We start from the raw sequence: 52,813 nt of genomic DNA, 5'->3' as shown, positions 1-52,813 counted from the left end.
CGCGGGAGCGGCGCTGTGGCTCCAGATGCTCGCGCAGCGCTTCGAGGCTCGGGTCGGCCTGACGCAGCGCCGCAAGAATCCCTGGCGCCTCGCTGTGCTGGCTCAGGGGCAGGTAGCCGCAATCGCTGCGCGGGTAGGTGATGACTTTGTAGGTTTCGTACAGAGCCTGGGCGATGTCGAGGGTCTCCTGGGCACCGAGGCCGAGCTTCTTCGAGCAGACTTCCTGCAAGGTGCCGAGGTCGAAGGGCAGGGGCGCCACTTCGCGCATGCGTTCGGTGCGCAGCTTGACCACCCGGGCGCTGGCGGCGCTGCCGATTGCGGCGGCCGCTTGCTGGGCGAGGGCCTGATTGAGACAACGGTCCTGATCGTCACAGGCATCGTTTGGCGCACGCCATTGGGCGGTGAAAGGCGTGCCGTTGTGCAGCAGTTGCACGTCGATGGCCCAGTACGCGACCGGCACGAAATCGGCGATGCTGCGGTCGCGATCCACCACCAGCCGCAACGTTGGCGTCTGCACCCGGCCCACCGGCAGTACACCTTGATAGCCTGATTGCCGGCCGAGCAGGGTGAACAGGCGACTCATGTTCATCCCGATCAGCCAGTCCGCCCGGGAGCGCCCCAATGCCGAATGATACAGGCTGAAGGTTTCAGCGCCCGGTTTGAGCGCCGCCAGCGCCTTGCGAATCGAGGCTTCGTCCAGCGCCGACAGCCACAAGCGGCGGATCGGCCCGCGATAGCGGCAATGCTCCACCAGCTCCCGGGCGATCATTTCGCCCTCGCGGTCGGCGTCGGTGGCGATGATCAGTTCGCTGGCCTCACCGAGCAGGCGCTTGACCGCCTTGTACTGGCTGGCGGTACGCGGCTTGACGGTCATTTTCCACTTGTCCGGGATGATCGGCAGGTCGGCCAGCACCCAGCGCTTGTATTTGGCGTCGTAGGCGTCCGGCGGCGCGGTTTCCAGCAAGTGGCCGATGCACCAGGTCACCGTGACGTCCGTTCCAAGCCAGCAGCCGTCGCCCCGACGCTTTGCGCCGAGCACGGCCGCAATGTCCTTGGCCTGGGAAGGTTTTTCACAGAGGTACAGCCGCATAACCACCGTCGTCGATCATTGCCCGAAGAGGCGCACAGGATGGCCTGACTCGGGCGAACGGGCAACTTTTATCTGTATGGATATACAGATAAAAAGATTGCCGGGCGTGTACAGCTTTTATCGGTCGGTTTCGAAAATCGACGCCATGGAGGAACGCCGTACTCTGGCAAACCACCAGAGAGCCGCAACGCCCAGCAACGTCGCCAGCACAGCCAGGATCAGGATCACACGTTGTGCCCCCAAAGGCGCGGCGAGCAGCGCAACAAGCAGTCCCGCGAGCGGTTGTGACAAGTTGTTGAGCAGGGTGATCACGCCCACGGTCTTGCCGAAGTCCTGAGGGGGAATGACTCGCTGGCGAATGCTGCGCATGTAAACGTTGAACATCTTGTCGAAGCCGACGATCAACAGAAAACCCAGCACATAACCCGCCAGGTTCGGGCTCAGGGCGCTGATGAAGGCGCCGGCGGCGAGCATCGAATAGGCAACGCCACCCAATACGCGCAACGGCAATACCACCCGGGCGAGGAAAAACAGAATCACGATGGTGGTCACCGCGCCAGCCGCTTGCAGCACGGCGTAGTCGTCCTTGCCGGCGCTGTATTGACCGAGCACCATGGCCGCCGAAGTGGCCAGGGTGACCCCGACAATCAGGTTGACCCCGATCGCCAGGGTGATGATCTTTTTCAGCTCCGCCAGTTCGCGGATATGCCTGAACGCGATGCGCAGAGGCTGCAGCCAGATGTCCTGATGCTGCTCAAACACCTCGAGGGTGATACGACTGAAACGTTGCCACACCAGCATGCTCAGGTCGGCCAGCAGGAACAGCCCGGCCACCCACAGCACCACCCAGTGCCAGGCCGAAACCTCCAGCAGCAATGCCGCCACCAAGGGTCCCAGAACCAGTCCGGTCTGGTCGGCTATCTGCGAGAAGGAAAGGGTTTTGGTGTAGCTGTAGTGCTGGAAAATATGCGGCATCAGCACTTCGCGGGCCATGATGCCCTGAGTAGTCAGCACGCCGCACAGCGCAGACAGCACCACAAGCCACGCGATACCGCCGAAGACGGCATAAAGCCCAACCGCCAACACGCAGAGCAGCGCCCGGTAGACCTGACTGATGTGCAGAATCCTGATGGGCGAGAACTTGTCGCACAGGGCCCCACACAGTGGAAACGCGAGAAAACGCGGCAGCGACTCGACGAAAAATGCGAGCCCCGCCCAGGACGCGCTGTTGGTGGTTTGGAACACCACCAGCGGCACGATGAACAACAGGATCTGATCCGCCAGCCGCGACAGGAACAGCGAGATGAAGAAAGCCAGGTAATCCTTACGCATGATGACTCCTGTCGGTGAGCGTTTTGACCGTTTTGCGCGTGATATGAAACCAGAAACCGCCGCCTCCGCAAGCGGCGGTCATATCTGATCGAAGAAAAACCGTTCGGCTGCGAACCCGACGAGATTCCCCCGCATGGGTTATACCTGAACCGGTGCCTTCGCCGCCCGTCAGGAGAAACCGATGAAAAGTTCCGGTCCCAGTCCCGTTATCACCGTCGCCGAGCAGCCTGGCTGCCTGCTGGTAAAATTCCACGGCATACAGGTCGCCGCCTCGGCCCGAGCCCTGGTGCTGCTCGAAGCCAATTACCCGCCGGTCTACTACATCCCGCGTGAAGACATCGACGAAAAATACTTCGCCCGCACCGACCACACCACCTACTGCCCGTACAAGGGCGATGCCAACTATTTCAGTCTGCAAGTGCCGGGACATGAGGGCGCGAACGCGGTATGGACGTACGAAAATCCGAAGATTTCGGTCAGCCAGATCAAGGATTACGTGGCGTTTTATCCCGATCAGGTGAAGTTTGAGTTGCTGGACGCGGAGGTCTGAGATCCAGCAGGGTGGCGAGGGCATTGCGCCCCCGCCACACGAATATCAATCAGTTCTTGTCCAGATCGATATTCTTCGTCTCACGCAGACAGATCATCCCCACCACCAGGCTCACTCCGGTAATCAGCACCGGGTACCACAGCCCATAGAAAATATCCCCGGTGTACACCACCAGCGCAAACGACACGGTTGGCAGGAATCCGCCGAACCAGCCGTTGCCGATGTGATACGGCAGGGACATCGAGGTGTAGCGGATGCGGGTCGGGAACAGTTCGACCATCAGCGCGGCGAGCGGACCGTAGCACATGGCCGAGATGATGATCAGGCCGACGATCAGGGCCACGATCATCGGTTTGTTGATTTGCTGCATGTCGGCCTGTTGCGGGTAGCCGGCCAGAGTGATGGCGCCGCGCAGGGCGGCTTCGTCGAAGCCGTCGAGTTTCACATCGCCGACGCTCACTTGCACCGTGCTGCCCGCCGGCGCGGCGACGCTGGAGTAGGGTAGGCCTTGTTTGACCAGGAAGGTTTTGACCTTGTCGCACGGGCTGTCGAATTTGGCCTTGCCCACCGGATCGAACTGGAAGGTGCAGGTCGCCGGATCCGCCACCACGGTGATCGGTGCCTGTCGGCTGGCGTGGTCGATGGCCGGGTTGGCGTAGTGGGCCAGGGATTTGAAGATCGGGAAGTACAGCGCGGTGGCCAGCAGCAAGCCAAGCATCAGCACCGGTTTGCGCCCGACCTTGTCCGACAGCCAGCCGAAAATGATGAAGAACGGCGCGCCGATCACCACGCTGATGATCAGCAGACTGTTGGCCACCGCCGGGTCCATTTTCAGGAACTGGGTGAGGAAGAACAGCACGTAAAACTGCGCCGCGTAGAAGGTCACCGCTTGCCCGGCGTTGATACTGAACAGGGCGATCAGCACGACCTTGAGGTTTTCCCATTTGCCGAACGATTCGCGGATCGGCGCCTTGCTGGCCTTGCCTTCCTCTTTCATTTTCAGATAGGCCGGCGATTCGTGCAGGCTCAGGCGAATCCAGGTGGAAATGCCCAGCAGCACGATCGACAGCAGGAACGGAATGCGCCAGCCCCAGACTTCGAATTGATCGCCGGTGAAGTAGCGGCAACCGAGCACCACCAGCAGCGACAGCAGGAGACCAAGGGTCGCGGTGGATTGAATCCAGCTGGTGTGGAACCCGCGCTTGCCGATCGGCGCGTGTTCGGCCACGTAAGTCGCGGCGCCGCCGTATTCGCCGCCGAGGGCAAGGCCCTGAAGCATGCGCAGTATCACCAGAATGATCGGTGCGGCGATGCCGATGCTGGCGTAGGTCGGCAGCAGGCCCACGGCGAACGTCGCCACGCCCATCAGGATGATGGTTGCGAGGAAGGTGTATTTGCGCCCGATCATGTCCCCCAACCGACCAAACACCAGCGCCCCGAACGGCCGCACGATGAAGCCTGCGGCAAACGCCATGAGCGCGAAGATGAACGCCGTGGTGTCGTTGACCCCGGCGAAAAACTGCTTGCTGATGACCGCCGCCAGGGCGCCGTAGAGGAAGAAGTCATACCACTCGAACACCGTCCCCAGGGACGAGGCGAAGATGACCTTTCGGGTATCGGGGCTGGCGTCCGCGCTGCGCACGGCGTCCAGAGGCTGAACGTGTTCTGACATATCGGTATCCCTCACAGTGATTGTTTTTGTTGTTTCCACTGTCGGCGCCGACCTTGTGGGCGTGCGCCGCTGTTCCTTTGGTCAAGAGAGTGCGGTCAGTGCTTTTTCTTCGGCGGGAAAACTCCGGGCGGTTGGGGTGAGAATCAGCTGTGCCGCTTTTTCAGCAATCATCAGCGTAGGCGAACAGGTGTTGCCCGAGGTAATGCGCGGCATGATCGACGCATCGGCAATCCGCAGCCCCGGTACGCCGTGCACGCGCAACTGCGCATCGACCACGGCGTCCGCGTCGTTGCCCATGCGGCAAGTGCCGACCGGGTGGAAAATCGTCGTGCCGATCTTCGCCGCCGCTTCGTGCAGTTGTTCTTCGGTTTGCAGGCTGGCGCCGGGCAGGTATTCCACCGGATTGAAGGCTTGCAGGGCGGGGGCGCTGACGATGCGCCGGGTCAGGCGAATCGCGTCGGCGGCCACGCGCAGGTCTTCGGGATGGCTGAGGTAATTGGGTTGAATCAGCGGCGCGGTTTGTGGATCGGCGGAACGGATCTCGACCCGGCCCCGGCTCTGCGGCCGTAAATCACACACCGACGCGGTGAATGCGGGGAAGCTGTGCAGCGGTTCGCCAAAGCGCTCCAGCGACAGCGGCTGCACGTGATATTCGAGGTTGGCCGAGGTCTGCTCAGGCCCGGAACGGGCAAACGCACCCAACTGACTCGGGGCCATCGACAACGGCCCGCTGCGGTCGTACAGGTAACGCAGGCCCATGCCCATCTTGCCCCACACGCTGCCGGCGATCTGGTTGAGGGTGCGGGCGTTTTCCAGTTGGTAGATAAGCCTCAGTTGCAGGTGATCCTGCAGGTTGCCGCCGACGCCCGGCAGTTCATGCACCACACCGATGCCGAGCTTTTCCAGCAGCGGGCGCGGCCCGATTCCGGAGCGTTGCAGAATGCTCGGCGAGCCCACGGAGCCGGCGCACAACACGATCTCCTTGCGCGCCTTGAAGCTCTTTTGTTGACCCTGCCAACGGGCACTGACTTTCGAGGCGCGACCGTCCTCGAACAACACTCGATCCACTTCGACTTCGGTCAATACCGTGAGATTGGCCCGATCGCGAATCGGCTTCAGAAACGCCTTCGCCGCATTCCAGCGCACCCCGGCTTTCTGATTTACCTGAAAGTAGCCGCAACCCTCGTTGTCGCCCTGGTTGAAGTCATCGATGCTGGCGATGCCGCTCTGTTCGGCAGCGCTGCGGAATGCATCGAGAATCGGCCACGACAGGCGCTGGCGTTCAACGCGCCATTCACCCTTGTCGCCATGAAAATCCGCCGCGCCGGCGAAGTGGTTTTCGCTCTGCTTGAACAGTGGCAGCACGTCATTCCAGGCCCAGCCCGGATTGCCCTCGGCAGCCCAACCGTCGTAGTCGTTGGCCTGGCCGCGCATGTAGATCATGCCGTTGATCGACGAACAGCCGCCCAGCACCTTGCCGCGCGGATAACTCAGCGCGCGGCCGTTGAGGCCAGGTTGTTCTTCGGTTTTGAAGCACCAGTCGGTGCGCGGGTTGCCGATGCAGAACAGGTAACCCACGGGGATGTGAATCCACGGGTAGTTGTCGCGCCCGCCAGCCTCCAGCAACAGCACGCGCTGCTGTGGATCGGCCGACAGCCGATTGGCCAGCAAACACCCGGCCGGCCCGGCGCCGACCACAATGTAATCGAATTCATCAAGGGAAGTCTGCATTCCCTGACCTCGCTAATTGTTTTTGTTGTCGGTCATCCTAGTTGTTAGCTTTCGTCAAAAGAATGTTAGTTTTTGCGCAGCCGCTGTGCGTTTTCAAACAGCGCTCCCTGACGATAGCCGACAAGGACAAGCCATGTTCGACTGGAACGACCTGCGGTTCTTTCTTGAGTTGCAGCGCAGCGGCCGACTGCTCACCGCCGCCCGTCGCCTGAACACCACGCACGCCACCGTCGCCCGGCATATCGAGGCCATCGAAAAAAGCCTCGGCACCGCGTTGTTCGTCCAGCACGCCCAGGGCTACGAAATGACCCCGGCGGGGGAGGCGCTGCTCAAGCATGCCGAAGCCATGGAGAACGTCGCGCTGCTGGCTCAGGAGGAAATCACTCAATCCACCGCACCGTTGGGCAAGATTCGCGTTGGCGTGACGGAGGGGCTGGGCATCATGTTTTTGGCCAGCCGCATGATCGGGTTGTTCGAACGCTATCCTGGGCTGGAAGTGGAACTGGTGGCGGTGCCGCGCTTCGTCAGCATCCTCAACCGCGAGGCGGAAATCAGCATTCACCTGGAGCGGCCGGCGGCAGACATGCTGGTCACCCGTAAACTCACCGATTACCGGCTTGCGCTCTATGCCAGCCGCGCCTACCTGGACAACGCGCCGCCATTGCGCAGCCGCGAGGATCTTGGCCGGCATGCGTGGATCGGCTATGTCGATGATCTGCTGTTCAGTCAGGAGCTGATGTTTCTCAACAGCTTCTGCCGCAACCCACGGGTGGTGTTTCACAGCACCAGCGTGATCGCCCAGCAGCAGGCGGCGCGCTCAGGTCTCGGCATTGCCGTTCTTCCTTGTTACATGGCGGCGTCGGATCCGGATCTGGTGGCGCTTTTACCGGATGACAGCATCGAGCGCAGTTACTGGATCAGCACGCGGCGCGAGTTGCACAAGTCGGTACGGTTGCGGGTGGTTTGGGATTACGTGGTGGGGCTTTGCGAAGGCGAGCGCGAGTTGTTGATGGGCCAGTAAAGACGGCTGTTTCATGCAACTAAAACGCCCGGCGAAAGGTCATTCGATTTGCGGAGGTTGAGTCATTTCGCAGAACCTCGACAACGAAGACGTTTCCCGTGGCCACTCACCTCGATCGCCGCAATAACCTGTCCCTCGACAGTCTGAATTTCTTTCTCGCCGACGTGCGTGACGGGCTCGGTCCTTATCTCGCGATTTACCTGCTGGCGGTTCACCACTGGGAGCCGGCGAGCATTGGTCTGGTGATGACTATTGCCGGGATCGCCGCGCTCATCACCCAGACCCCGGCAGGCGCGCTGGTCGACAGCACACGCTTCAAACGGGCGCTGATAGCGGTTGCCGCGCTGGTGGTCACCGGAAGCTGCCTGTTGCTGCCGTTCGTGACATCGTTCAGCTTGGTGGCGCTGACGCAGGCCATCAGCGCTGCTGCCGCTTCGATTTTCGCGCCGGCCATTTGTGCGATCACCCTTGGCATTACCGGGCCTCGCGCGTTTACGCGAAGAACCGGGCGCAATGAAACCTTCAACCACGCGGGCAATGCCTGCGCTGCGTTGTTGGCCGGTTTGTCCGCGTACCTGTTCGGCCCGGTGGCGGTGTTTTATTTGATGGCAGTCATGGCGCTGGCCAGTGTGATTGCCGTCTCGTTCGTATCGGCCGACGCCATTGACCACGATCTCGCCCGAGGACTGGAGCCTAGCGCAACGGGGCAGGGCAAGCAGCCTTCGGGCTTTTCCGTGTTGCTCACCAACCGCCCGCTGCTGATGTTTGCGATCTGCTGCGCGCTGTTTCATCTGGCGAACGCGGCGATGTTGCCGCTGGTGAGTCAGAAACTGGCGCAGGCCAATCTGCAGATGGCCACGCCGCTCACGTCCGCCTGCATCGTCGCGGCACAACTGGTGATGGTGCCGGTCGCGCTGCTGGTGGGGGCGAAGGCCGATCTGTGGGGGCGCAAGCCATTGCTGCTGGCGGGGTTTCTGATTTTGCCGTTGCGCGGTGTGCTGTATGTGCTGTCGAACGATCCGTGGTGGCTGGTTTCGGTGCAGTTGCTCGATGGCATCGGCGCGGGGATTTTCGGCGCGCTGTTTCCGGTGGTGGTGAAAGACCTGACGCTGGGCACCGGGCATTTCAATGTCAGCCTCGGGGCGATTTCAACGGTGTTCGGTCTGGGTGCGGCGTTGAGCAACAGCCTGGCTGGGATTGTGGTTCAGGAGGCGGGGTACAGCGCTGCGTTCCTGACCTTGGCGGGGGTGGCGATGGCGGCGCTGGTGCTGCTTTGGGTGGCGGTGCCGGAGACGGTGTCGCGCTCTGGTGTTGAATCAACCGGGTTGCAAAAAAGTGTGCCGCCGATGGTCGTTCCCTGACGTATCAGCCTGCTTGTACTGGACTGCGTAAACGTCATGGCCTTCAATCTTTGAGGTCATGACATTCCATCGCAAACAGGGAGCTTGCAGCATGAGCGAAGACGCAAAAGTAAAAGGCCCGGCATCCTACTTTCCTTCAATCGAAAAGAAGTACGGCCAACCCATCGACCACTGGCTGAATCTGCTCGCCAGCATCACCGACAAAAAACACATGGAACTGGTCACATGGCTCAAGACCGAACACGGCATGGGTCACGGGCATGCGAACGCATTGGTTGCTCATCATCTGGCTAGCGGCACGAAGTGAGGACATCTTCACGATGATCCGGCCAGCGGTTCGTTTTCCGCTGGTCAAACAGCGTATTGACATATCGAATAATCTCGATATTCTCGCGGCATGGACCTGATCGAAGTATTCAAAGCACTCTCAAACCCGGTACGGCTTGAAATCCTGAAAGGCTTGAAGGACCCCGTAAAGAACTTCCCCCCGCAGGACGAGGGCGACGTTCACACGGTGGGCGTGTGTGTGAGCAGTATTCAAGAGGGCATCGGACTCTCGCAGTCAACGGTGTCCGGTTATCTTGCAACGCTGCAGCGTGTGGGCCTGGTTGAAGTCAGGCGCATCGGTCAGTGGACCTACTACAAGCGCAATGAAGCCAACATCAGCGCTTTGGCCGAGGTCATAGGGAAAGAGCTGTAAAAAAATTTACCGCATGATATCGAGATATCTCGATATCCCTTATTGTCGATACGAGGATTCACCATGAAAGCGATGCTGCTTGAATCATTTGGCAACCCTGAATCGTTCGAACTCTGCGACGTACCCAAACCCGTGCCGGAAGCGGGGCAAGTGCTGGTCCGGGTACACGCCACCTCGATCAATCCATTGGATTATCAAGTCCGACGCGGCGACTATCCCGATCTGGTGCAACTGCCGGCCATCACCGGTCATGATGTCTCCGGCGTCGTCGAAGCGATCGGCCCGGGCGTGACGGCTTTCGCGCCGGGCGACGAAGTCTGGTACACGCCACAAATCTTCGACGGCCCCGGCAGTTATGCCGAGTACCACGTGGCGTCCGCCAGCATCATCGGCAAAAAACCTTCCTCGCTGAGCCATCTCGAAGCGGCCAGCTTGAGCCTGGTGGGCGGGACGGCGTGGGAAGCCCTGATCGTGCGGGCGGCGCTCAGAGTGGGGGAAAGCATTCTGATCCACGGCGGCGCGGGAGGCGTCGGACACGTCGCCATCCAGCTCGCCAAAGCGATGGGCGCCAAAGTATTCACCACCGCGCGCGAAGCAAACGCCGAGTTCGTCCGCCGCATGGGCGCCGATGTGATCATCGACTACGAAAAAGAAGACTACGTCGAAGCCATCCTGCGGGAAACCAATGGCCTCGGAGTAGACGTGGTATTCGACACTATCGGCGGCGACACCCTCGCGCGCAGTCCCGACGCCCTCGCACAACTTGGCCGCGTGGTCTCGATCGTCGACATCGCCAAACCACAAAATCTCGTCCAAGCCTGGGGCAAGAACGCGAGTTATCACTTCGTGTTCACCCGCCAGAACCGCGGCAAGCTCGATGAATTGAGTGCCCTGGTGGAACGCGGTCAACTGCGGCCACATGTTGGCGCGGTGTATTCGCTTGCGGAGATTCCGCTGGCCCATGCTCGGCTGGAGAGTCCCAACAATGGTCTTCAAGGGAAGATTGCGATTGCGGTTGAGCCGTCGCTTCGGGCGGGTTCTGCGGGGGATGCGTCATGATTTATGAGATCGCTTTGTTGCCCGTTTATAAAGAACGTGTTGATGAGTTCAGACGTGCATTTGCCGAGGTTGCGCCTTTGCTCCGCCGCGCGAACGGGTACGGCGGGCACATGCTTGCGCAAGGGATTGAAACGCCGGAGCGGTTCAATTTGATTGTGCGGTGGGATTCACTTGAGGCTCATACAGAGTTTGAGGCGGGCGAAGACCACAGGATCTTTATGCTTGGATTGGAGGGGTATTTTTCGGAGGAGCCGCAGGTGTATCACATTGAAGGGGCGGCTTTCACTGCGGGTGGAGATGATGGGGCGCTTTGGCCCGGAAACTGAAACAGGAGCCCTTCAGAAAAAGGGAGCAGATTCACTACCTGAATCTGCTCCCTTTTTTGTTCGTTGAGCTCAGCCGTTGGCGTTTGCTCTCTTTTCCGCCGTCACGATGCAAGCCTTGTAGAAATTGGAATGGAAATCGCTGATCGCTTTCTGTTGCAAACTCTCGCTTGAGTATTGAGGAATCTCGTACGCCTCGCGAATCAACGACTTGAACACCTCACCCACATACTCGTTCTGCTTACCTGCCGCTTCGGCCAGTTCCAACACCGAAGCCATGGGCACGCCTTGCTGCCTGGTTTTCATGACCTGTTTGGCCGAGTTTTCTATTCGTTGGCACTCTTCGAGCTCTTCCTGCGGTACGGGAGAGGCAAGAGCGGAAAAACTGATGGCGAAGGTTACTGCTGCTGCCAGACATTGTTTGTGCACGAGGTGTCGTCCCTGGTTTTGAGGCTGAACCATATCATTCGTGGCTCGGCGCCACCATTGCAGGCAGGGAGAAAGAGCGCCAGGTGCTGGCACGCGGCCACGCCTTGCGCCCCCCGGTTTCGGCTGTCACCCTTCGGCCCGTTCTTCAAGGATCAGAAGAAGGAATCAAGGATTGAGTGGCTACATTCCCAACCCGCCTAAAAACTATCGCAACAAAGGAACCGACCCCGTCGATATTCATGCCCAGCGTTGGGCTGAATATGAGAAACACGGGAAGGAACCGGCATCGGCACGTGAAAAAATTGGCATAGCCCTGCGGATCGGAGTGTTCTTCGATGGGACGGGGAATAATGCCAATAACGCTGCTGCGGGTTTACTTTGCGGTGCCCATCATCCCATTGCTGCTCAAGATATTGATGCCAGTTGCAAGCCGTTCATGAAAGATCCGGACAGCAGCTACGGTAATGACACCAGCAATGTGCAGAAACTGAGTGACTTGTACTACGCACCTCAGAAAGCCGAAGGAGAGGGCTCGCAGAAGCAAGCCTTTCGCATGGTGTATGTCGAGGGGATCGGTACTCGCTCAGGCATGGAGGACAGCACGCTTGGGGCGGGCACTGGTCGAGGTGAGACGGGGGTTGCAGGTCGTGTTCAGCTTTCGTTTTCAGAGATCAAGCTGCGTATTGAAGGGGTACTGGCTAGCCATCCTGAGAGCGAAATTACTTCTCTGACATTCGATACGTTCGGTTTCAGCCGTGGAGCTGCTGCCGCTCGGCATTTTGCCAATGAAATTGCACGCGGAAAGCAGGGCCCTCTTGGGGATGTGATGCGCAGTAGTGCGAGAGGATTTAGTTCTACTTTCAATGATCAATACAAAAGCAGCATCAACATGGGCTTCATTGGTCTGTTCGATACCGTACCCTCGATTGCCGGATGGTCAAATCTGGGCAATATCAAAAGCCCTGTTGCCACTGGCATCAGGTTGTACCTGGATCGTCGCTATTTCTCTGATGTCGTCCAGCTAACTGCCCGCGATGAATGCCGGGCGAATTTCGCTTTGAGTCGCGTCAAGCCCGATCATTTGGAAATCGTTTTACCGGGAGTTCATTCCGACCTTGGTGGTGGTTACCTCGAAGAAGCACAAGAGAATGTACTCGTCAGCCCCATGCAAAGCTTGGACGTGTCGCAGAATACTGATGTTGTGACAACCTCGATTTATCGTGATGCAGAGATAGTGAAGGATCAGTTGCTTGCCAAAGGTTGGCCTGCGGAAATGCTGGAGATTGTCACGCCAGCTGCGTTGCCCTTGCCTAATGCGTTACAAGATCGGCTCAGTCCGCGCCTAAAACGGGTGTACGCCGCCGTCCAACTAAAACGTCCGGTGAGTGGCATGCTCTCCCGGGTGTACCTGCGCTTGATGCACCAGTTGGCGAAAGAGAAGGGCGTTCGCTTTAAAGACATTCCGGATACACCGGAATTGGCTGTTCCTTCAGAGCTTCAAGCGTTGTGTGATCGGTTCTTGGCGGGTGACTACAGCGTTACTCCGCAAGAAGAAAAGCTGTTGAAACTGAAGTACATTCACACGTCTGCAAACTGGATCCACCCCCTTGGCCGCAGAGATGGCAGCGGAATGAGCGCGGTCTATATCAATGCTCCTACCGCAGACTCAATTCGCGTACAACATCCTCACGTACCTGACTGGACGCTCTGGTAATGAAATTACTCGTCACTCTGTTTTGCGCGTTGTTCATGGCTGGCTGCCAGTCTGCTGACCCGCTATCAGGCAAAAACGACCCCAAATCCGAATGGTGGGAATTGGCATTCATCGAACCTGATTACATGCAGGTTTGGGTAGAGGACAGTTCTGTGCAGGACGTTACCGGCAAGGTCTACTTCAAGGCCAATGGTGGCTCCGCAGCCGGTGGCGAGCCAGAGGACGGCACCGAGTCGGCTCGCGGCTGGTCCATCGTGGACGGCAGTGGAAAACGAGTGGTGGGTGCCGATCTTCCCGTGCGGATATATGTTCGATGGCAGTCAATCGTTGAAAAGAAAACCTGGCAAGCCTGGGTGGATATTCCAGAACACGCCAGACATTTGATGTTGGAATCCACCAGCAAACGTTGCCCGCAAACACCTGAACGAGAAGTGCGGTTTATGGCGTCGGTTTACTTGGGGCTGGCGCCCGGCGGGGTGGTGCAGGCTTGGGTTAAAGACGCGTGTCACAAGGCGATCAAGGTCGCTCGGGCGCAAGCAGAGATTGAGCCGTTAGGGCCTAGTCAGGGTAAGAACCAAGGACGTTACGCCTATCCGGTCAGTGAAAAATCCAAGCGTTATATCGACCAATTTGGCATTCCGTATGGCAGTTGGTAATTCTTGGAAAACGGGGCGAGTCGGAAAAGATAGGGCGGCTCTTTTGATAAATAGATGCGTCCCATTTTTAGATCTGCCCGCATCCCTCCCTGACTCATTGAACAAGCTGCCGGATCCCCAGAGACAAAATCAAACCACCGCATAATTGATCAATAGCTTTTTTCCTCCTTCGATACGCTGACGCGATGTCAGGTTGCGAAAGAGCGATTGCGACCATTCCATACCACGCCATTGAAACCACCACTACGACTGCCAGCATCGACAAAAACGTGCTTGTTGACACGTGGGCGGGGGCTGCCGCTGAGAAAATAGCGGCGTAGAAGGCCATGGATTTAGGGTTGCCGATGTTCGTGATGACTCCTTGAATGAATGACTGCCGAAAGTTTCCGACGGCAGCCTCATTACTGGGGAAATGCGTGGGCTTCCCGGCATTCAGCAGCAGTCGCAGTCCAAACCACATCAGATAGGCTGCCCCCAGAACTTTTACGAATAGCGCCGCCCAAGGAAACGCAGCAAATACAACGCCGATACCTGCTATTGCACAGGTGGCCCAGAGTAAGTTGACCAATACAATGCCTGCCACCAAGGCCAAAGCTTCTGACCGCGACGCAGCGACCGCTTTGTGGACTACCGCAACGAAATTGGGTCCTGGAATAACGACACCGGCCAGGTAAACCAAAAAGACTGTCAAAACAGCGGGGCCATCGATCATGTGCATTCCTTTGCGAGCTCAGTGGTTGGAGAGGTCATCATTCGTTTCAAGACTCAACATACCTGCTACTTTCGGTTGTCATCCGATGAGCAGACCATTTTTGACGCTTATTAAGTGATGATGTCAACCGCTGTACTCCCCAACCGCTCCCCATTAATCACCACATGCACCGCATGCACCCCCGCATAGTGCTTGCGCGTAGTGAAATCCTTGATCACCTGCCTCCGCACCACAACCTCACTCCCAAACCCCTCCAGCTCCAACGTCTTCAACTTGAAAACCTTCGCCGAAGTCCCGCCATTCGCCTTCACATAGTCAATCGCATAATCAATCACCAACCGCTGTTCAACTGGCACCAACGATCGAACGGTAAACGACAAAGTAATCATCTCCCCAAGCCGCACAACCGCCGGTTCCACCTTCACATCCAGCAACTCAACCTCAGCCTTCGCCCCAGCGCCTATAACCGTGAGCGCCCGAGAATTCCCCTGTTTGATCAAACTTCGTAGCGCATGTTTGGCAATCCACGCCGTGTGCTTGTTCTCCAGCGACCACCCCTCAACCGTATCCAGCACCCACTCCGGATGCTTTTTGGTCACGTCATTCAAATGATTCGCCACGGACTTGCGCACGTACAAACTCTCATCGGCCTTCAACCGGTCGAGAATCCCGGCAGCCAACAGCGGATCCGCTTGCACCGGTTCCAGCCGAAACGACCACGGCAGGCGAGGGCGGCTGCCTTCGCTGGCGAGTCTTCGGACGTGGTGGTTTTCATCTCGCGCCCAGTCGTGCATCAGTTCCAGCGAGCGTTTCAGATCGCTGCGCAGGAAGTGGCGGATGGCGAATTCGGAGGAGCCGAAGGTGGTGAAGTACTTCAGGGCTTCCATTGATGTGTCGAACGCGTGCGCGCCGTAGCACGCGACGTAGTGCGGCAGGCACATGCTGACGAAGCCGCTGTTCAGTCGCGGGGCAAGTTCGCGTAGGACAGCGAGGGAGTCTGCGTAATCCAGCGGTAGCACGTGATGCAGGCTTTCGCTGACGCGGGCCATGCGTTGCATGACGGAGAGATCGGCGAGGCCGTTATGGGCATGTTTGAGAAATGCTTTGGCCTTGAACGCCGGGTACACGGCGCTCATTTCTGTGGCGATGTGTTGCAGGCGTTCGGCGTTGAAGATTTCTTTGAGGGCCGGAGCGGCGGTTTCGGTGGCGCTCATGGTCAGGTCATCGGGGTGTTGATGAACGCCTGGGTGCTTTCGGCGTACGCGGTGTATTGGGCTATGCGCGGGAAACGTTGAGCGTCGATCTGGTCGGGGACGACGAGGCCGGTGAAGCTCCAGGCGACGGCGAGAGTGATGCCGTCCTGCTGGAGAGGGCCGTCGGTGGGCAATGGGTGATTTTCGAGTTCATGTTCAAGGGCGGTGAAGGCGGCGGCGAGTTGACCTTCGACGCGTTCGACCCACGGCTGGTATTGAATGTCGGCCGGGCGCAGGTTGCGTTCGTAGTAGAGCTGCACGGCTTTTTCGCAGGCGGCAAGACCGAGGCCGATCAGGCGCAGGGCTTTGGCGCGTTGCGGCAGGTCGGCGGGCAGCAGGGTTTTGCCGGACAGGGCTTCGAGATAGTCGAGGATCAGGGTCGAGTCGATCAGCACTTCGCCGTCAGCAAGGACCAGGGTCGGCGCCTTGACCACCGGGTTGATCTGCTGGAAACGTTCGAAGTGGCGGAACACCGAGACCGGGTCGTGTTCCAGTTCGACCCCCAGGCATTTGGCAGAGATCGCCACGCGGCGCACGTAAGGGGAGTCCAGCATGCCGATCAGTTTCATGACGCGTTCCTTCTAGTCGAACCGGGGAGGGCATAACGTAGCCGAGGTTGGGGGGATTTGTCAGTCTTTGCGAGGGGGTGGGTTTTGCGGTGACCGACCGTAACGAATTGCGACAAAGCGCCGCTCGTCCGACGTTTGTCTTCTATATACATCCGCTCGACTGAATTTCTTGCTATAAACGCACTCCGATGAGCGCTGTGAAGCCTGTGTCAGAGCAGTTTCCGGGCCTTGTCGGACAAATTCCCGGTATTTACAGTTGCTGAGGCCTCAAACGGGCCTTAGACTGCCGCCCCTTCGTAAATTGAGTGCCGGGTGGCGTTTGCAATAAACGATGCCTTTCCGATGACCGCAGGCGGTTCGCCGGAACGCTCCCTAATTCGCCTTAATGCACGTTTTTTATAGAGATATCAATGACAAAGGACAAGTTGCTGGCCATGCCGGCAGATGACTACATGAATGCCGAGCAACACGCTTTCTTTCAAGAGCTGTTGCAGAACATGAAAGTCGAAACCCATGAGCGCATTGAGCAGAACCGTATTGCCATCGAAAGCCTGGACACCCCGGCTGACCCGGCGGACGCCGCATCGGTGGAAGAAGAGCGCACCTGGCTGGTAAACGCGATCGATCGCGACCAGCGCATGCTGCCGCAACTCGAGCAGGCCCTTGAGCGTATCAAGGAAGACAGCTTTGGCTGGTGCGACGACAGCGGCGAGCCGATCGGCCTGAAACGCCTGCTGATCAGCCCGACCACCAAGTACTGCATCGAAGCTCAAGAGCGTCACGAGCAGATCGACAAGCACCAGCGTCAGGCCTGATTCCTGAGGCGGCCCCTTCAATGCGGGTCGTCGCGAAAAGATCGCAGCCTTTTGCAGCTCCTCCGGGAACTGCAAAAGGCTGCGATCTTTGCTTTTTCTCGTCTGCCGCAAAGTCCCCTCCACCTTTCCATTGATCTGCCACAGACCCACGACTAACGGACCATGGATAATGGCGTTGTAGTGGCGTTTAATGCAGTCACAACAATGAGAACAAGCGTGGGGTAACAAAATGACGAGAGATGGATCTCTGGTTGCGGCTCTGCCTGCACCAGTTGTTTTGCCGAAGAATCGCTGGCTGACGCCGACCCTGCAAAGCATCGCCCTGATGCTGTTGCTGGCCGGAATGAGCCTGGGCGAATGGCCGTTGTACGTCGGCATGCCGCTGGCGGTACTGATCGTCTGGCTGCCGCGCCTGCGTTCCCGGCCGGTCCCTGATGCGCAACCGGTCGACAGCAGCAACGCGATGTCCGAGCTGACTCGCGACCTTTCCTACACCACCAGTCATAACGCGCTGTCAGCCGCCGGCGTGGCATTTTCCGTCAAGGAATTGGCCGGCAAGCTGCAATCGCAACTCGACGCCGCCGCGCAGATAGTCAACAACGCTCAAGTCATGATCGCCACTGAGCAGGCCACTTCGCAGCTCAGCCGTGAAGCCTTGGGCGCTGCCAGCGAAGCCCATCACAGCAGCGCGGCGGGGCGCACCGAGCTGGTGGATTCCATTTCGCGCATGCATCAGCTCAGCCAGCGTGCCAATGCCAGCCGCGAACTGATCGAAGCCTTGAGCCAGCGCAGTGACGACATTCAGCGCGTGACGTTGGTGATTCAATCCATCGCCAGCCAGACCAACCTTCTGGCATTGAACGCCGCCATCGAAGCGGCCCGGGCCGGCGAGCACGGTCGTGGATTTGCAGTGGTCGCGGACGAGGTACGCGGCTTGGCGGCGCGTACCGCGACGGCCACTGGCGAAGTGGGCGAGATGGTCGCCGACATCCAGCAACGCACGGCGCAGGTGGTGGAACAGATTCGGCAGCTCTCCGACGATTTGCACATGGGTGTCGAGCAAGTCGAACACACCGGTCAGCACCTGGCAAACATTGCGCGACTGGCGGCCGGGGTGGAAACCCAGGTTGGCGAAATCGCCCGAGGCGCGGAAACCAATCGTGAACAGCTCGACAGTCTGTTCACCGCCATCGAACAGATGCGCAGCGATCTTGCGATCAGCGACCAACAGACCCGGCGTCTGGCCGAGGCCGCAGTGCAGATGGAAGGACAGGCAGAAACCATCAGCGAACGTCTGGCAGAAGTCGGGCTGGATGACTATCACCAGCGTATCTACGATCTTGCCCGTGAAGGGGCCAGTCAGATTGCCGCGCGGTTCGAGGCCGATGTCGAGCAGGGACGCATCAGTCTTGAGGACCTGTTCGACCGTCAGTATCAGCCGATTCCAGACACCCAGCCCGCCAAGTTCCAGACTCGTTTTGATCGCTACACCGATCAGGTGCTGCCGGCCATCCAGGAACCGTTACTGCCGCGCCACGAAGGACTGGTGTTCGCCATCGCTTGCACGCAGCAGGGTTACGTGCCGACCCACAATCAGGTGTTCAGCCAGCCACTGACCGGGGATGTGCAGGTCGATACCGTGAACAATCGCACCAAACGCAAATTCGCCGACCGCACCGGCATCCGCTGCGGCAGCCATCAGCAACCGGTGCTGTTGCAGACCTACACCCGCGATACCGGCGAGCTGATGCACGACCTGTCGGTGCCGATCATGGTCAAGGGCCGGCATTGGGGCGGGTTGCGTCTGGGCTATAAACCGGAGAAGCCGCGCTGAGCCATTGTTGCCGGAACTGCAATTAAGCTGTGCAGCGGAGTTGCTGTTTCCTCTTGATCCAAATCATTAACATGCCCACATAGTTAGGTTGCTAATGAAATTGGGAGGTCAACATGCAATGCAGAGTCGATGTCGCGGTGATGATCGGCACCGGTGTACCCGCCGGTCTGCGCGCGATGGGGCAAAGTGTCTGCTGGGTGGTGCTGCTCAATGGCGAACGCCGGGGCACTGCGTTTGCAAGTCGTAACGAGGCGGAAGAGTGCAGGGCTGCATGGCTTGCGCAATTGAGCGCTGAAACCGGTGACAGCCTGCACTGATCAAGATTACTTGCCCCGGTGCAGGCGCACATTCAGCTCATCGACCATGATGGCTTCCTCGCCATCGGCCCGCAGCCACTCCTTGAGCATTTGCGCCTGTTGTGGGCTCCAGAAGTCGGCGTCGATCAGCTTGGTATCGGCATCCAGCGGATGGGCTTCGATGAAGTCGTCGATCGCCGTTTCCTCCGAAGGCAGCCCTAATTGATCGAACAGGGTTGTCAGGTTGTAGGCAGGCAGTTCCATGGTGTGCTCCTTGAAAGATGGCGGGGTCGATCTCTCTTTATCTGAGGTGCTCGCTGGCCAGGAGTTCGATCCGGGATTCAAGTGAACGGGCGAGGGCGCAAGCGGCGTTGTGATTCTCACGGAAACCTCTGACAAGCCCCGTCGACTTTTCCCTGATATGGAAAAAGCCGTTGCCCGCCGGGATTACCTGAAACAACGGTGCCTGACCGCAAGACTCGATTGCAGGAACAGTCTCGAAGGCTGGAGTGTTCAAGGCAAAGGCGGGTTCGTGAGTCACGGCAAAATGCGTCATAGTGCACATATGAAGTCCTTTTCATGGTTTGGCCCGCATTTACAGGGTGTTGCGGGTAGTCGCGAACAGCATCGCTGCTCTAGAATCGCCAACACCTGTTGACGGCATGGCCCTATCTAAAGCAATTTTTTGCGTGCGATATGTCGGAAAAGTGCTTTTGTTGGTGAGTTTTTTCCCTAAAGTTCGTAGTCAGTTTTTTCCTGGCCGGCCGTGACGCGTTTTCCTTCAACATTTGGAGAACGTCTTTGCAGGTTTCGCGAGTGGCATTCCAGTAGTCTTGTGCAACTCGCGTTGAATGAGCACTTCGCTCCCTCAGGCGTATATTCGAGTCATCGCGCAACACCTTCGGCCCGGCCGACTTTTTTTGCTGTGCGCGCTTTCGCGTATGGCACTCTTTTCAAGTGTGGGGATGTTTCTTTGGCAGTCAGTAACCTCGATATGCATGCTTTGTTCGTGCTGGGTGATTTGCGGGCAAAGCTGGTCAAGCAGTTTCAATCGCGTTTTGTTTACATCACCGAGCAAAACGCCGAAGGCATTTACGTTGCCGAGATCGACACCGAAAGCGCATTGGTGGTCGATGACAAACCTGGCCTCAAGCTCAAGGTCGGCGATCATTTCAGCGCGTCGGTACTGCCCAGCCGTGAAGGCGGCAAGATGGACATCCGCTTTCGCGAAATCAAAATGACCGTGTACGGTCTGGGCGACTACGCGTTCGTCACCACGGCCGATGGCCACGCCATCGTGTTCAAGGAAGGCCACAGCGTGGTTACCGTGTTCGCCGCCAATGAACAACTGCAGGAAGGCCTGACCAAAACCTTGAAAGCCGTCACCGCCAAAGCCGCCAAGTGGCGCAAGGGCGAACTGGTGACGTTCAAGGCCAGCGAGTGAGCCGCGCCGATTTCCATTTGCAGAACCTCGACAGCGCCCGCGAGGAAGCACGTCGGTTGTTCACGGCAAAGGCTGAATTGAAGGGTGCCTGGCTGGGTTGGGTCGCCTCGCAAATCTACGCCTTGCAGCCTGCGGAATACGCCAGCATGGTCAGACGCGAGCTGAAGAGCCTGCAGGAAATGTCTGAAAAGTAGCCTCGTGCGTGTCATGCCCCTGAAAAAGCAGGAACCTCGTCTACAGTCAGTTGACTGAGTATTCAGAGGCTTGCGGTCTTCTGTCAGGCCATCCTGCTATTGCTGTGAACGGCACGAGGTGCAAAAGCATGAACGGATTTCGACGGTTGCTGGCTGCTGGGTTGACCACATTCGGCCTGATGACGGTGGTGCCTCCGGTGAGCGCGGCACAGGCGCCGATTCACTTTGCCGATCTGAACTGGGAAAGCGGCAGCCTGATCACCGACGTCCTGCGGATCATTGTCGAGAAGGGCTATGGCCTGCCGACCGATACCTTGCCGGGCACCACCATCACCCTTGAGACTGCGCTGGCCAACAATGACATTCAGGTCATCGGCGAAGAGTGGGCCGGGCGCAGTCCGGTATGGGTCAAGGCCGAGGCCGAAGGCAAGGTCGCCAGCCTGGGCGATACGGTCAAGGGTGCCACTGAAGGCTGGTGGGTGCCGGAGTACGTGATCAAGGGCGACCCGGCCAAGGGCATCAAACCCTTGGCGCCGGATCTGCGCAGTGTCAGCGATCTGAAGAGGTACAAGGACGTGTTCAAGGATCCGGAAACCCCGAGCAAGGGCCGGTTCCTCAACAGCCCGATCGGTTGGACGTCGGAGGTGGTGAACAAGCAGAAGCTCACGGCTTATGGCTTGCAGAATGACTTCACCAATTTCCGTAGTGGCTCCGGTGCTGCGCTGGATGCCGAGATCAGTTCATCGATCCGCCGCGGCAAGCCGGTGCTGTTCTATTACTGGTCGCCGACACCGTTGCTCGGCAAGTTCAAGCTGATCCAACTGGAAGAGCCGCCGTTCGATGCCGAGGCCTGGAAGACCCTGACCGACGCCGACAACCCCAATCCGAAACCGACCCGGTCACTGGCCTCGAAGCTGTCGATCGGGGTGTCCACGCCGTTCCAGAAGCAGTATCCGCAGATCGCCGAGTTCTTCAGCAAGGTCGACTTTCCGATTGATGATCTGAACAAGGCGCTGGCCGAGATGAGTGAAAAACACACGCCACCTCGTGATGCGGCGACAGCGTTCATGAAAGCGCATCCGGATGTGTGGCAGGCGTGGCTGCCGAAGGATGTGGCAGATAAGGTTTCAGCTGATTTGAAATAGAGGTCGTACCGATGGGCGTCATCGCGGGCAAGCCCGCTCTCACAGGTTTTTCGGTGTGCTCTGAGCGTTGAAAACACATCGATTCCTGTGGGAGCGGGCTTGCCCGCGAAGCTTTTAGAAGCGGGTTTGCACAGCCAGCTCAAAGGTGCGCGGTGTGCCGAGGTAATACGCCGGCGATACATGGGCGAACTCGGCATACACCTCATTCGTCAGGTTGCGCACCCGTCCGGTCACAGTTGTGTGCGAGTCCACCTTGTAGCTGAGAAAGCTGCCAAACAACGTGTACGACGGCACGGTCATGGTGTTGGCCGTGTCGGCGAACACCGACGCCACGTACCGTGCATCGACCCCGCCTTGCCATTGCGGCGAGAAATCGTAGGTCAGCCACAGATTGCCGACCCGGTCCGGCACGTTGGTCGGTGTATTGCCCTTGCGCGAAACCACCACACCGGCGGCGTTCTTCTCGTTGAACTCATCGTATTGCGCATCGACCCAGGCGAAGTTGCCTTCGGCCAGCAACTTGTCGGTGATCCGCAGCGAGCTGGCAATCTCGATGCCCTTCGAAGTCTGCTGGCCGACCGGAATGCTGCTGGTCGGGTCCAGTGGATCCGTCACTGCGAAGTCCTTGCGCTCGATGGTGTAGGCGGCCACCGTCGCCGAACCGCGCCCGTTCAGGTAGTCGAACTTGCTGCCGATTTCCCATTGTTTGCCGGTCGAGACGTCGAAGTCCTGGGTGCCACTGGGTTGCTCGGCGGCGGTGCTGTATTGCACGTACACATTGGCTGACGGTATGAACTGGTATGTCATGCCGACACGCCCTGTGACCGGTTCCCAACTGCGCTTCAAATGACGCGGGTTGCTCGCGGTCACCGTGCGATGGTTGGTCACGTCGAGGTCGATGTCGTCATAGCGCAGACCGGTTAACAGCGAGAGCTTGTCGGTCAGTGCCAGGCGGTTTTCGCCGAACAGCGCTTTGGTCGTGACTTCGTTGGTCTTGTCGCTGACGAAACCCGGCATCGTTCCGGGGATGTCATAGAAATGCCCCGGTCGGTAGTTGTTCGGGTCCACCGCGCTGGCGCCTTTGACGTTTAGCGGCGAGTTGGTGGTCTGGTTGACCTTGTACTCGAAGCCGCCGGACCAGGTGGTGTCGAGGCCGAACAGGGTGTTGTCGTGGCGCAGTTCGAATTGGTTGCCGTTCTGCTCGCCCTGGTGTCGCACCTGATACGCAGTGGAGCGGTTCACCGCGCTGTTGTCGGCGTTGTATTGATAGGTTTCCAGGTTGCGGTAATCGCGCTGGCTGTCGAGGTGATAGAGGGTGTTGCGCAGGGTGGTGCTGTCATTGATCCGGTAATCGATGATCGAGCGCACCCAGATCGTCCGCTGCTCGTAGCGGCCGTCCTCGACGTTGTAGTTGTTGAAGCGGTTGTGCTTGTCGATCTTCAACTCGCCGGCCTTGGGGCTGAGCACCGGCGTGCCCCAGTACGGGCTGTCCTCGTGTTCGTCCTGATATTCCAGGGCCAGGGTGTGCGAAAGGTTTAGCGTCAGGTCACTGAGCAACGAGAACGCCACGCTCCAGGCATCGCGTTCCTGGCGGTCAATGTAGCCGTTGCTGGTGTTGTGGCTGACGTCGAGACGCGCGTAGTGCTGCACGTCGGCGCCGGGGTCGGTCAGCGCGTGATTGAGGCCGAACGCGGTTTCGGTGGTGTCGTAGGTGCCATAGCTGACCCGGCCTTCGATGGCTTGCTCGTCGCGGGTGGCCAGTTTGGTCACGTAGTTCAGCGAACCACCGACCGAGCCGGCGCCGTTGATCAACGATGACGGGCCGCCGACCAGTTCCACCCGATCATAAATCCATGAATCCACGGGGCGCGCCAGCCCGCCGGAAACGTTGACGCCGTTGAACATCTGGGTGATCTGGCTGCTGGTGAAACCGCGATAGGAGACGAATCCGCCAAAGCCCGGCGGTGCACTGGCGTTCACACCCGGCAAGGTGTTGGCCGCGTCCTGAAAGTTTTGCGAACCGCGACGTTCGATGTCACTGCGGTTGGCAATGGCCACCGAGGCCGGGGTGTCACGCACGCTGAGGCCGAGGCGCGAGGCCATGCCGCTGGACTGGTCGAGGCTCAGGCCGGGTTCGGCGCCGGACTCGCCGTCAATAGTGATCGGCGCCAGATCCACGGTGGATTGCGCCCAGACGTTGACGGACAGGCAGCCGCACAGGCTCGCCAGCAAGGTAAGTTGTTTCATTGATTGAATCCTGAATGCTTGTTCTCGGAGTCAGCGCACAGGCGAACGCCGCGCGTTGGCGCAGTGGGCTGACAGATCAAAAAGGCAAGGGCACTCAGGCGAGCGGCGGGGCGCGGGGATTGGCCGAAGGCCAGATAAAGCGGGCAGGAAGGTCGGCACTGACGATGGCCGGCAGCGGCGGGCTGTGTTGTTCCGGCAGAATCGCCAGGGTCAGGCTGGAGTTGAACGCCGGGCCCATGCCTCCGGTGGAGCAGAGCGGACAGCCGAAGGCTTTGGCCAGGGTCGGCAGTTTTTCTTCGGCGGGATTTGAGGCGAGCGGCGCCTGGGTGCTCGGGTCGACGGCACAGAACTGGCCGCCGATACCGTTGAGCTGCATACCGACCATTTGTCCGTGACCGATGCTGCAGGCGAACACGTTGAACAGGACGCAGCAATAGAGCATCCAGGCCAGCAGTGAGCGATCGGTACGGGTGAATTTCATGGGGCGGCACTTTACCGCACCGCCGATCGGTCGTGCACATGGAAAAATGCCGACTAGGATGTTTTGTTCAAATCCCTTTCAAGGATTCTCGACCATGACCTTTGTGTTGGCTCAATGGCTGGTGACGATATTCGCGGTGATCAGCCTGATGCATGTGTATTGGGCGATGGGTGGGCAGTGGGCGGCCGTTGCGGTGGTGCCGCAGGTTCCGGTGGATAACGGTGGGCTGACCCTCAGGCCTGCGTTCAAGCCGTCAGGCTGGATCACGCTGGTGGTGGCGGCAGCTCTGCTACTGATTGCCGCACTGGTGTGCATGCGAGTGGGGTGGTGGCTGCCCGCCGTGCATCACTGGGCGCTGCAATGGGTGATCAGCGCGATTGCGCTGTTGATGTTTGCGCGGGCGATCGGCGATTCGGAGCTGGTGGGTTTTTTCAAGGAAGTGAAGGGATCGCGGTTTGCCCGGCTCGACACTTGGGTTTACTCGCCGCTGTGTCTGATATTGGGAGCCGGGCTGTTGGCTGTCGCCTGGATCTAGCTGCCGGTTTCAGTACGCCGGCTGCTGACCTCGGCCGGTACGTCATCCCCGGCCATGCGCTTGCGGAACAATGCCGCCCGCGCCAGCAGCAGGGTGGTCACTGGCACGGTGATCGACAGCAGAATCGGGATCAGCCATGCGTGCAGCACCGGCCCGTACTTGAGTGCGGAAAAACAGATGATCGAGGCCAGCGCCACGCACCACGCGCCGAGGGTCGAGGCCAGCGCCGGCGGGTGCATGCGCTGGAAGTAATCCTTCATCCGCAGCAGGCCGGTCGCACCGATCAGGGCGAAAACACCGCTGAGCACCAGCAGAATCGCCACCGGGATTTCCACCCACAAAGACAGTTCAGCGTTCATTCGATCACCTCGCCACGCAGGAGGAATTTCGCCAGGGCAAACGAGCCGACGAAGCCGAACAGCGCGATCAGCAGCGCCGCTTCGAAGTAGGTGTCACTGGCATAACGAATCCCCAGGGTCAGCATCATCAGCATGGCGACGATGTACAGGTAATCCAGCGCCAGTACCCGGTCCTGCGCCGACGGGCCTTTGAACAGGCGCACCAGCGTGAGGACCATGGCCAGGGAAAACAGGAACAGCGTCAGCAGAATCGCGTTCGACAGCAGCGGGCTCATTCGAAAATCTCCATCAACGGCCGCTCGTAAGTGACCTTGAAGTGCTGGATGAACTGCGCCTCGTCATCCAGATCCCAGACGTGCAGCAACAGAATGCTGCGATCCAGCGCCAGTTCCGACCAGACTGTGCCGGGAATAACCGTGGTGATCATCGACAATGCTGCCAGGCCGTTGGCGTCGCGCAGGTCCAGCGGCACCTTGATGAAGCGTGAACGAGGCGGGCGGCGACCGGCGTTGAGCACGCCCCAGGCCACCTGCAGGTTCGAGACGATCACGTCACGCCCGACCAGCAGAAACAATCGCAGGATCGTGCCCGGGCGGCGGATGTGAATCCGCTGCGGGCGCAATTTGCGCATCATCAGCGGGGCGCAGAAACCGAGTACGGCACCCAGCAGCAGGTTGCCCGGGCTGACCGACAGGTTCAGTACCAGCCACAGCAACCACAGCGCAAGCGACAACCACGGAGCCGGAAACAGACGCTTCATGGTTGCACCTCCAGCAGCGCAGCCTTGGCTTCCGGGCTCGGCACGGCGCGGGTGCCGAGTACCGCCATTACGTATTGCTGCGGATTGTTCAGGGCATCGGCCGCTGCCTGGGTGTAACGCAGCAGTGGTTCAGCCTTGAAGGTCAGCGCGATGCTCAGGCCGAGCAGCAGGAAAATCGGTGTGCATTCCAGTTTGCGCAGCAGCGGCGACGGTCGCTCCTCGGGCGACCAGAAGCGCTGGATCCCCAGGCGCGAGAACGCCATCAGCGAGCCGAGGCCTGTAAGAATCAGCAAGGCCAGTAAGCCCCAGGCGGCATTCGAGATCGGTTCGCCTGCGCCGAGGCCCAGTGGATTGAGCAGGGCGCCGATCAGGTTCAGCTTGCCGATGAAGCCGGACAGCGGCGGCATGCCGATAATCAGCAGCGCGCAGGCAATGAAGCTCAGACCGAGGAACGCCATGGTCCATGGGATCACCTGACCGACCACCGCTTTCTGATCGTCGTCGAGGTTGATGCCCTTGACCGGTCGTTGCCATTCCTGCGGACGCGGCAGCAGTTCGTTCTCGTCCTCCAGCGGCACTTCGATGGCGGTGCGCGAACGTTCGATCAATTCGGCCAGCAGGAACAGCGCACTCAGCGCCAGGGTCGAGCTGACCAAATAGAACAGCGCGGCGCCGATCAGGTTTGGCTGGGCGAAACCCACGGCCGACAGCAGAATCCCTGCCGATACCAGAATGCTCAGGCTGGCCATGCGTTCCAGGCGTTGCGCGGCAATGATCGCCACGCCCGCGCCGGCCATGGTCGCCATGCCGCCGTAGATCAACCAATCGCCGCCAAAATACGCCGAAGCGCCGGCCTGGCCGGAGAACAGCAGCGTCCACAGGCGCAGCAAGGTGTAGACACCGACCTTGGTCATGATCGCGAACATCGCCGCGACTGGCGCGCTGGCCGACGAGTAGGCCGGCACCAGCCAGAAGTTCAGCGGCCACATGCCGGCCTTGGCCAGGAACGCCACGGCCAGAATTCCCGCGCCGGCGTGCAGCAGGCCACGGTCGGCTTCCGGCACCAGCGGGATCTTCAGGGCCAGATCCGCCATGTTCAACGTGCCGGTCACGCCGTAGATCAACGCCGCGCCGATCAGGAACAGCGACGACGCCAGCAGGTTGATCGAGATGTAATGCAGCCCCGACGACACTCGGGCCCGGCCCGAGCCGTGGAGCAGCAAACCGTAGGACGCGGCCAGCAATACCTCGAAGAACACGAACAGGTTGAACAGGTCTGCGGTCAGGAACGCGCCGTACAGCCCCATCAACTGAATCTGGAACAGCGCGTGGAAGCTCGACCCGGCGCCGTCCCAGCGGGCCATGGCGAACAGCAGGGCGCTGACGCCAATGATTCCGGTCAGCACCAGCATCAATGCCGACAGACGATCGACCACCAGCACGATGCCGAACGGCACCTGCCAGTTGCCCGGCAGATAAACCCCAATCGAACCGGGCACGCCGGTGGTCTGGGTCCATTGCAGCAGCATCACCGAAATGCCGAGGCCGAGGAGGCTGGAGAACAGGTTGATTTTCGCCTTCAGCGGACGGTGCTTTTCGCCGAGCATCAGCATGATGGCGGCAGTCAGCAGCGGCAGCAGAATCGGTGCGGCGATCAGGTGAGTCATCGCCGTCATTCCTTGGGCTCCCTTCCGTCAACGTGGTCGGTGCCGGTCAGGCCCCGTGAGGCCAGCAACACCACCAGGAACAATGCGGTCATGGCGAAGCTGATGACGATGGCCGTCAGCACCAGCGCTTGGGGCAGCGGGTCGGTGTAATTGAGCAGGTCCTGCGGCACGCCGTCCTTGATGATCGGCTCCTTGCCGATGAACAGGCTGCCCATGCTGAAGATGAACAGATTGACGCCGTAGGACAGCAGGCACAGGCCCATCACCACCTGGAACGTCCGTGGTCGCAGGATCAGCCAGACCCCGGACGCGGCGAGCACGCCGATGGCGATTGCGATGACTTCTTCCATCAGACGGCTCCTTTGGCGGCAGCGGTTTTATGGCCCCGGACTGATTGGTGGGCGAGGGCGGTGAGGATCAGCAAGGTCGAGCCGACCACCACGGCGTAGACGCCGATATCGAAGAACAGCGCGCTGGCGATATGGATATCACCCAGCAGCGGCAAGCTGAAATGCCAGGTGTGGGTGGTGAGGAATGGATACCCGACCGCCATCGCCCCAAGCCCGGTGACGGTGGCGAACAGCAGGCCGGTGCCCATCCAGCGCAGTGGGCGCAGGCTCATTTGCGCCTCGACCCACTGGGTGCCGGCGACCATGTATTGCAGGATGAACGCCACCGACATCACCAGGCCGGCGACGAAACCGCCACCCGGCTGGTTGTGCCCGCGCATGAACAGATAGAACGACACCACCAGCGCAATCGGCAGCAGCAGGCGCACCAGCACCGCCGGCACCATCATGAAACCGAGCGCGGTGTCGCTGGCCGAGCGCGGGTTGACCAGATCGGTGACCACGTCGGGGGCGAGCAGGCGCTGTTGGGCCGGCAGTTGCAGGCTTTCTTTCGGCGGGCGGAAGCGACGCAGCAGGGCGAACACGGTCAGTGCCACGGCGGCGAGCACTGTGATCTCACCAAGGGTGTCGAAACCACGGAAATCCACCAGCATCACGTTGACCACGTTGCTGCCGCCGCCCTCGGGCAGGGCGCGACTCAGATAGAACGAGGAAATGTCGTTCGGCGTCTGCCGGGTCAGCATCGCGTAGGACAGCAGCGCCATGCCGCCACCAACGGCAATCGACAGCAGCAAGTCGCGCAGACGTCGAACCCGCGCCTTGCGCAGGCTGCTTGGCAGCGGCGAAACCTCTTCGATCCGCCGTGGCAGCCAGCGCAGGCCAAGCAGGATCAGCACGGTGGTCACCACTTCGACTACCAGTTGCGTCAGGGCCAGATCCGGTGCCGAGAACCAGACGAAGGTCACGCAGGTCATCAGGCCGCAGACACTGACCATGGTCAGTGCGGCGAGACGGTGATACTTGGCCTGCCACGCAGCACCCAGGGCGCAGGCGATTGCCAGCAGCCACAGGGTCACGAACACGATCGAGCCCGGAATCTTCGGCCGGTCGCCCCAGCTCAGGCTGCTGTGCAGCATCGGGATCAGCCCGGCCAGCACCGCCGCCAGGACCATCAGGAACAATTGCGCTTGCAGGCGCTTTGTGCCGATTCGTCGCTCCAGGCGTCGAGCCAGGCGCATCATCGCCACCAGACTGCGCTCGAACATTCGCTTGCCGTTGAGGCGGCCCGCCAGCGGCGGATACTTGAAGCGGCCGCGCTTGAGTTGGTTGCGCAGTAGCAGATACAGCACGATGCCGCCGGACATGGCGATCAAACTCATGATCATCGGTGCATTGAGGCCGTGCCAGATCGCCAGGCTGTATTCCGGCAGCACGCCGCCCACCACCGGCAAGGCGGCAGCGGCGAGCAACGGGCCGACCACCTGGGCCGGGAAAATCCCCACCAGCAGGCAGGTGAACACCAGCAGTTCCACCGGTGCACGCATCCAGCGCGGCGGTTCGTGCGGGGTGTGCGGCAGGTCGGTGGCGGTCGGACCGAAAAACACGTCGACGGTGAATCTCAGTGAGTAGGCAACACTGAACATCCCGGCAATGGTCGCGACGATCGGCAGGCTGGTTTCAACCCAGGCGGTGGCGTTGATGAACACGGTTTCGGCGAAGAACATCTCCTTGGACAGGAAGCCGTTGAGCAGCGGCACGCCGGCCATGGACGCACTGGCGACCATCGCCAGGGTGGCGGTGAATGGAATCAGTTTGAACAGGCCGTTGAGCTTGCGGATGTCGCGGGTGCCACTTTCGTGGTCGATGATCCCGGCGGCCATGAACAGCGAAGCCTTGAAGGTCGCGTGGTTGAGAATGTGGAACACCGCCGCCACAGCGGCCAGCGGACTGTTCAAACCCAGCAGCAGCGTGATCAGGCCGAGGTGGCTGATGGTCGAGTAGGCCAGCAGCCCTTTGAGATCGTTCTGAAACATCGCGCAGTACGCGCCGAGCAACAGCGTAGCAGCGCCGGCGCCGCTGACGATGTAGAACCATTCTTCGCTGCCGGACAGCGATGGCCACAGACGGGCCAGCAGGAAAACCCCGGCCTTGACCATGGTCGCCGAATGCAGATACGCCGAAACCGGTGTGGGTGCCGCCATCGCGTGGGGCAGCCAGAAGTGGAAGGGGAACTGGGCGCTTTTGCTGAGGGCGCCGATAAGAATGAGGGGAAGCAGGATGGGGTAGAGGGCATGTGCGCGAATCAGATCGCCGGCGGCCAGGACCTTGTCCAGGTCATAGCTGCCGACCACATGGCCGAGGATCATGACCCCCGCCAGCAAGCACAATCCTCCCGCGCCAGTCACCAACAACGCCATGTAAGCACCACGGCGGGCGTCGTGACGGTGGTGCCAGTAGCCGATCAACAGGAACGAGAAAAGGCTGGTCAGCTCCCAGAAGAATACGATCTGGATCAGGTTGCCGGAGATCACCAGCCCGAGCATGGCGCCCATGAACGCCAGAAAGAACGCGAAGAAACGCGGCACCGGATCGTCCGGCGACATGTAATAACGGGCATATAAGGAGACGAGAGTGCCGATGCCCAGCACCAGCATCGAGAACAGCCAGGCGAAGCCATCCATGCGCAGGACGAAGTTCAGGCCCAGGCTGGGCAGCCAGGTGAATTCTTCGCGGATCACGCCGCCGTGGGCGATCTGCGGATACAGCATCGCGACCGAGACAGTGCCGATCAGTGCGACCAGACCTGCCAGCAGGGATTCGGCGTTACGTGCGTTGTGCGGCAGCACGGCTGCCAGACAGCTGCCCAGAAAAGGCAGAAGCAGTAGAACTATCAGGGACATAGGCTTCTAATCTGCGGAAGTTTGTGAAGCATCATACGTGCCAGCTCCCGGATCGCCAAACGCGAGGATGTCTCTGAATCCTACAAAGTAGCCGTAAAAACCCCGTTTAGCCTTCGGTCTCGTGTTCCAATTCTTCCGTGACCGTTTGTGTCCCTTTGCCTTTGGTCTTCAATTCACTGACGATCACCGCCGCCACGATCAGCCCCGCACCTATCAATGCGATCGCTGGCAGACGCTCTCCTGCGATGCGCCCGACGATCCCGGCCCACACCGGCTCACCGGCGTAAATCAAGGTCGCGCGGGTCGGCGAAACACTTTTCTGCGCCCAGTTCATCGCCACCTGAATCGCCGCACTCATCGCGCCCAGGCCCAGGGCAGTGCTCAGCAACAGCCACGAGAAATCCGGAATCGCCTCGCCGGTCGGCACCACCATCAAGAAAGACAGGGCCGAGGTTACCGCCAGTTGCACCACCGTCACTCGGCGCACATCCACCTGCCCGGCGTAGTTACTGATGAGGATGATTTCGGCCGCAATCGCGATGGCGCTGATCAGCGTGGCGATTTCACCGGGGCTGAAATTCAGCGAAGCACCGGACGGCCCGGAAAGCAGCATCAGCCCGGTAAACGCCAGCATGATGCCGATGCTCGGCATCAAACCCGGGCGCCGGCCCAGCACCAGCCATTGCAACAGCGGCACGAACGGCACGTACAACGCCGTGATGAACGCCGACTGGCTGCTTGGGATACTCTGCAACCCAACGGTCTGCAAGCCATAACCGAGCAGGATCGCCACGCCGATAAAGGCGCCAGCCTTGAATTCGAACAGGGTCAGTTCCCGCAGGTGTTTCCAGGAGAACAGCGCAACAATGCCAGCTGCGGCGGCAAAGCGCAGACCGACGAAAAACATCGGGCCGCTGACGGTCATCGCGTGCTGCACCAGCAGAAAGGTGCCGCCCCAAAGCATGGTGATCAACACCAGCACGCACTCGGCTTTGCTGAACCGGGAAAATCGCAGGGGAGTTTGAGTGGAGTTGGCTGACGTCATGACCTTGCGCACTTTTAAGGAGGGGACGCACAATGCGCCAAATGGTGCGCAGTATACTGCCCAACCCCAGCCAGTGAGCAATATAGTGCACAGAGATTCCGTTCAGCGGGCTTCAGTCCTGCAACACGTCAGCCAGAACGTCCGGCGCCTGCGCCACGCCGCCGACATGAGCCAGACCGCCCTCGCCGAAAAGTCCGGGGTCAGCCGGCGAATGCTGGTGGCCATCGAGGCGGGTGAGAAGAATGTCAGTCTGACCACCCTCGACCGCGTCGCCGAAGCCCTCGAAGTGGCCTTCAGCGATCTGATCCAGGCCCCGGACAATCGCGATCCCGGCCGTATCAACGAACTTGCCTGGGCCGGCAGCATCCCCGGCAGCAAAGCCGTCTTGCTATCCAAGGCCAACGCCACCCGCGCGGTGGAGCAGTGGGAATGGTGCCTGCAACCGGGTGAGGTCTATCCCTCGCAACCGGACGCCGAGGGCTGGAGCGAACAGATCTTTGTGTTCGAAGGCTGCCTGACGCTGATGCTCGGCGACCAACCCCAGCAAATCGCGGCCGGCGAGTTTTTCATGTTCGCCAGCAATCAGCCGCACACCTACCGCAATGACGGGGAAGTGGCCGCGCGCTTCGTGCGCAATGTGGTGATCTGACTGTTGCAGGGCCGACAGCGGATAAACAGTTTGCTCCATCCTGCGTGCAGACTGCTTTAGGTTGTTATCTCAACATATTGATAAATAAGTTAAATATATTAAGGCATGACTCCTGCTACGGGTTCTGGATCCTCATCCGGAAACAACGGAGTCGCCTCACATGACCGTCTCAATTCACACCTTCAAACGCCTCCTGACAATCGGGAGTGCCGTCTGATGCCCCGCGAAATCCGTCTCAACGCCTTCGACATGAACTGCGTCGGCCATCAGTCGCCGGGCCTGTGGGCTCACCCTCGGGATCGCTCCTGGCAATACAAGGATCTGGAGTACTGGACCGATCTGGCGAAAATCCTCGAGCGCGGCAAGTTCGACGGTTTGTTCATTGCCGACGTGCTGGGCATCTACGACGTGTACAACGGCAACGGCGAAGCGGCCATCCGGCAGGCGGCGCAGGTGCCGGTCAATGACCCGTTGCAGTTGATTCCTCCGATGGCGCTGGTCACCGAGCACCTGGGTTTCGGCCTGACCGCCTCGTTGTCCTTCGAACATCCGTATCCATTCGCCCGACGCCTGTCGACCCTCGATCACCTGACCAAGGGCCGGGCCGGCTGGAACATCGTCACCTCTTATCTGGAGAGCGGTGCGAAGAACATCGGCCAGCAAGCTCAGACCGAACATGACGCGCGCTACGACTTCGCCGAGGAATACCTGGAGGTCTGCTACAAACTGTGGGAAGGCAGTTGGGAAGAGGGCGCTATCCTGCGGGATCGCGAGCGGCGGATTTTCAGTGACCCGAGCAAGATCCACGAGATCCGCCACCACGGCAAACACTTCCAGGTGCCGGGCATTCACCTTTGCGAACCGTCGCCGCAGCGCACGCCGGTTCTCTACCAGGCCGGCGCGTCCAGTCGTGGCAAGCAGTTTGCTGCCGAGCATGCCGAGTGTGTATTTGTCGCGGCACCGTCGAAAGTGCTGCTGAAGAAAACCGTGGCCGACATCCGCCGTCGCGCCGCCGAGGCCGGGCGCGATCCGTCGAAGATCCTGATCTTCAATCTGCAAACGGTGATCCTCGGCGAGACCGACGCCAAGGCCAAAGCCAAGTTCGAAGAATACAAATCCTGGGTCAGCTACGAAGGCGCGATGGCGCTGATTTCCGGCTGGACCGGCATCGACTTCAGCCGCTTCAAACCGGACGAACCGCTCAAACACGTACACACCAACGCGATTCAGTCGGCGGTCGAAGCGTTTTCCACAGCGGATCCGAACAAGGTCTGGACCCCCAACGAACTGGCCGATTGGGTCGGCATCGGCGGCTTCGGCCCGCTGTTCGTCGGCAGCCCGGAAACGGTGGCGGACCTGTTGCAGGAATGGGTCGACGAAACCGACGTCGATGGCTTCAACCTCGCCTACGCGCTGACCCACGAAACCTTCATCGACGCCGTGGAATTGCTGGTGCCGGAGTTGCAGAAGCGCGGTGTCTACAAGACCGAGTACGCGCCGGGGACCTTGCGTGAGAAGCTGTTTGGCGAAGGGCCGAGACTGCCGGAGATCCATCCGGGCAGCGGCTATCGAAACCTCGGCGAGCTGCATCGGCAGGAGAAAAAGGTCGCGTCTGTCTAGACGTCTTCGCGGCGTCTGAATGACACTGGCCCGAGCATATCCTCAGCTGCGAGAACGGCATGACTCAAACCGATACAACCGCCACCCGTCACGCCGACATTCTGATTGTCGGCGGCGGCCTCAGCGGTACGATGCTGGCGGTGCAATTGCTGCGTTTGCCGGGGCGCAGAACGATTCTGGTGATCGAGCCCCGGGCCGAACTGGGCCGGGGCGAAGCGTACAGCGCGGTGGAACTGGGCCACACGCTCAATGGCAATGCGGCGCGGATGAGCGTCGATCCGGACAATGCCGATGACCTGACCCACTGGCTGACCGATCATATTGCTGGTGGCGGTTGGCCAGAGTCTGATCAGCAACATGTACCGGTCAGCGAGCTGTTTCCGCCTAGGGGGCTGTTCGGCGTGTACGTCCAGCAGCGTCTGGCCGAAGCGCAGCAGGTGGGTGCGCAACAGGGTTCGACAGTCGAGCATGTACGGGCCGAAGTTGTCGATGTTCAGGCTTCCAGCGATTGCGTGCAGCTCACCTTGAGTGACGGCCAGCAACTGCGAGGCGCCTTTGCCGTGCTGGCGACCGGGATGTTCCCGGCTGCCCGCACGCCGCAAAAGGAGTCCAGCGGCCTCAACGCGGCGGCACTGGATCCGTGGGATGTCGCGGCCATGCGCCAGCTCGATCCACAATCCACGGTGCTGATCATCGGCTCCGGCCTGACCATGGTCGATGCCGTGGTGTCGCTGGAGCAGGCCGGGCATCGCGGGCCGATCGAGGTGTTTTCCCGGCACGGGCTGCTGCCTCATGTTCGTCGGCAACCGCCCGCGTGGGTGGACTTCCTCGCCGAGGATCACAGCATTCGCACACCGCGCCAGCTATTGCGCGAATTGCGTCGGCATTGCCGCGACGCCATCGCCCAAGGCATCGACTGGCAGGCGCCGCTGGACACCGTGCGTGCGCACATCGGCCGGTTATGGAGTCAGGCCAGCGATGCGCAGCGCCGGCAGTTCGTACGGCATGTGCGACCGTGGTGGGAAAGTCATCACCATCGTTCACCGCCGCTGAGCGCGGAACTGGTCGAGCGTCTGCACCGGGAAGGGCGATTGCGCATTCATGCTGCGTCCTACAAGGGTCTTGAATTGGCGTCGGATGGCGGGGTGAGTATCCGTATTCGCCCTCGCGGTAAGGCTGAGACCCGCGTGGTGCAGGGCGCGGCGTTGATCAATTCCAGCGGCATCGAATACGACTGGCGCCGGGTCGCGCGACCTTTGCCACAGCAATTGTTGGCGCGCGGTCTGGTTCGCCCGGGGCCGTTGGCGCTGGGCATCGCGGCGGCGGTGGACGGTGCGGTGCTGGATGAAGAGGGTCGGGTCTCGAACCGCCTGTTCGCCATGGGCCCGCCGCTGCGTGGCATGTGGTGGGAAAGCACCGCTGTCACCGACGTGGCGTTGCAGGCCAAGGCGCTGGCCGCGCGACTGGTGCGCTGACGCCCGAATGCAAGAAACCCCGCTTCGGCGGGGTTTCCTGTTTCTGGCAGCTCAAACCGATCACTCAGTAGCGCTGATATTTGGAGCCGAATTCCGGGCGGTTTTCCGCGACGTACAGTTTGGTCTGTTCAGCATTCTGTTGCAGTTTGAGGCCGTCTTTGTGTTCGGCATCGATGCTGACGGTGTCGACGTTCAGGGTGCCGGACTGGCCAATGGTCGTAGCCGCGACAACTGGAGTGCTGGCGTGTGGGGCAGCGATGGCGGAGGTGGCGCCGATCAGGGAAACGATGAAGCCGAGGGCGATGATGTCTTTCATGATGTTGCTCCAGAGAGTGGGGAGAAGATGGGGCCCACTGTAGTGCTGGAGGGTTTTGATGTGAAAACACCCTTGCGCATAGTTGTTATCGAAGGTGTTGATGCGCGATCAGCGCGGGAGGGTATTGCTCAGCCAGCGCTGGCGCAGTTGCTCCAGACGACCGTCGGCCCGCAATGTATCCAGCGCCTGCTGCCAGCGTGCTACCTGTTTCGGATCGGTCTGCGGCGAAAACGCGATGTAGGTGTTCTGCTTCATCAACGGGATCTGGTACTGCAAGCGTCCTGGCTCCATGCCTTGTTCGCGGGCGAGGGCGGCCTTGGACCAGGTATCGGAGACCACGAAATCGGTACGCCCCAGGCTGAACAGTCGCATCATCTGCTCCGGGGTTTCCACGCCGTAGAGATTGTTCAGGTCTTGCCCTTGCAGGTAGCTGTAGACCAGCCATTTGCGCGGTACGGTGATCCGGCCCAGGTGATCGGCTTCACGCAGGCTGTGCACGGGAGGCTGGAGATTGTCGCGGGCGTATAGCGCGGTTTCGACTTCGATCAGCGGCCCGACCCATTGATAGCGATCGTCGCGCTCATCGGTACGCAGCACGGTGAATACGCCGGTGTCGGGCGTGTCGCTGGCCATGCGCAGGGCGCGCAGCAGCGGGACTTGTTGCAGATGGATACGGTCGCCGGTCTGGTTCGCCAGGGCCTGCACCACGTCCACACCGAATCCTGCGAGCTGATTGCCTTGCATGAAATGCAGGGGCGGGTGGTTGTCGGTGAGCAGTTGCAGGTCCGCCGCAGTGGCCGTCAGGGCCAGCATTGACAGCAGACAAGCGGCAAATCGTTTCATGGATCGTCCCTGAACAAATCAATCGCGCAGCTTAGTACGAGCAGTGATGACTGTCGTGGGGAAACAGCGGGGCTTTTGTGTCAGAGAACAAGGCTTATCGGTAGTGATCGCTGCGGGGGCAGAGCGCCCCCGGCAGGAATCGACAACGGCGGGTACAGACGATCAGTAGCGCTGGTACTTGGAACCGAACTCGGGACGGTTCTCGGCGACCAGTACGCTGCGGGCCGAACGTTCGCGCAGTTCCTGCAAGCGGTCGGCGCCACCTTCAGCTACACGTTCACGCAACTCTTGCAAACGGTCAGCACCGCCTTCAGCCACGCGTTCACGCAGTTCCTGCAAACGGTCGGCGCCGCCTTCAGCCACGCGTTCGCGCAGTTCCTGCAAGCGATCCGCGCCACCTTCGGCCACGCGATCCTTCTGCAGGTTTTCCGAGCCGTATTCGGCGACCAGCGGCTGGGAGCTGGCGGACGCCAGGTCGGTCAGGGCCAGGCCACCGAGCAGGCTGATTACGAGTACCAGGGATTTCGAGGACTTGAACATGGTGCTTCTCCTTGCGTTTGAGATGAGTGAGCCAGTGCTTTCTGGTGGGTTCATTCAAACGCGAGGGTGTATCGCTGATATGTGGTGTTACGGCCCAAAAACACCGGTTACGTATCTGCGCGGCGAATTTATACAGAGTGATACAAATCCATCAGGATTCGGCGAGCATCTCCACGGCGAAGGAGAACACATAACCCTCGTTGCGCACGGTCTTGATGTAGGTCGGCTCGCGGGAGTCGTCCAGCAGACGCTGACGCAGGCGGCTGACCAGCAAATCGATGGAGCGGTCGAACAGGTCGGCGTCGCGCCCCTGGGTCAAGTTCAGCAATTGATCGCGGCTGAGCACCCGTTGCGGATGATCGAGAAACACCCGGAGCAGGCGATACTCGGCGCCACTGAGGGCGACCATGGTGTCGTCTTCATCGAGCAGGTGGCGGGCGGTGGTGTCCAGGCGCCAGCGGCCGAACGCGAGCAGGCGCCCGGTTTCGGTGATCAGCAGATTGGGCGGCAGCATTCGCGTGCGGCGCAGCACGGCGTTGATCCGCGCCAGCAGTTCGCGGGCAGCGAAGGGTTTGGTCAGGTAATCGTCGGCGCCCATTTCCAGGCCGAGGATGCGGTCGGTCTGGTCGTCGCGGGCGGTGAGCATCAGGATCGGGATCGCCTTGTGCTTGCCGGCACGCAACTCGCGGCACAGCACCAACCCGTCATCGCCGGGGAGCATGATGTCGAGCACGATCAGGTCGACCGTGTTGGCTTCCAGAAAGCTGCGCATCTGGCGGCCATCGGCGACCACGGTGCTGCGCAGGCCGTTCTTGGTCAGGTAATTGCCGACCAGCTCGCGGATCTCGCGGTCATCGTCGACGATCAGGATGTGGTTGATGTGATCCATGGTTCGCTCTTTTTATAAGGAGTGCCCGAAGCGTTGCGCTTCGGGCACCTGTCTCTTCGGGTCAGGACACCACGCGATAGCACGGCACATACGCCGCGCCACCCGGCAGTTTCATCCGGTGCTGGGCGACGAAGGCTTTGAGCAGCAGATCGAGCGGCTGCATGATCGCGGCGTCACCACGGATCTGGTACGGCCCGTGTTCCTCGATCAGGCGGATGCCCTTGTCCTTGACGTTGCCGGCGACGATCCCGGAGAACGCACGGCGCAGGTTGGCCGCCAGTTCGTGGGGCGGCTGATCGCGGTGCAGCTTGAGGTTGGCCATGTTCTCGTGGGTCGGATCGAACGGGCGCTGGAAGCCTTCGTCGATCTTCAGCAGCCAGTTGAAGTGGAATGCATCGGCGCGTTCGCGGCGGAACTGCTTCACGGCCTTCAGGCCCGCGGTCATCTGCCGCGCCACTTCCGCCGGGTTGTCGATGATGATTTCGTAGTGCTTTTTCGCCGCTTCGCCGAGGGTGGCGGTGACGAAGGCGTCCAGTTGTTCCAGGTATGGCGCGGCATGTTTCGGCCCGGTCAGGATCACCGGGAACGGCAGGCCGGCGTTGTCCGGGTGCATCAGGATGCCCAGCAGGTACAGGAACTCTTCGGCAGTGCCGGCGCCGCCCGGGAAGATGATGATGCCGTGGCCGACGCGGACGAAAGCTTCCAGACGTTTTTCGATGTCCGGCAGGATCACCAGCTCGTTGACGATCGGGTTCGGCGCTTCGGCGGCGATGATGCCCGGCTCGGTCAGACCGAGGTAACGGCCACCGTGAATCCGCTGTTTGGCGTGGGCGATGGTCGCGCCTTTCATCGGGCCTTTCATCACGCCCGGGCCGCAGCCGGTGCAGATATCGAGGCTGCGCAGGCCCAGTTCGTGGCCGACTTTCTTGGTGTATTTGTATTCTTCGGTGTTGATCGAGTGGCCGCCCCAGCACACGACGATTTTCGGCTCGACGCCCGGACGCAGGGTGCGCGCGTTGCGCAGCAGGTGGAAGACGTAGTCGCTGATGCCCTGGGAGGTGCTTAGGTCGATGCTCAAAGCGTCGAGTTCGTTTTCGGTGTAGACGATGTCGCGCAGGGCGCTGAACAGCATTTCCCGGGTGCTGGCGATCATTTCGCCGTCGACGAAGGCGTCGGCCGGGGCGTTCAACAGTTCCAGACGCACGCCGCGATCCTGTTGGTGGATGCGGATTTCGAAGTCTTTGTAGGCTTCCAGAATGGTTTTTGCGTTGTCGACATGGGCGCCGGTATTGAGGATGGCCAGGGCGCACTGGCGAAAGAGGGTGTAGGTGCTGCCGGTTCCGGCCTGGCTCAGTTGCTGAACTTCACGTTGGGAAAGGGTTTCGAGGCTGCCTTTCGGGCTGACCGAGGCATTGATTACGTGTCGTTGGGTCATGCAGTGATCCTTAAAACGATGTCATTGCCGGCACGGCCAATGGCATCTGAATAGTGTGTATCCATGAATGAAGATGGCACGATCTGCGTGGTATCGCCATGTCCCCGTTGGACTTTGAAAAGATGAAAAGGAGCTCCAGCATAGCTAAATCCGCCTCAGAGGCGATAATGCGCCGGCCTCTTTTTATTTCAAGCCATGGAAGCCTGTCGCGATGTTCGAGATTCAACCGATCGATGCCATCACTTATCGCCAGCAGACCCGGCGCAGCACGCTGATCATCGCGGTGCTGTTTCTGGTGCTGGCGATGGCGTTTTCGACGGCGGCGGTGGCGCTGTTCGGCGAGCCGGGCGGGGACAATCTGCGGTTCAATGTCGGCGGGGTGTTTGGCGCATTTCTGCTGACGGCGGCGTTGCTGCGCGGGCGTTTCTGGAATCAGACCTGGATGGCTCCGGCGGTGTATGGCTGGCGGCTCAAGCGCAGCCTGATGAGCGTCACCAACGTGATGCATCAGGTGACGGCGGCAGTGGAGAAGGGTGATCCGTTGGCAATGAAAGTGCTGCGTTTCTATCACCTGGGCCTGACCCAGATGCATGAACTGGACGGCAACTCCAGCGATCACGCGCAATTGCACCGGGAGGTCGAAGCGCACAAGGCGCGGATGGAGGCGCTCGGTCTGGACACCGATCAGACGCACCTCGATCCGGCCTGGCTGGAAACCTTGAAAGCGCGCTAAAACGGAATGCGCGCGGCGCGTCTGAGTTTCCAGCGGCGAATCAGGCGCCCGTAGACCAGCAAGTTGACCACCAGCACCACGCTACCCAGTACCAACTGAATCTGCGGGGTCAGCCCGGCCGGGTAGATGATCGGCCAGACGTAATGTTCGATGAAACCACCCGCGTATTCGGTCTGCCCGGCAGCGTGGCGCATCAGGTTTTCCCAATAGGTCAGCGGACAGGTCAGGTGCAACACCTCGACCGCCACGCCCCAGGCCGCCGCCGGCAAATGCAGCCACATCAGCCGCGGCCACTTGAGCACCAGCAGCCCACCGAACAGCACGAACAGAATGAACAGCAAATGAAACAGCACCAGCCCGTCGGCGGCTATTCGATACAGCATGTCGTCTCCCTGACGCGTGTGTGAATGGTTGCCATGTTACGCCGGTAAACGACTGACGGAAGGAAGGGGTTGCGCCAACTGCGCAAGATTGTTCAAGCCATGAAAGGGCGTTTGCTGGCAGAGTCCGGGGCCTTGTCTCACGGTTGAAGCGTGTTATGTCTGATTCATTAATGCCGCGCAGTGCCTTCCTTCGCGGCGCCGCGGCGATCATGCCGTTATCCTTGGCAACCGCTCCTTGGGGGCTGCTGGCCGGCTCAATGGCGATTGAAGCCAACCTCACGCCGCTGCAAGGGCAGGGCCTGTCGAGCATCGTGTTCGCCGGCGCTGCGCAATTGGTGGCAATCGGCATGCTCAAGGGCGGCGCCGGGATTTTCTCGATTCTGCTGACCACGCTGCTGCTGACCTCGCAGCACTTGCTTTACGGCATGAGCATGCGCCAGGTGATTTCGCCGTTGCCGGGGCGCTGGCGTATTGGCCTGGGTTTTTTGCTCACTGACGAGCTGTTCGCGCTGACCAGTCAGCACGATCGTCAGCAGTTCAATCGCTGGTACGCCTTGGGTGTCGGCCTGACGTTCTACATCGCCTGGAACCTTTTTACCCTGGCCGGCATTGTGCTCGGCAGCAGCATTCCGGGGCTTGAACACCTTGGGCTGGACTTCTCGATTGCCGCCACCTTCATCGCTCTGATCACACCGGTGGTGCGCAATGTGCCGACGGTGGTCTGCGTGGCGGTGTCGCTGTTTTGCTCGGTGTTGTTCAGTTATTGGCAATGGGGTTCGGCGCTGGTGCTGTCGGGGCTGGCCGGCATGACGGCCGGGTTCATCTGCAACAAGCTGTATCGGGAGCGCACATGATGGTCTGGGCAGTGATTTTCGGCATGGGGATTCTGGTGTTCCTCAATCGTTACGTGTTTCTCGAACCACGCTTGCCGGTACGGTTGAGCAGCAACGCGCGGCAATTTCTCGGTTTTGCCGTGCCGGGCATGTTGACCGCGATTTGCGGGCCGATTGTGTTCATGCCGGACAAACAACTGAATCTGCAGTGGGATAACCCTTATCTGCTGAGTTCGTTAGTGGCAATCGCACTGGTGATCTACACGCGCAACACGTTGCTCAGCATGCTATTGAGCATGGCGTTTTTCTTTGTATTGCGCTGGTGGCTTTAAGTTCTACGCTTAATGGATCAATTTCATGAGCGAGGTGAACATGGCAACCGAGCAGAAACGTCCTGAAGAAGATGACGAACCGAGCGAAGAAGAAATCGAACGGGAGAAACACAAGGAGCAGACCTGGAAGCATGACGACAGCCGCGAGTTGTCCGACCGTGATCAGGAACGCCCGCTGAAACCCTGAACGCCACAACGAAAAGCCCCGCGATTGCGGGGCTTTTTCGTTTCATCAAAGATCTTCCAGCAGTGTGAAATCGGGGTGGGAGGCCCGATAACCCAAGGTCTTGTCGATCCAGGCATTCAGCTCGTTGACCATCACCGGCGGGTGGCAGGGATAGTTTTCGAGGGTGGCGCGCAGGATGCGGTCGATATCGGGTACGTCACGCAGGTTTCGAGTCTTTATGTAATGGCCGATAAAACAGTCGAGTTGAAAGCGTTCTGTCGGGGACAGATGAATACACTCCAGGCCTGTGACCTGTTTGATTGCAAAATCGTCGCGCAACTTAATTCTCTGCAAGGCTTGTAAGTTTGTGGGGGATTCCTGGTTTTGCTGACTCTTTGGTCAACTGGTATGCCAAAAGGAAATGCGGCGCGCATGCTATCCGTAGTGTTTGTAAATGTATGTATGACGGTTGAAATGTCAGACAGGCGGTTAGTTCAATCAAACGACTGTTTAGGTTGAATGTTTCGCGTTTGAAACACCGCGTGTAACAGGCAGGATTCGATTCGTGAGTTCCTGCTTTTGATAACGCACCGCGTCGACATTTATTTACGGTACGGCATCAATCAATTCCGCGCCCTGATTGCGGGAGTTGCCCACCGCTTTGCCGACTTTGTGCCATTGGAACGCTTCGCTGGGCTCGGCTTCGAACAACAGCATCTGCTCGGCACGCTCTGTGGGCGTGGCGGGATCGAGCCATTCCTGAACCCGGTCAGGGCGCAGCACAATCGGGCGCCGGTCATGCACATCGAGCAAGCCGCCTTCGCTGTTGGCGGTAATGATGACGAAGCCGTCGTCTTCCCGTGAAAGTTCGCCGGGTATCGGAAACTGGCCGATGGCGGCGCAGAAAACCGGCTGATGATCGGCCCGGCGAATCAGCCACGGCTGTCGGCTTTTGTCGGGTGCATCGACCCACTCGAACCAGTTGTCGACCGGCACGATCAGTCGATGACGCCAGATCGCTCGAAAGAACGGCCCGTGGGCGACTTTTTCCAGCCGCGCGTTGATCGGTGCAGCGCGATCCCTGGCCCAGTGCGGGCGCCAGCCCCAGCGCAGATTGTCGGCGTATAGCCGTTGTTGGTGCTGATGAAGGATCGCCAGTGACGTGGTGGGCGCGGCGTTGTAATGCGCCAGCGGCGCCTCGCCGACGTGATTGATCAGCGCATCGGGAATGCTCAGCACCGCGACGAAATCGTGGATACCCCGGTATTGCGACAGTCTTCCGCACATCGGCCAACCCTCCGGCGAACAGCTGCCTGAAGGTTTCAGCTTAGTTGCACGGTTCAATCCTTGCTGCCCTGACCGGTGAACGCGTCGCGCCAGACCAGCCAACGGCGTTCCAGCACGGCCAGCAGGCCGTCGCTGAGTTTGCCCAGCAGCGCCAGGACGATGATCGCAGCCAGCACGATGTCCGGCCGCGAAGTTTCGCGACCGTCACTGAGCAGGTAACCCAGACCTTTGGTCGCCGCGATCAGTTCGGCCGCCACCAGAAACATCCACGACAAACTCATACCGCTGCGCAATCCGGTGAACAGGCCGGGCAGGGCGGCGGGCAACAGTATCCGTCGCACCAGTTGCAGCGGGCTGAAGCCGTAGATGTGCCCGACCTCCACCAGTTTGCGGTCGATGTTGCGGATCGCCGCGACCACGTTGACGTACACCTGGAAGAACGCGCCGATGGCGATCAGAACGATTTTCGAGGTCTCGTCGATCCCCAGCCATAGCAGCAACAGCGGCACCCAGGCCAGGCTGGGAATCGACCGCAGTGCGGCGAACGTCGGTTCCAGATAAGCCTCGGCTTCACGGCTCAGGCCGACCCACGCGGCAAACACCAACGCCAGGCTCGCGCCGATGGCAAACCCCAGCAGCACGCGAATCAGGCTGGCGCCGATGTGTTTCCACAGGGCGCCTTCGGCCAGGTCGGTGAGGGTCAGGGCGATCTCGCTCGGCGCCGGCATCTGGTAGGACGGCAGCCAGCCGATGCGCACGATGAATTCGAGGGCGATCACGATCAGCAGTGGCAGGGCCAGGCCTTTAAGGCGCCGACGCCAGAGCGGATTCAGCAGTGGGAGTCTTCGGCGTGGTGCCGGCACGGCGAGGCGGGCGGGCAAGTCGTTGCTCATGGACGGTTCTCCGCTCACGACAAATCCGCGACGGACGCGGACTTGTCATGAGCCTGATCGGTTACTGGGCGGCGGCGACTTGCTGGAAACCGGTGTCGATCAACTGATCGATGACCTGATCGACATTCACCCCACGGCGCACCAGTTCTTCGGAGACCAGAATCGGCGCGGCGGCTTTCGAGGCCAGCACGTCCCTGGCGGTCAGCTGCGGGCTGCTCAGGTCGGTGCGCGACAATTGCAGTTTGGCCACGTCCAGCGGCAGACCGGATTCGCTGGCGAGCAATTTGGCCAATTCGTCGGGGTTCTTCACCGACCACTCGCGGGCCTGCTCATAGGCCTTGATCACGGTGTCGATGGTTTGCGGGTGTTGCTTGGCGTATTGCTCGGTGACGCTGACCACGCCGTAGCTGTTGAAGTCGCGATTGCGGTACAGCAGGCGCGAACCGGCCTGCACCTGACTGGCGGCCATGTGCGGATCGAGGCCGGCCCAGGCGTCGACATCGCCTTTCTCCAGCGCGGTGCGGCCGTCCGGGTGCTGCAGGTGCACCAGTTCCACGTCGTCCTTTTTCAGCCCGGCCTGTTGCAGGGTGCGCAGGGTAAACAGGTACGGATCGGTGCCTTTGGTGGCGGCGATTTTCTTGCCCTTGAGGTCGGCGACGGACTGGATCGGCGAGTCCTTGCGCACCACCAGCGCGGTCCATTCAGCGCGGCTATAGACGTAGACCGATTTGATCGGGCTGCCATTGGCACGGCTGAGCACGGCAGCGAGGCTGGCCGACGAGGCGAAATCCACGCCGCCGCTGTTAAGGTATTCCAGCGAGCGGTTGCTGCCCTGGCTCAGCACCCAGCTGACTTTGCTCTGGGGCAAGGCTTTTTCCAGGTAGCCCAGATGTTTCAGCGCCAGGCTGACCGGCGAGTAATAGGCGTAATCCAGATGCACTTCGGCCGGCGGCGCTTCGGCAGCGTGGGCCAGAGGTTGCAGGCTCAGGGCTACAGCGCAGGCCGCGAGCAGCGTTTTGACGCGGGAAAACGGTAAGAAGGGTTTCATGGGCACGCTCCGGCAAGGCAACAGATTCTTATGTCCAAAAAGATATTTTTATCGAATGCTTCCTGCATGAATGGAATATTGCAGGCTCTGTGCCATGTACGTTTTGTCCCATATTTACGGGGGGTGACGCCGGTTTTGCAGGTTTGAAGTGTTGCAGGGAAAACACTGTGCCGAGCCACTGTTGCTCGGCAAACAGTGCAACGGGAAGGTGCTGAGCTTATGCGCTAATAGAATTTCAAATCTGATTTGTAAGAGCGTTATGGTCTATAAAAAATCCCTTCTGCAGGACTCGCCATGAAGCTCTCACGTTTCCTACGCGCCGCGTTGACCAGCGCACTGTTTGCCACGCCGTTGACCTATGCTGCCGAACCCTTGGTCCTGCACGTCGGCGACCAGAATTACTACAACATCCGCGCTTCGATAGAAGCGTCCGGCGTGTTGAAGGACGCGCCTTACACGGTTGACTGGAAACACTTCCAGGCTGCCGCGCCGTTGGCCGAAGCGTTGCAGACCGGGTCGCTGGATCTGGGTTTCCTGGGGGATTCGGGTTTTCTGTTTCTGGCCGCTAAACAAGCGCCGGTGAAGCTGATCGGTGTGTCACGACAGAATCCGGACACCATCGCCCTGTTGGTGCCCAAGGATTCTCCGGTGAAAACCATCGAGGACCTGAAGGGCAAGAAAGTCGCCTACTGGCCGGGCGCCTGGAGTCAGCAACTGACCTTGCGGGCACTGGAGCAGGGCGGTTTGCCGGAGAATTACGTCGACTTCGTCAAACTGATGCCGATCGATGCGGCGGCCGCGCTACCGCAAGGCAGCATCGATGCGTTCCCGGTATGGGAGCCGTACATTTCCCAGCAGATCGTGTTCTCCGGCGCCCGGCCGATTCTCACGGCGAAAAACCTGATGCCGGGCTTGAGCGCCATCGCCGCGTCTGCGCCGTCCATCGACAGCAAGCGCGAAGCGATCGCCGATTTCCTCGGACGTTTGAAGCAGGCCAGGGCCTGGGTCGACAGCCACACCGACGAGTACGCCGACCTGTGGGCGAAGAAGGCCAACCTCGATCAACAGGTTTCGCGGCACTGGTTGCGCCAGGCGCACATGACGGTCGGCCCGGTGGATCAGCAGGCCGCCGCCGATCTGCAAAGCACGGCCGACTTCCTGTTCAAGGTCAAGGCGCTGCCGGCTCCGCTGGCCACGGCCGGTATCATCGACAGCTCGTTTCAACAGGCGCTGGCGCGCTGAGCGAGCGCCGGAACCAAACCCTGTGTATCTTTATCCAACCTCGGCCCATCTCAATGGGTCGCAGGGAGGCAGCAGCGGCGAAGGAGTTTTGCCAATCGACAACATGACCGCAACGGTCGGGCTCAAGGCAAAACATGACACAGTGGTTCAAGGTTTTCTGTGCGATGGCGGTAGCCGTCGGGTTGGCCGGATGCATCGCCGCTCCCATCGAAATGACCGCGCAGACCGAAGCCCGGCTCAAGACTCAGGCGCCTGTGCGCTTTCTATTGACCTTCGATGACGGCCCCAGCGCTTCCAGTCTTTTCAACCCCACCGACACCGTACTCGACAGCCTCAAGGACAACCCGCTGCAACCGGGGATCAAAGCGGTGTTTTTCGTCCAGACCCGCGCACCCCGAGCGGGCAACAGCGAGATCGGTCGGCGAGTCATGCGCCGCGAGCACGCTGAAGGGCACATTCTGGGCTTTCACACCGCCACCCATTGGCACACCAATCATCGATTGCTCGATCCCCAAGAACTCGAAACCTCGCTGACCAACGGTTCGGCGGACATCGCGGCAATCACTGGCGCGCCGCCGACGTTATTGCGTCCGCCATTCTGGAACTACGACAAACGCACCTTCGCCGCTTATCAGCAGCACCATATGCAGGTGTTGCTGACCGACCTGAGCGCCAACGACGGCAAGATCTGGGGCTTCAACGCCAGCCCCCGGCGGCGGGCGAACATGCTGCGACAACTGTCGGAAGTCCGCGAACGGATTGCTCTTGGCGAACTGCCCACTGTGGACGGGGTGATTCCGGTGGTGGTGACCTTCCATGACCTCAACCGCTACACCGCGCGCCACACCCGCGAGTATCTGCAGATTCTGCTCGACAGTGCCGCCGCCACCGGCGTACGACTGGCAGGCAAACCGTTCTATGACGATCGCGCGGCGCTGGAAAAAGCTGCGCTGGCGCGCACGGTGCGCGAGTCGTCGAAACCGGTGAATCTGCCGGGAATATGGAACTGGATCTGGGACCATGACGCCCATTGAGAACCGCGATTTGAAGTTGTGAAGCGGTTGGCAATTTTTACACTGGGCGGCAGGGGCGGGGCAGTGAAAGCTCATCTATGCTGATCGGGTCGCCCGAGCCAAAGCCTGTGAGGCGTGCCCCCATGATTGCCATTGCCGACATTTGCCGCATCGTCGAATCCGGCTTTTCGCCGTTGTATTGCGACTGCACCGAAACGGCGCAGGGCCTCTTGCAGATCAAGGTTTACGAACCCGACAGCGGGCGTGTCGAGTTGCTGCTCAATGGTGTTTCTCCTGAGCATCTGGTCACCATTCGTGACATCTCCAATTTCATCGGTGAATTGCGCACGGAAATGAGCGCCGGACGCCGGGCGTTCGCCGGCTGAGAGTCAAAGGCGTCGTTGAAAGGCGCGGACGATGCTCAGCGTGGCGTCACTGACGTTCAGATTCTGCACCGCATCCAGCGGGTGCCAGAGGCAGTCGACGATCTCGTTCAGCGGGCGAACCTGCTCAATGTTCAGCACCGACGCCTCGTAGACGTGGTGGCGGGTGCTGCCGTTTTGCAGTTCCATCAGATAAAGCATGTCATCGCTGTCCAGGCCGGTCTCTTCCTTGAGTTCTCGGGCGGCGGCTTGCGCGCGGGTCTCTCCCGGTTCGACGGTGCCCCCCGGAAGCGTCCAGCGGCATCTGGGTTTGCGCACCAGGAGAATGTGTCGATCCTGTTCGCAGATGACGGTTGCTCGTACTTTCATGTGTTACCTGATTGCCGTTTGTCATAAATCTGTCATGAATTAGCAATATTTGGGCCGCTGCCGGTTTAGAGCTTCTGAGTGCCCGGCAGCGGCAAAAGTGCCGGAGACTTGACGCGGCTGCGGTGCGACGTCCGGTCGGCACGACTGCGTGTTGCGGGTGTAAGGTGCAAAAGTTCGTTAGAAGACAGGAGGTGCCTATGAGCATGGCGATGCTGAACAAAATGCACATGAATGGCTACGACGTACTCAGCGTGAACAACGGCCCGTGGCGGGTCTGCACGCAGGGTGACCGGCTCGCTTCGTTTGCCAGTCGCGAAGAAGCGCTGGCCTACGCCGCCGCACTGCCGGGGTACAAAAGCCGTGTACGCGGTCGCAAGACAGGCTGAAGGCCTGTGGAGAAAAAGCCCCGGATGTCCGGGGCTTTTTGTTGTGGACCGGGTGGGTTTCAGTGGACTTTGGTTCGGCTGATGGCGCGGGCTTTCACTTCCCGGGCATACAGCTGCAGGCGCTCTTCATCGCTTTGCAGCACCTCGCAGGATCGCAGTACCGCCTGGGCGTCCGCCTCGTTGCCCGACTGGCGCAATTGCTCGGCAATGCGCTTGAGGTCCACCGCCGACCATCTCAAGTCCGATGCCACGCTTTGCAGGTCACGTTGAAGTTCGTGTTCGTATTCATTGAGCCGCATGATCACCTCCGGAACATTCTCGGTAAAACAGAGTAGCCGCATTTTTTGGGAGTGGGGCAAGGTCATCTGTCGGTGAGCTGATTGGTCCGGTTTTCGAGGAGTACAGGCAGAGCGCTACGATGGATGTCCGAACAGTTACAGGGTACATTCGCGTTTTTTTCAGATGAAGGAATCACCATGCGGATGTTGATCGGGGGCATGCTGTTGGTGGCATTGGCCGGTTGTTCGTTGCCTGCGTCACTGGTGCCGGGCGAGCCGAATGTCAGCAAGACCAGCGACAAGACTCCCAAGGACTACGCCGCGTGTGTATTGCCGTTGTGGCAGCAGGACGTTGCCAAGACGTCCCAGACAGCGATTTCCAATGGCTACCGGATCACCGCGCCGAGCATCGTCACCGCTGACGAGATTCTCGATGTGGTCAAGTACAAGGACGGCAGCCGCGTTTCCCTGTATCAGGGGCCGCCGTGGGCGAAGTCCGGATCGTTGCGCAAAGCGGTGCGCGACTGCTTGTAAGGTCAAAAACGAGAAAGCAGAAACCGCTGATCGGTTTCTGCTTTTTTTTGCCTGCTGATCGAGTTCAGTCCGAGATGTCGGTGAGCGGAATGCCGGCGCCGCCGGTCTTCTTTTCCCGGCGATCCTGCATCCAGTCTTCCACCTGACTGTTGAACCCCGCCGGTGCCTTGCGCCCGACCTTTCTGGCGATGTCGAGGATGGTCTGCTGGGCGAGGGCTTCTTCCATGCGCTTTTGCGCGGTCATCATCGCGGCGTGAATCGAGCAGGTGCCGTCCAGCGCCCAGTCCGGCGGCGAGCCATCGAACAGCGCGCAGCGTCCGCGAATGTCCCGGCATTCGAAAATGTTCTTGGGACCATCGATGGCATTGACGATGTCGAGCAGGGTGATTTCTTCCGCCGGACGCGCCAGGGTGAAGCCGCCGCGCACGCCACCGGTGGATTCCACCAGCTTGCCTTTGGCCAGTTTGGTGAAGATCTTCGCCAGGTAATCCAGCGGCACCCCTTGCAGCTCTGCCAGGTCACGCACGCTGGCTTCACGACTGTCACCGCCGCTGCCCACCAGAAAGGCCAGGCAGTGAATGCCGTACTCGACCCCCGCACTGTAAAGCGACATAACTATCTCCGACTGTATTTGTCGCCGATGTTATCAGGGTTGTTCGTGGCAAACAAATCGAGAGCGCCTTGAGTGTTTGGCTATTAGGATCCCGGATTTCTTGATTTCAGCTGAATCAACGAGTTGAAGAGGGTGGCTCCGTTCAATCTGAGCTATCGAAGTTTTCGATGCTAATCATCACAAAATCTGACTTGTCGGATATAACGGCGACCAATACAGTCGCCGTTATCCGGTGAGCAGCCTTCCGCGTTCTTGAAAAATACAGACGTGTCCGCTCCCGATGATGTGAATCCTTCCACCTCATTCAGTGACTTGGCTTCGTGCCTGGAGAGAACAATGAAACAGCACATTCTGGTAATCGGCGCAGGTTTCGGTGGCATGTGGACGGCATTGAGCGCCACGCGTCTGGTCGACATTCACAATCGGGACAACATCGACGTAACCGTGTTGGCGCCGCAAGCCGAGCTGCGCGTTCGCCCACGTTTCTACGAGCCGAATGCCCACACACTGGCCGCACCACTGGGCGATCTGTTCGACGCGGTTGGCGTCAATTTCATCAAGGGCGCCGCGAACACCATCGACGTACAGGCGAAAACCGTGGGCTACACCGACGCAGCCGGTGCGCAACAGGTGTTCAGCTACGACAAACTGGTGCTGGCCTCCGGCAGCGGCCTGGCCCTGCCGGACACCCCGGGTGTGGCGCAATATGCGTTTGACGTCGACCAGATCGAAGCTGCGATCCGCCTGGAAAACCATCTGGATTCCCTGATCGGCCAGCCTGAAAGCCAGGCGCGCAACACCGTGGTCGTCGCCGGCGGTGGTTTCACCGGTATCGAAACCGCCACTGAAATGCCGGCGCGTCTGCGGGCCGTGCTGGGCGACGATGCCAATATTCAAGTGATCATCGTTGATCGCGGGCAAAAAGTCGGCGCGTCCATGGGCGAAGCGATCAGCGTGTCGATTGCTGAAGCTAGCGAAGAGCTGGGCGTGGAATGGCGACTGGGTGTGTCGGTGGTGTCCGTCGATGAAAACGGCGTGACCTTGTCGGACGGCCAGCGTATCGAGGCAAAAACCGTGGTCTGGACCACCGGTGTACGTGCCAGCTCCCTGACCGAGCAGATTCCTGCCGAGCGTGATCGTCAGGGCCGTCTGCACGTTGATGCCAACCTGAAAGTCATCGGCCAGGACGACATCTTCGCCACCGGCGACGTGGCTTACGCGGCCACCGACGATGTCGGCAACTTCGCCCTGATGACCTGCCAGCACGCGATTTCCCTTGGTCGTCACGCCGGCAACAACGTCGCAGCGCAGATCCTCGGGGTCGACCCAACGCCGTACAGCCAGCCGAAATACGTGACCTGCCTAGACCTCGGCGCCTGGGGCTCGGTGTACACCGAAGGCTGGGATCGTCAGGTGAAACTGGTCAAGGAGGAGGGCAAGTCGCTCAAGACCCAGATCAACACCCAGTGGATCTATCCACCGGCGGCTGACCGTGCCATCGCGCTGGCGGCTGCGGATCCGATGATCCCCGTCGTCGCGTAAACGGCGTGTTTAGAAAATCCCGCCCGGTTGATGCCGGGCGGGATTTTTTGTTCAGATTCCGCAAACCCCTCCGGCAAGGACCACTCGACCGAACTCGGCGTTGGCCTCCTGAGGTGTGATCGCGAGCAACTGGTCGAGGCGAATTTCCTGTTGCGCGCCTTGTTGCTCGATCACCAGAAATTCTTCTTTTTCACTGCTGGTCCGCGTGGTCACGGCCCGGGCCATCAGACGCTGACCGTCGACCAGCTCGATGTCCAGCTGATAGCCGCGCAGGCAGGCGATTTCCAAGTAGTCGTGCAGATCACAGTTCAACGGCTGATAACGGGTCATGGCGTTACTCCTCGAAACCTTGCGCGATGATGAAACGATCCGGCTCGTGCATCAACCTTCATGCGGCGGTGTTGATGGCGGCAGGGAACGGCGCGGATCAGATTCTGCGGGAAGTGTAATGCGCGGTGACAGTTGATTGCGGGCTTTTTTCCCGCGAGCACTAGGCTTTGAATGCCGGACCATTACAGGCCGGGATTGCTGTTTTGGGAGGAGTGTTTCTTGATTCAAGGAGCGACCGATCATGGATGATCTGGTGAAGGAAGTGATTCCGCTTTTGCAATACCTGGTCCCGGGGTTTGTTTCGACCTGGATTTTCTACACGCTGACGGCCTTCAAGCGACCGGATACGTTCGGCCAGATTGTGCAGGCGCTGATTTTCACGTTTGTGATTCACGGGATGGTGCTGGGGATTGGGGCGGTTTGTGTGTGGGTGGGGG

General features: G+C 60.1%; 62 protein-coding genes and 1 pseudogene (1 of these 63 cut by a window edge). 30 read left to right on the top strand and 33 right to left on the bottom strand.

Going from position 1 to position 52,813, the window contains the following annotated elements; genetic code table 11:
• Both AC07Y2_RS09535 and AC07Y2_RS09530 read right to left on the bottom strand, forming a co-directional pair.
• Positions 1–1,090: the 5' portion of a DNA topoisomerase III gene (locus AC07Y2_RS09535; protein ID WP_103385980.1), read on the bottom strand. Its footprint begins 854 nt before the window's first position; only the first 1,090 of its 1,944 coding nucleotides appear in the window; it begins with the start codon at positions 1,088–1,090; its stop codon lies off the left edge, out of view.
• Between the two features lie 117 nt (positions 1,091–1,207).
• Entirely contained in the window at positions 1,208–2,422 is a 1,215-nt protein-coding gene (locus AC07Y2_RS09530) for an MFS transporter (RefSeq protein ID WP_103385981.1), read from the bottom strand.
• 181 nt (positions 2,423–2,603) lie between these two features.
• Here AC07Y2_RS09530 and AC07Y2_RS09525 point away from each other — a divergent pair, with 181 nt between their 5' ends.
• Entirely contained in the window at positions 2,604–2,972 is a 369-nt protein-coding gene (locus AC07Y2_RS09525) for a DUF427 domain-containing protein (RefSeq protein ID WP_103385982.1), read from the top strand.
• A gap of 49 nt (positions 2,973–3,021) precedes the next feature.
• Here AC07Y2_RS09525 and AC07Y2_RS09520 read toward each other — a convergent pair whose 3' ends face one another.
• Positions 3,022–4,644, bottom strand: coding sequence for an MFS transporter (locus AC07Y2_RS09520; RefSeq protein ID WP_039767085.1), 1,623 nt, complete (start codon positions 4,642–4,644; stop codon positions 3,022–3,024).
• Between the two features lie 81 nt (positions 4,645–4,725).
• On the bottom strand, positions 4,726–6,375 hold the full coding sequence (locus tag AC07Y2_RS09515; RefSeq protein WP_103385983.1) for a GMC family oxidoreductase: 1,650 nt from the start codon (positions 6,373–6,375) through the stop codon (positions 4,726–4,728).
• A 133-nt stretch (positions 6,376–6,508) separates the two neighbouring features.
• Here AC07Y2_RS09515 and AC07Y2_RS09510 point away from each other — a divergent pair, with 133 nt between their 5' ends.
• The 6 genes from AC07Y2_RS09510 to AC07Y2_RS09485 all read left to right on the top strand — a co-directional run bounded on the left by AC07Y2_RS09510 (position 6,509) and on the right by AC07Y2_RS09485 (position 10,842).
• Positions 6,509–7,396 carry a LysR family transcriptional regulator gene (locus tag AC07Y2_RS09510; RefSeq protein ID WP_103385984.1) on the top strand — a complete coding sequence of 296 codons (888 nt, stop codon included), beginning with the start codon at positions 6,509–6,511 and terminating at the stop codon, positions 7,394–7,396.
• Between the two features lie 98 nt (positions 7,397–7,494).
• Positions 7,495–8,757, top strand: a complete 1,263-nt coding sequence (locus tag AC07Y2_RS09505) for an MFS transporter (RefSeq protein ID WP_103385985.1) — start codon at positions 7,495–7,497, stop codon at positions 8,755–8,757.
• Between the two features lie 91 nt (positions 8,758–8,848).
• On the top strand, positions 8,849–9,064 hold the full coding sequence (locus AC07Y2_RS09500; RefSeq protein ID WP_074688726.1) for a DUF4287 domain-containing protein: 216 nt from the start codon (positions 8,849–8,851) through the stop codon (positions 9,062–9,064).
• A gap of 90 nt (positions 9,065–9,154) precedes the next feature.
• On the top strand, positions 9,155–9,457 hold the full coding sequence (locus AC07Y2_RS09495) for an ArsR/SmtB family transcription factor (protein ID WP_007950555.1): 303 nt from the start codon (positions 9,155–9,157) through the stop codon (positions 9,455–9,457).
• A gap of 63 nt (positions 9,458–9,520) precedes the next feature.
• Positions 9,521–10,516, top strand: coding sequence for a zinc-dependent alcohol dehydrogenase family protein (locus tag AC07Y2_RS09490; RefSeq protein WP_103385986.1), 996 nt, complete (start codon positions 9,521–9,523; stop codon positions 10,514–10,516).
• Entirely contained in the window at positions 10,513–10,842 is a 330-nt protein-coding gene (locus tag AC07Y2_RS09485; protein WP_103385987.1) for an antibiotic biosynthesis monooxygenase family protein, read from the top strand. The genes AC07Y2_RS09490 and AC07Y2_RS09485 overlap by 4 nt, the downstream gene beginning before the upstream one ends.
• 69 nt (positions 10,843–10,911) lie before the next feature.
• On the opposite strand, the gene AC07Y2_RS09480 is transcribed toward AC07Y2_RS09485, so the two are convergent.
• Positions 10,912–11,268 (bottom strand): hypothetical protein, encoded by a 357-nt coding sequence (locus AC07Y2_RS09480; RefSeq protein ID WP_039767675.1) that lies wholly within the window; start codon positions 11,266–11,268, stop codon positions 10,912–10,914.
• A 172-nt stretch (positions 11,269–11,440) separates the two neighbouring features.
• Between AC07Y2_RS09480 and AC07Y2_RS09475 the strand changes: the two genes are divergently transcribed.
• Together AC07Y2_RS09475 and AC07Y2_RS09470 are read left to right on the top strand one after the other, a co-directional pair.
• On the top strand, positions 11,441–12,982 hold the full coding sequence (locus tag AC07Y2_RS09475; RefSeq protein WP_103385988.1) for a phospholipase effector Tle1 domain-containing protein: 1,542 nt from the start codon (positions 11,441–11,443) through the stop codon (positions 12,980–12,982).
• On the top strand, positions 12,982–13,638 hold the full coding sequence (locus AC07Y2_RS09470) for a DUF2931 family protein (protein ID WP_103385989.1): 657 nt from the start codon (positions 12,982–12,984) through the stop codon (positions 13,636–13,638). The genes AC07Y2_RS09475 and AC07Y2_RS09470 overlap by 1 nt, the downstream gene beginning before the upstream one ends.
• Positions 13,639–13,732: 94 nt before the next feature.
• Here AC07Y2_RS09470 and AC07Y2_RS09465 read toward each other — a convergent pair whose 3' ends face one another.
• The 3 genes from AC07Y2_RS09465 to AC07Y2_RS09455 form a co-directional block, all read right to left on the bottom strand.
• A complete protein-coding gene (locus tag AC07Y2_RS09465) occupies positions 13,733–14,350 on the bottom strand; it encodes a LysE family translocator (RefSeq protein ID WP_103385990.1) in 618 nt (205 codons plus the stop codon).
• A gap of 110 nt (positions 14,351–14,460) precedes the next feature.
• A complete protein-coding gene (locus tag AC07Y2_RS09460) occupies positions 14,461–15,564 on the bottom strand; it encodes a DNA alkylation repair protein (RefSeq protein WP_103385991.1) in 1,104 nt (367 codons plus the stop codon).
• Positions 15,565–15,566: 2 nt separating this feature from the next.
• On the bottom strand, positions 15,567–16,172 hold the full coding sequence (locus AC07Y2_RS09455) for a glutathione S-transferase (protein WP_103385992.1): 606 nt from the start codon (positions 16,170–16,172) through the stop codon (positions 15,567–15,569).
• 410 nt (positions 16,173–16,582) lie between these two features.
• Here AC07Y2_RS09455 and AC07Y2_RS09450 point away from each other — a divergent pair, with 410 nt between their 5' ends.
• The 3 genes from AC07Y2_RS09450 (at position 16,583) to AC07Y2_RS09440 (ending at position 19,138) form a co-directional block, all read left to right on the top strand.
• The gene (locus AC07Y2_RS09450) at positions 16,583–16,987 is read left to right on the top strand and encodes a TraR/DksA family transcriptional regulator (protein ID WP_039767046.1); all 405 of its coding nucleotides are present in this window, start codon (positions 16,583–16,585) and stop codon (positions 16,985–16,987) included.
• A 229-nt stretch (positions 16,988–17,216) separates the two neighbouring features.
• A complete protein-coding gene (locus AC07Y2_RS09445; protein WP_103385993.1) occupies positions 17,217–18,821 on the top strand; it encodes a methyl-accepting chemotaxis protein in 1,605 nt (534 codons plus the stop codon).
• Between the two features lie 113 nt (positions 18,822–18,934).
• Positions 18,935–19,138: a hypothetical protein gene (locus AC07Y2_RS09440; protein WP_074688708.1), complete on the top strand. Its 204-nt coding sequence runs from the start codon at positions 18,935–18,937 to the stop codon at positions 19,136–19,138.
• A gap of 6 nt (positions 19,139–19,144) precedes the next feature.
• Here the strand turns inward: AC07Y2_RS09440 and AC07Y2_RS09435 are convergent, their stop codons facing one another.
• Both AC07Y2_RS09435 and AC07Y2_RS09430 read right to left on the bottom strand, forming a co-directional pair.
• Positions 19,145–19,381 (bottom strand): DUF2789 family protein, encoded by a 237-nt coding sequence (locus tag AC07Y2_RS09435; RefSeq protein ID WP_039767041.1) that lies wholly within the window; start codon positions 19,379–19,381, stop codon positions 19,145–19,147.
• Between the two features lie 37 nt (positions 19,382–19,418).
• Entirely contained in the window at positions 19,419–19,682 is a 264-nt protein-coding gene (locus AC07Y2_RS09430; RefSeq protein ID WP_074688706.1) for a hypothetical protein, read from the bottom strand.
• Between the two features lie 408 nt (positions 19,683–20,090).
• On the opposite strand from AC07Y2_RS09430, the gene AC07Y2_RS09425 reads away from it, so the two are divergent.
• The 3 genes from AC07Y2_RS09425 (at position 20,091) to AC07Y2_RS09415 (ending at position 21,900) form a co-directional block, all read left to right on the top strand.
• On the top strand, positions 20,091–20,561 hold the full coding sequence (locus AC07Y2_RS09425; RefSeq protein ID WP_103385994.1) for a hypothetical protein: 471 nt from the start codon (positions 20,091–20,093) through the stop codon (positions 20,559–20,561).
• Entirely contained in the window at positions 20,558–20,755 is a 198-nt protein-coding gene (locus tag AC07Y2_RS09420; protein ID WP_039767035.1) for a hypothetical protein, read from the top strand. Before AC07Y2_RS09425 ends, AC07Y2_RS09420 begins: the two co-directional genes overlap by 4 nt.
• Before the next feature lie 128 nt (positions 20,756–20,883).
• A complete protein-coding gene (locus AC07Y2_RS09415; RefSeq protein WP_103385995.1) occupies positions 20,884–21,900 on the top strand; it encodes an ABC transporter substrate-binding protein in 1,017 nt (338 codons plus the stop codon).
• A gap of 114 nt (positions 21,901–22,014) precedes the next feature.
• On the opposite strand, the gene AC07Y2_RS09410 is transcribed toward AC07Y2_RS09415, so the two are convergent.
• Positions 22,015–24,147 carry a TonB-dependent receptor gene (locus AC07Y2_RS09410; RefSeq protein WP_103385996.1) on the bottom strand — a complete coding sequence of 711 codons (2,133 nt, stop codon included), beginning with the start codon at positions 24,145–24,147 and terminating at the stop codon, positions 22,015–22,017.
• A 94-nt stretch (positions 24,148–24,241) separates the two neighbouring features.
• Entirely contained in the window at positions 24,242–24,628 is a 387-nt protein-coding gene (locus AC07Y2_RS09405) for a DUF2946 domain-containing protein (protein WP_011334690.1), read from the bottom strand.
• 94 nt (positions 24,629–24,722) lie between these two features.
• Between AC07Y2_RS09405 and AC07Y2_RS09400 the strand changes: the two genes are divergently transcribed.
• Positions 24,723–25,163, top strand: coding sequence for a DUF3995 domain-containing protein (locus AC07Y2_RS09400; RefSeq protein WP_007950535.1), 441 nt, complete (start codon positions 24,723–24,725; stop codon positions 25,161–25,163).
• Here AC07Y2_RS09400 and AC07Y2_RS09395 read toward each other — a convergent pair.
• From AC07Y2_RS09395 to AC07Y2_RS09365, 7 genes are all read right to left on the bottom strand, one after another.
• Positions 25,160–25,522 (bottom strand): Na+/H+ antiporter subunit G, encoded by a 363-nt coding sequence (locus AC07Y2_RS09395; protein ID WP_103385997.1) that lies wholly within the window; start codon positions 25,520–25,522, stop codon positions 25,160–25,162. The two genes, AC07Y2_RS09400 and AC07Y2_RS09395, sit on opposite strands and share 4 nt — an antisense overlap.
• Positions 25,519–25,797 (bottom strand): K+/H+ antiporter subunit F, encoded by a 279-nt coding sequence (locus AC07Y2_RS09390; RefSeq protein ID WP_011334688.1) that lies wholly within the window; start codon positions 25,795–25,797, stop codon positions 25,519–25,521. Before AC07Y2_RS09390 ends, AC07Y2_RS09395 begins: the two co-directional genes overlap by 4 nt.
• Positions 25,794–26,282 (bottom strand): Na+/H+ antiporter subunit E, encoded by a 489-nt coding sequence (locus AC07Y2_RS09385; RefSeq protein WP_039767025.1) that lies wholly within the window; start codon positions 26,280–26,282, stop codon positions 25,794–25,796. The genes AC07Y2_RS09390 and AC07Y2_RS09385 overlap by 4 nt, the downstream gene beginning before the upstream one ends.
• Positions 26,279–27,958, bottom strand: a complete 1,680-nt coding sequence (locus AC07Y2_RS09380; protein WP_039767023.1) for a monovalent cation/H+ antiporter subunit D — start codon at positions 27,956–27,958, stop codon at positions 26,279–26,281. Before AC07Y2_RS09380 ends, AC07Y2_RS09385 begins: the two co-directional genes overlap by 4 nt.
• Positions 27,955–28,299 carry a Na+/H+ antiporter subunit C gene (locus AC07Y2_RS09375; RefSeq protein WP_003192163.1) on the bottom strand — a complete coding sequence of 115 codons (345 nt, stop codon included), beginning with the start codon at positions 28,297–28,299 and terminating at the stop codon, positions 27,955–27,957. Before AC07Y2_RS09375 ends, AC07Y2_RS09380 begins: the two co-directional genes overlap by 4 nt.
• The gene (locus AC07Y2_RS09370; RefSeq protein WP_103385998.1) at positions 28,299–31,199 is read right to left on the bottom strand and encodes a monovalent cation/H+ antiporter subunit A; all 2,901 of its coding nucleotides are present in this window, start codon (positions 31,197–31,199) and stop codon (positions 28,299–28,301) included. The genes AC07Y2_RS09375 and AC07Y2_RS09370 overlap by 1 nt, the downstream gene beginning before the upstream one ends.
• A 106-nt stretch (positions 31,200–31,305) precedes the next feature.
• Positions 31,306–32,244, bottom strand: coding sequence for a DMT family transporter (locus AC07Y2_RS09365; protein WP_103385999.1), 939 nt, complete (start codon positions 32,242–32,244; stop codon positions 31,306–31,308).
• Between the two features lie 85 nt (positions 32,245–32,329).
• Here AC07Y2_RS09365 and AC07Y2_RS09360 point away from each other — a divergent pair, with 85 nt between their 5' ends.
• From AC07Y2_RS09360 to AC07Y2_RS09350, 3 genes are all read left to right on the top strand, one after another.
• Positions 32,330–32,893, top strand: coding sequence for a helix-turn-helix domain-containing protein (locus AC07Y2_RS09360; protein ID WP_085610605.1), 564 nt, complete (start codon positions 32,330–32,332; stop codon positions 32,891–32,893).
• A 216-nt stretch (positions 32,894–33,109) separates the two neighbouring features.
• Entirely contained in the window at positions 33,110–34,513 is a 1,404-nt protein-coding gene (locus AC07Y2_RS09355) for an LLM class flavin-dependent oxidoreductase (RefSeq protein WP_085610604.1), read from the top strand.
• Between the two features lie 59 nt (positions 34,514–34,572).
• Positions 34,573–35,988 (top strand): FAD/NAD(P)-binding protein, encoded by a 1,416-nt coding sequence (locus AC07Y2_RS09350; RefSeq protein ID WP_103386000.1) that lies wholly within the window; start codon positions 34,573–34,575, stop codon positions 35,986–35,988.
• 64 nt (positions 35,989–36,052) lie between these two features.
• Here AC07Y2_RS09350 and AC07Y2_RS09345 read toward each other — a convergent pair whose 3' ends face one another.
• The 5 genes from AC07Y2_RS09345 to ppnN all read right to left on the bottom strand — a co-directional run bounded on the left by AC07Y2_RS09345 (position 36,053) and on the right by ppnN (position 40,011).
• Positions 36,053–36,304, bottom strand: a complete 252-nt coding sequence (locus AC07Y2_RS09345) for a hypothetical protein (protein ID WP_103386001.1) — start codon at positions 36,302–36,304, stop codon at positions 36,053–36,055.
• A gap of 108 nt (positions 36,305–36,412) precedes the next feature.
• Complete coding sequence (locus AC07Y2_RS09340; protein ID WP_103386002.1) at positions 36,413–37,147, bottom strand: substrate-binding periplasmic protein; 735 nt, start codon at positions 37,145–37,147, stop codon at positions 36,413–36,415.
• 162 nt (positions 37,148–37,309) lie between these two features.
• The gene (locus tag AC07Y2_RS09335; RefSeq protein ID WP_039767002.1) at positions 37,310–37,687 is read right to left on the bottom strand and encodes a hypothetical protein; all 378 of its coding nucleotides are present in this window, start codon (positions 37,685–37,687) and stop codon (positions 37,310–37,312) included.
• Between the two features lie 151 nt (positions 37,688–37,838).
• Positions 37,839–38,576, bottom strand: coding sequence for a response regulator (locus AC07Y2_RS09330; RefSeq protein WP_039766999.1), 738 nt, complete (start codon positions 38,574–38,576; stop codon positions 37,839–37,841).
• A gap of 61 nt (positions 38,577–38,637) precedes the next feature.
• The gene (ppnN, locus tag AC07Y2_RS09325) at positions 38,638–40,011 is read right to left on the bottom strand and encodes a nucleotide 5'-monophosphate nucleosidase PpnN (protein ID WP_039766997.1); all 1,374 of its coding nucleotides are present in this window, start codon (positions 40,009–40,011) and stop codon (positions 38,638–38,640) included.
• Between the two features lie 211 nt (positions 40,012–40,222).
• On the opposite strand from ppnN, the gene AC07Y2_RS09320 reads away from it, so the two are divergent.
• On the top strand, positions 40,223–40,744 hold the full coding sequence (locus AC07Y2_RS09320; RefSeq protein ID WP_103386003.1) for a DUF3087 domain-containing protein: 522 nt from the start codon (positions 40,223–40,225) through the stop codon (positions 40,742–40,744).
• Here the strand turns inward: AC07Y2_RS09320 and AC07Y2_RS09315 are convergent.
• A complete protein-coding gene (locus AC07Y2_RS09315) occupies positions 40,741–41,127 on the bottom strand; it encodes a DUF2784 domain-containing protein (RefSeq protein WP_039766992.1) in 387 nt (128 codons plus the stop codon). The genes AC07Y2_RS09320 and AC07Y2_RS09315 overlap by 4 nt on opposite strands.
• Before the next feature lie 155 nt (positions 41,128–41,282).
• Here AC07Y2_RS09315 and AC07Y2_RS09310 point away from each other — a divergent pair, with 155 nt between their 5' ends.
• The 3 genes from AC07Y2_RS09310 to AC07Y2_RS09300 are packed head-to-tail and all read left to right on the top strand — an operon-like array spanning position 41,283 to position 42,479.
• Positions 41,283–41,981 carry an AzlC family ABC transporter permease gene (locus AC07Y2_RS09310; RefSeq protein WP_085648391.1) on the top strand — a complete coding sequence of 233 codons (699 nt, stop codon included), beginning with the start codon at positions 41,283–41,285 and terminating at the stop codon, positions 41,979–41,981.
• Positions 41,981–42,292 carry an AzlD domain-containing protein gene (locus tag AC07Y2_RS09305; RefSeq protein WP_178082848.1) on the top strand — a complete coding sequence of 104 codons (312 nt, stop codon included), beginning with the start codon at positions 41,981–41,983 and terminating at the stop codon, positions 42,290–42,292. Before AC07Y2_RS09310 ends, AC07Y2_RS09305 begins: the two co-directional genes overlap by 1 nt.
• Before the next feature lie 25 nt (positions 42,293–42,317).
• Positions 42,318–42,479: a hypothetical protein gene (locus AC07Y2_RS09300; RefSeq protein ID WP_158248853.1), complete on the top strand. Its 162-nt coding sequence runs from the start codon at positions 42,318–42,320 to the stop codon at positions 42,477–42,479.
• Between the two features lie 45 nt (positions 42,480–42,524).
• Here the strand turns inward: AC07Y2_RS09300 and AC07Y2_RS09295 are convergent, their stop codons facing one another.
• From AC07Y2_RS09295 to AC07Y2_RS09280, 4 genes are all read right to left on the bottom strand, one after another.
• Positions 42,525–42,797, bottom strand: a complete 273-nt coding sequence (locus tag AC07Y2_RS09295; RefSeq protein ID WP_103386005.1) for a hypothetical protein — start codon at positions 42,795–42,797, stop codon at positions 42,525–42,527.
• A gap of 267 nt (positions 42,798–43,064) precedes the next feature.
• Entirely contained in the window at positions 43,065–43,745 is a 681-nt protein-coding gene (locus tag AC07Y2_RS09290) for an SOS response-associated peptidase (protein WP_103386006.1), read from the bottom strand.
• Between the two features lie 53 nt (positions 43,746–43,798).
• Positions 43,799–44,638: an ABC transporter permease gene (locus AC07Y2_RS09285; RefSeq protein ID WP_103386007.1), complete on the bottom strand. Its 840-nt coding sequence runs from the start codon at positions 44,636–44,638 to the stop codon at positions 43,799–43,801.
• 61 nt (positions 44,639–44,699) lie between these two features.
• The gene (locus tag AC07Y2_RS09280; RefSeq protein ID WP_039766977.1) at positions 44,700–45,686 is read right to left on the bottom strand and encodes an aliphatic sulfonate ABC transporter substrate-binding protein; all 987 of its coding nucleotides are present in this window, start codon (positions 45,684–45,686) and stop codon (positions 44,700–44,702) included.
• Positions 45,687–45,980: 294 nt separating this feature from the next.
• On the opposite strand from AC07Y2_RS09280, the gene AC07Y2_RS09275 reads away from it, so the two are divergent.
• The 3 genes from AC07Y2_RS09275 to AC07Y2_RS09265 all read left to right on the top strand — a co-directional run bounded on the left by AC07Y2_RS09275 (position 45,981) and on the right by AC07Y2_RS09265 (position 48,327).
• A complete protein-coding gene (locus AC07Y2_RS09275; protein ID WP_011334669.1) occupies positions 45,981–46,928 on the top strand; it encodes an ABC transporter substrate-binding protein in 948 nt (315 codons plus the stop codon).
• Positions 46,929–47,062: 134 nt separating this feature from the next.
• A complete protein-coding gene (locus AC07Y2_RS09270) occupies positions 47,063–47,962 on the top strand; it encodes a polysaccharide deacetylase family protein (protein ID WP_103386008.1) in 900 nt (299 codons plus the stop codon).
• 122 nt (positions 47,963–48,084) lie between these two features.
• Positions 48,085–48,327 (top strand): DUF1652 domain-containing protein, encoded by a 243-nt coding sequence (locus AC07Y2_RS09265; RefSeq protein ID WP_011334667.1) that lies wholly within the window; start codon positions 48,085–48,087, stop codon positions 48,325–48,327.
• A 3-nt stretch (positions 48,328–48,330) separates the two neighbouring features.
• On the opposite strand, the gene AC07Y2_RS09260 is transcribed toward AC07Y2_RS09265, so the two are convergent.
• Positions 48,331–48,693 (bottom strand): NUDIX hydrolase, encoded by a 363-nt coding sequence (locus AC07Y2_RS09260; RefSeq protein WP_039766972.1) that lies wholly within the window; start codon positions 48,691–48,693, stop codon positions 48,331–48,333.
• A gap of 197 nt (positions 48,694–48,890) precedes the next feature.
• Between AC07Y2_RS09260 and AC07Y2_RS09255 the strand changes: the two genes are divergently transcribed.
• A complete protein-coding gene (locus AC07Y2_RS09255; RefSeq protein WP_039766970.1) occupies positions 48,891–49,079 on the top strand; it encodes a hypothetical protein in 189 nt (62 codons plus the stop codon).
• Between the two features lie 59 nt (positions 49,080–49,138).
• On the opposite strand, the gene AC07Y2_RS09250 is transcribed toward AC07Y2_RS09255, so the two are convergent.
• A complete protein-coding gene (locus tag AC07Y2_RS09250; RefSeq protein WP_007950501.1) occupies positions 49,139–49,378 on the bottom strand; it encodes a hypothetical protein in 240 nt (79 codons plus the stop codon).
• Positions 49,379–49,555: 177 nt separating this feature from the next.
• On the opposite strand from AC07Y2_RS09250, the gene AC07Y2_RS09245 reads away from it, so the two are divergent.
• Positions 49,556–49,891: a hypothetical protein gene (locus AC07Y2_RS09245; RefSeq protein ID WP_064597355.1), complete on the top strand. Its 336-nt coding sequence runs from the start codon at positions 49,556–49,558 to the stop codon at positions 49,889–49,891.
• Positions 49,892–49,955: 64 nt separating this feature from the next.
• Here the strand turns inward: AC07Y2_RS09245 and AC07Y2_RS09240 are convergent, their stop codons facing one another.
• On the bottom strand, positions 49,956–50,504 hold the full coding sequence (locus AC07Y2_RS09240) for an RrF2 family transcriptional regulator (protein WP_074688679.1): 549 nt from the start codon (positions 50,502–50,504) through the stop codon (positions 49,956–49,958).
• Between the two features lie 336 nt (positions 50,505–50,840).
• On the opposite strand from AC07Y2_RS09240, the gene AC07Y2_RS09235 reads away from it, so the two are divergent.
• Positions 50,841–52,046, top strand: coding sequence for an NAD(P)/FAD-dependent oxidoreductase (locus tag AC07Y2_RS09235; RefSeq protein ID WP_103386009.1), 1,206 nt, complete (start codon positions 50,841–50,843; stop codon positions 52,044–52,046).
• 51 nt (positions 52,047–52,097) lie between these two features.
• Here the strand turns inward: AC07Y2_RS09235 and AC07Y2_RS09230 are convergent, their stop codons facing one another.
• Positions 52,098–52,376, bottom strand: a complete 279-nt coding sequence (locus AC07Y2_RS09230) for a Rho-binding antiterminator (RefSeq protein WP_085648397.1) — start codon at positions 52,374–52,376, stop codon at positions 52,098–52,100.
• A 241-nt stretch (positions 52,377–52,617) separates the two neighbouring features.
• Between AC07Y2_RS09230 and AC07Y2_RS09225 the strand changes: the two are divergent.
• Positions 52,618–52,813, top strand: a pseudogene (locus AC07Y2_RS09225) (hypothetical protein); the annotation flags it as partial.

Source organism: Pseudomonas sp. GW456-12-1-14-TSB6 (genome assembly GCF_059424205.1).
This window is presented reverse-complemented; position numbering and strand designations above follow the sequence as displayed.

Bases quoted from the DNA above. Each gene is read 5' to 3' on its own strand.
- AC07Y2_RS09315 (WP_039766992.1), bottom strand. From the start codon at position 41,127: ATGCTGTATCGAATAGCCGCCGACGGGCTGGTGCTGTTTCATTTGCTG.
- AC07Y2_RS09490 (WP_103385986.1), top strand. From the start codon at position 9,521: ATGAAAGCGATGCTGCTTGAATCATTTGGCAACCCTGAATCGTTCGAA.
- AC07Y2_RS09320 (WP_103386003.1), top strand. From the start codon at position 40,223: ATGTTCGAGATTCAACCGATCGATGCCATCACTTATCGCCAGCAGACC.
- AC07Y2_RS09435 (WP_039767041.1), bottom strand. From the start codon at position 19,381: ATGGAACTGCCTGCCTACAACCTGACAACCCTGTTCGATCAATTAGGG.
- AC07Y2_RS09445 (WP_103385993.1), top strand. From the start codon at position 17,217: ATGACGAGAGATGGATCTCTGGTTGCGGCTCTGCCTGCACCAGTTGTT.
- AC07Y2_RS09355 (WP_085610604.1), top strand. From the start codon at position 33,110: ATGCCCCGCGAAATCCGTCTCAACGCCTTCGACATGAACTGCGTCGGC.
- AC07Y2_RS09495 (WP_007950555.1), top strand. From the start codon at position 9,155: ATGGACCTGATCGAAGTATTCAAAGCACTCTCAAACCCGGTACGGCTT.
- AC07Y2_RS09385 (WP_039767025.1), bottom strand. From the start codon at position 26,282: ATGAAGCGTCTGTTTCCGGCTCCGTGGTTGTCGCTTGCGCTGTGGTTG.
- AC07Y2_RS09230 (WP_085648397.1), bottom strand. From the start codon at position 52,376: ATGACCCGTTATCAGCCGTTGAACTGTGATCTGCACGACTACTTGGAA.
- AC07Y2_RS09340 (WP_103386002.1), bottom strand. From the start codon at position 37,147: ATGAAACGATTTGCCGCTTGTCTGCTGTCAATGCTGGCCCTGACGGCC.
- AC07Y2_RS09450 (WP_039767046.1), top strand. From the start codon at position 16,583: ATGACAAAGGACAAGTTGCTGGCCATGCCGGCAGATGACTACATGAAT.
- AC07Y2_RS09250 (WP_007950501.1), bottom strand. From the start codon at position 49,378: ATGCGGCTCAATGAATACGAACACGAACTTCAACGTGACCTGCAAAGC.
- AC07Y2_RS09380 (WP_039767023.1), bottom strand. From the start codon at position 27,958: ATGACGGCGATGACTCACCTGATCGCCGCACCGATTCTGCTGCCGCTG.
- AC07Y2_RS09520 (WP_039767085.1), bottom strand. From the start codon at position 4,644: ATGTCAGAACACGTTCAGCCTCTGGACGCCGTGCGCAGCGCGGACGCC.
- AC07Y2_RS09405 (WP_011334690.1), bottom strand. From the start codon at position 24,628: ATGAAATTCACCCGTACCGATCGCTCACTGCTGGCCTGGATGCTCTAT.
- AC07Y2_RS09255 (WP_039766970.1), top strand. From the start codon at position 48,891: ATGAGCATGGCGATGCTGAACAAAATGCACATGAATGGCTACGACGTA.
- AC07Y2_RS09460 (WP_103385991.1), bottom strand. From the start codon at position 15,564: ATGAGCGCCACCGAAACCGCCGCTCCGGCCCTCAAAGAAATCTTCAAC.
- AC07Y2_RS09310 (WP_085648391.1), top strand. From the start codon at position 41,283: ATGTCTGATTCATTAATGCCGCGCAGTGCCTTCCTTCGCGGCGCCGCG.
- AC07Y2_RS09235 (WP_103386009.1), top strand. From the start codon at position 50,841: ATGAAACAGCACATTCTGGTAATCGGCGCAGGTTTCGGTGGCATGTGG.
- AC07Y2_RS09500 (WP_074688726.1), top strand. From the start codon at position 8,849: ATGAGCGAAGACGCAAAAGTAAAAGGCCCGGCATCCTACTTTCCTTCA.
- AC07Y2_RS09525 (WP_103385982.1), top strand. From the start codon at position 2,604: ATGAAAAGTTCCGGTCCCAGTCCCGTTATCACCGTCGCCGAGCAGCCT.
- AC07Y2_RS09265 (WP_011334667.1), top strand. From the start codon at position 48,085: ATGATTGCCATTGCCGACATTTGCCGCATCGTCGAATCCGGCTTTTCG.
- AC07Y2_RS09240 (WP_074688679.1), bottom strand. From the start codon at position 50,504: ATGTCGCTTTACAGTGCGGGGGTCGAGTACGGCATTCACTGCCTGGCC.
- AC07Y2_RS09485 (WP_103385987.1), top strand. From the start codon at position 10,513: ATGATTTATGAGATCGCTTTGTTGCCCGTTTATAAAGAACGTGTTGAT.
- AC07Y2_RS09415 (WP_103385995.1), top strand. From the start codon at position 20,884: ATGAACGGATTTCGACGGTTGCTGGCTGCTGGGTTGACCACATTCGGC.
- AC07Y2_RS09455 (WP_103385992.1), bottom strand. From the start codon at position 16,172: ATGAAACTGATCGGCATGCTGGACTCCCCTTACGTGCGCCGCGTGGCG.
- AC07Y2_RS09370 (WP_103385998.1), bottom strand. From the start codon at position 31,199: ATGTCCCTGATAGTTCTACTGCTTCTGCCTTTTCTGGGCAGCTGTCTG.
- AC07Y2_RS09400 (WP_007950535.1), top strand. From the start codon at position 24,723: ATGACCTTTGTGTTGGCTCAATGGCTGGTGACGATATTCGCGGTGATC.
- AC07Y2_RS09515 (WP_103385983.1), bottom strand. From the start codon at position 6,375: ATGCAGACTTCCCTTGATGAATTCGATTACATTGTGGTCGGCGCCGGG.
- AC07Y2_RS09530 (WP_103385981.1), bottom strand. From the start codon at position 2,422: ATGCGTAAGGATTACCTGGCTTTCTTCATCTCGCTGTTCCTGTCGCGG.
- AC07Y2_RS09245 (WP_064597355.1), top strand. From the start codon at position 49,556: ATGCGGATGTTGATCGGGGGCATGCTGTTGGTGGCATTGGCCGGTTGT.
- AC07Y2_RS09280 (WP_039766977.1), bottom strand. From the start codon at position 45,686: ATGAAACCCTTCTTACCGTTTTCCCGCGTCAAAACGCTGCTCGCGGCC.
- AC07Y2_RS09365 (WP_103385999.1), bottom strand. From the start codon at position 32,244: ATGACGTCAGCCAACTCCACTCAAACTCCCCTGCGATTTTCCCGGTTC.
- AC07Y2_RS09395 (WP_103385997.1), bottom strand. From the start codon at position 25,522: ATGAACGCTGAACTGTCTTTGTGGGTGGAAATCCCGGTGGCGATTCTG.
- AC07Y2_RS09350 (WP_103386000.1), top strand. From the start codon at position 34,573: ATGACTCAAACCGATACAACCGCCACCCGTCACGCCGACATTCTGATT.
- AC07Y2_RS09390 (WP_011334688.1), bottom strand. From the start codon at position 25,797: ATGAGCCCGCTGCTGTCGAACGCGATTCTGCTGACGCTGTTCCTGTTT.
- AC07Y2_RS09440 (WP_074688708.1), top strand. From the start codon at position 18,935: ATGCAATGCAGAGTCGATGTCGCGGTGATGATCGGCACCGGTGTACCC.
- AC07Y2_RS09270 (WP_103386008.1), top strand. From the start codon at position 47,063: ATGACACAGTGGTTCAAGGTTTTCTGTGCGATGGCGGTAGCCGTCGGG.
- AC07Y2_RS09510 (WP_103385984.1), top strand. From the start codon at position 6,509: ATGTTCGACTGGAACGACCTGCGGTTCTTTCTTGAGTTGCAGCGCAGC.
- AC07Y2_RS09290 (WP_103386006.1), bottom strand. From the start codon at position 43,745: ATGTGCGGAAGACTGTCGCAATACCGGGGTATCCACGATTTCGTCGCG.
- AC07Y2_RS09470 (WP_103385989.1), top strand. From the start codon at position 12,982: ATGAAATTACTCGTCACTCTGTTTTGCGCGTTGTTCATGGCTGGCTGC.
- AC07Y2_RS09285 (WP_103386007.1), bottom strand. From the start codon at position 44,638: ATGAGCAACGACTTGCCCGCCCGCCTCGCCGTGCCGGCACCACGCCGA.
- AC07Y2_RS09330 (WP_039766999.1), bottom strand. From the start codon at position 38,576: ATGGATCACATCAACCACATCCTGATCGTCGACGATGACCGCGAGATC.
- AC07Y2_RS09375 (WP_003192163.1), bottom strand. From the start codon at position 28,299: ATGGAAGAAGTCATCGCAATCGCCATCGGCGTGCTCGCCGCGTCCGGG.
- AC07Y2_RS09345 (WP_103386001.1), bottom strand. From the start codon at position 36,304: ATGAAAGACATCATCGCCCTCGGCTTCATCGTTTCCCTGATCGGCGCC.
- AC07Y2_RS09275 (WP_011334669.1), top strand. From the start codon at position 45,981: ATGAAGCTCTCACGTTTCCTACGCGCCGCGTTGACCAGCGCACTGTTT.
- AC07Y2_RS09335 (WP_039767002.1), bottom strand. From the start codon at position 37,687: ATGTTCAAGTCCTCGAAATCCCTGGTACTCGTAATCAGCCTGCTCGGT.
- AC07Y2_RS09465 (WP_103385990.1), bottom strand. From the start codon at position 14,350: ATGATCGATGGCCCCGCTGTTTTGACAGTCTTTTTGGTTTACCTGGCC.
- AC07Y2_RS09430 (WP_074688706.1), bottom strand. From the start codon at position 19,682: ATGTGCACTATGACGCATTTTGCCGTGACTCACGAACCCGCCTTTGCC.
- AC07Y2_RS09305 (WP_178082848.1), top strand. From the start codon at position 41,981: ATGGTCTGGGCAGTGATTTTCGGCATGGGGATTCTGGTGTTCCTCAAT.
- AC07Y2_RS09300 (WP_158248853.1), top strand. From the start codon at position 42,318: ATGAGCGAGGTGAACATGGCAACCGAGCAGAAACGTCCTGAAGAAGAT.
- AC07Y2_RS09410 (WP_103385996.1), bottom strand. From the start codon at position 24,147: ATGAAACAACTTACCTTGCTGGCGAGCCTGTGCGGCTGCCTGTCCGTC.
- ppnN (WP_039766997.1), bottom strand. From the start codon at position 40,011: ATGACCCAACGACACGTAATCAATGCCTCGGTCAGCCCGAAAGGCAGC.
- AC07Y2_RS09260 (WP_039766972.1), bottom strand. From the start codon at position 48,693: ATGAAAGTACGAGCAACCGTCATCTGCGAACAGGATCGACACATTCTC.